This window comes from Acinetobacter sp. ANC 4169, from assembly GCF_002135355.1.
GTDB lineage: Bacteria > Pseudomonadota > Gammaproteobacteria > Pseudomonadales > Moraxellaceae > Acinetobacter.
Map to the genome: position 1 here is coordinate 115,344 of NZ_NEGE01000007.1, position 48,734 is coordinate 164,077.

Here is a 48,734-nt window from a genome sequence, read left to right on the forward strand (position 1 = left end):
TAGCGAACGCATTCATGAGTGGGATTCGAGCGAAATGATCGACAAAATTGAAAATGAAGTCGGTGGCGATTTACACATGATCCGGGTCAATGGTGTGGTGGTCGGTGGTTTTATCGGTTTGGTGCTGGGGATTATTCGTGCGCTGATTGACTGGGCGCTTTAACGGATTTAAGGCCTCAACATATAATCTTGCTAAGCTAAAAAGCAGCATGTATGCCATAAATCATGCTTTTTTGCATCTTTTGCAGAATTTATTTGACCTCAATTCTACGCTCGTTGTCGGACAAGATTCATTCAATACAAATGGGTTCACCTAAAGAGCACGAAATTTGCTATATTTGCTGTTTTTCTGCGACATTTATTTTTCGACTGATTATGAATACGGCAATACAAGCAGCTCTCGATCATGCAGTGCAATCTCTTCAAGCTGAAGGTGTACTTCCATCCGACTGGAATAACAGCGGTCATTTAACGCGAACCAAAGACCGAAGCCACGGTGACTTCGCTTCAAATATTGCAATGATTGGTTCTAAAGCTGCGGGTATGAAACCTCGTGATCTTGCAGAAAAAATTCTTGCAAGCCTTCCTGAAGTAGCAGACATCAGCAAAGCAGAAATTGCGGGTCCCGGCTTTATTAACTTCTTCTTGAATGCCGACCAACGCTTCGCTGTTTTAGATCAAATTCAAGCGCAGCAGGATCAGTTTGGCCGTACTCAAGCCAATGCCGAAAAACGCATTCAAGTCGAATTTGTTTCAGCAAACCCGACTTCTAGCCTGCACGTAGGTCATGGCCGTGGCGCAGCATACGGTATGACAGTTGCCAACTTATTAGAAGCAACAGGTGCCAAAGTTGACCGTGAATATTATGTCAATGACGCTGGTCGTCAAATGGATATCCTGGCAACATCTACATACTTACGTTACTTGGAACTCACCGGTCAGCAACTGGTTTTCCCTAAAAATGCCTATCAAGGCGACTATGTAAAAGAAATCGCGCAAAGCATTATTGACCAGGATGGCGATGCTTATGTACGTCCTGTTGCAGATGTTTATAAAGATGTTCCTGAAGATGTACAGTTTGCTGCTGAACTCGATGCTGATGGCAACAAGGTTGTGCTTTCAGGCGATAAAGAAAAGCACATCGATGGCTTGATTTTCAATTCACAACAATTAATCGGTCAAGGCTACCGCGTTTTCTTGCAAGCCGCATTAAAAGCCATTCTTGATGATATTAAAGATGACTTGGGCGAATTTGGTGTGACCTTCAATCAGTGGTTCAGTGAAGAATCATTGACAGATAAAATTGAAGAAGCGCTGCAAACGCTTGATCAACGCGGTTTCTTGTATGAACAAGACGGTAACATCTGGTTTAAATCGACTGAATTTGGCGATGAAAAAGACCGTGTGGTGAAACGCCGTAATGGTCAAACCACATATTTCGCCTCTGACATTGCTTACCACCTGAATAAATTACAACGTGGCTATACCGATATCGTAGATATCTGGGGTTCAGACCACCATGGTTATATTGCACGTGTTAAAGCTGCCATTGATGCGATGGGTTATGACTCGAAAAAATTGACCGTTCTTTTAGTCCAGTTCGTCAGCCTATGGCGCGGCGGCGAGATGGTACAGATGTCATCCCGTTCAGGTCAGTTCGTGACTTTGCGTGACCTACGTAAAGAAGTCGGCAACGACGCAGCACGTTTCTACTACGTGATGCGCAAGTCTGAACAGCACATCGACTTTGACTTAGACCTTGCTGTGTCGCAAAGCAAGGACAATGCCGTGTATTACATTCAATATGCACATGCGCGTATTTGCCGTATGCTTGAAAAAGCAGCCTCTACCAATGTGAATTTTGCTGCCGCGAATGCACGTCAATTTGCTGCAAAACTTGATCTTGATGCTGAAACTGAAATTTTAGCCAAACTTGCGGCCTATCCTGAAATTGTGATTCGTGCAGCCAACAGTTATGAACCGCATCAAGTCGGTAACTATCTGAAAGAATTGGCAGCATTATTCCACGGTTGGTATAATGAGCATAAAGTACTCAATGATGATGCTGAACTTACGCAAGCCCGTTTATTGCTTTCAGTAAACGTACAGCAGGTTTTACGTAATGGTTTAGAATTATTAGGTGTATCTGCTCCTGAAGCAATGTAAGCAAAACAACGTTTTGCATCGCCGCAAGACCGAAAGCTATGCTTGAGGTGGCAATGTAATGTGGCAATGCAAATAACGTAACGCCCTTGTGCAGCGATGTTACTTACACTGAAAGTCATGTTTGTGATCATGTAAACTTAGCTAATGATTTATAGACAATAGGGTAAACAAGGTATTATTTTTAAAATAAAACCTTGTTTTTAAATAGATTTAAATCACAAATAACACACGAGGAATCCCACGTGTTTGGAAAAACGCAGCGCGGTGTCTCTGAGCGACCGAATAAGCCGAAAAAGCCATTGATTCCTGCATGGCTGGGAACGCTTGTCGTTATTTTAATCGTGTTGAGTTTTGCTGTAGCTTTGATGCTATGGAAACCGTGGGCACCGGTTAAACCGAAAAATCAGATCAGTTCTGAACATTATCAGGAAGATACCAACAAAGATTATCGTTTCTACGACTTATTGCCACAGCAGCAAGTCACGCCTATTCCAGATCAGGCAGTGCCTGAAACCAAGAACTCTGGAACCGTGGTGATTGTTGAAGCACCGGAAGCAGAAACGGCTCCTCCGGCTGAGGCAGCCGAGCCAGGACTGGAAACGTCTGAAGCACCAGTTGCCCACCAGCCAAGTTATATACTGCAGGTTCGTAGCTATCCCGATCCGGATAGTGCCGATGCCCGCCGTGCCGAAATTATCTTGAATGGTTTATCTGCGGATGTGGTGAAAACAGTGGAAGGCGGTCAAACCTGGTATCGGGTGATTTCTGGGCCTTATGATTCTTCTGAAGCTGCGATTATTGCCCAGCAAACCTTACAACGCAGTGGCATTGATTCGATTGTGGTAAAACGCTAACTTGAATCCATAAAAAAGCGCCTCAAATGAGGCGCTTTTTATTTTAAAAGTAGATTTCCCCTCCTTTACAAAGGAGGGGTTAGGGGAGGATTTTTTGAAGATAATACTTGAAGCAATTTATTTTAAAGGAAGAAATTAATACCTCCCTTGCGCACTCGAAATATATTTAGAGGATGCTTACCTTTAAAAAAGGGAGGAGTTCCCTCCTAAAGGAAAAGCTCCTTCTCTTGCGCCATATATTGCTCAGGGAGAAGGCGGGGATGAGGGTAAATTAAACTTAAACCGTATGCCCTAAAGCCTCGCCCATCACTACAACAGAATTGGCTTTAAACATCGCATCCCATTGCATTTTATCTTTTTCAAATAAAATTACTGCAGTTGAACCCAAGTAGAAACGCCCCAACTCTGCCCCTTTTTCAAGGAACAGGTTGTGCTGGTTCAATTCCAGATGTCCAGTCGGTTTCACCTTACCGGTGGCTACAGTTTCAATGCCTGCAACAATCATGGCACCCACTAAAACCACCGCCATACGACCCAGTTCAGTATCAAATAAGCAGACCATACGTTCATTACGGGCAAATAGACCTGGAATATTTTCCGCTGTGGTTTGATTGACCGAGAACAATTCACCTGGTACATACAGGGTTTCAGTCAAAGTACCAGCGAAAGGCATATGCACACGGTGGTAATCTTTAGGCGATAAATACACTGTGGCAAAATGACCATTTTTAAAGGGTTCTGCCAATTGCGGATCGGCAATCAATTTTTCCACCGAAAAACTTTGCCCTTTGGCCTGAAAAATATCGCCTTCTTCGATTTTACCCAGCTGTGAAATTGCGCCATCTGCAGGTGACACAATACTATGGGCATCACTATCGATTTGACGCACACCCTGTTTTAAAGAGCGGGTAAAAAATTCGTTAAATGATTTGAATTTCAATGCATTGCTTTGTTCAGCAATCGACATATCAATTCCATACTGGGCTTTAAAAGCCTGAATCACGGTATTTTTGATCATCGGATGTTCACTGGCAGCCAGTTTACCCACGACACGAGATAATTGGTGTTGTGGCACAACACGTTGTGCTTGAATAAATAGTTGTTTTTTTAAACGTGATGCGAAGCTCAAGATGGTAACTCTCCGGTAATAATCGGACTGTCGGGACGGTTGCCCCATTCACTCCACGCACCATCATAAGCCTGAATTTTCCAACCGAGTAACCGGCCCAAAATATAGGCCAAACCTGAACGGTGATGTGACTGACAATACACCACTACAGGTTGTTTTAAATTGAAACCCAATTGTTCCAAGCGTTGTTGAGTGCGTTCTAAGGAATGTAATTTTAAATGATTTTCACGGTTTAGGGCAGTACTCCATTCAAAATGTCGGGCATTTGGAATGTGACCGCCGCGTCGCGCTGCGAGTCGAAGACCGATATATTCATCTTCGGTACGGCAATCCCACAATTGAATGTCATGGTTTTGGACTTGCTCTAAAAGGTCGGCATATTCAATACGGTATTGATCAATATGCGCCTGATTGATTTCCACCAGCTTATCTACAGGTGTAAAAGTTTCAGCTGCTGAGGAAGTCGGCAAACCCGCGGCCAACCAGGCATGAATACCACCATTCAATAAACTGGTATTTTCAAAACCCATACAATGCAGGTTCCAGATCAGGCGCCCTGCCCATGCGCCACCTTCATCATCATAGGCAACCACATGATGTTCCGGGGAAATATTCAAATATTTAATCAGCGCTTTTAAGCCCTCTACATCGGGCAATAAACCTGAGGCTTGTTCTTCTTGACGTACCAGCTGCTTCGGTTGAACATGAATAGCATGCGGAATATGCAATTGATCATAAACAGAACTACGGCTTAAATCGACAATGCGTAATTTTTCATTGCCTAAAAACGGAACCAGCTCTTCTGCTTCTATCAGCAGACCAAAATTAAATGCAGATACAGTCATACTTTTCATGTTTTATTTAGATCAACAGGACGATCTTAGCATAACTCGTTTTCACTATTATGCTGATTTTTTGCTTTCCTTTAGCAAAAAATCAGCTATATCAATCATGATTATGCCGGTTCGGAAAGATTAAAAACCTGACGCAGATAAGCCAGAAAAGTATCGTTATCGGTCATGGTTTTTCCTGGACTGTCGGAAATTTTTGCTACAGATTGACCATTACATTCCACCAGTTTTAACACAATATTTAATGGGGTTTGTCCCATGTCATTGGTTAAATTGGTGCCAATCCCAAAGCTGACCTGGAAACGGTCTTTAAAGTATTGATGCAAGTTCCAGGCTTTTTCAATATTCAAGCCATCACTAAAGGTGAGCATCTTGGTTTTGCTGTCAATTTTTAATTTCTTATAGTGGGCATAGGCTTTATCCCCCCATTCGTAGGGATCGCCGCTGTCATGACGCAGGCCATCAAACAGTTTGGCAAAATACAAGTCAAAGTCACGTAAGAAAGCATCCATCCCGACGACATCAGTTAGGGCAATACCTAAATCACCACGATATTCCTGTACCCAGGTTTCCAGTGCCGCTTTCTGGAAATCGCGTAAACGTACATCCAAAGCCTGAAAAGCCTGTAAAAATTCATGTGCCATGGTGCCAATCGGGGTAATGCCGAGTTGCTTGGCAATCAGGACATTGCTGGTACCACGGAAAATATTCGGTACGGCCGCATGAAATTCTTCAATCACATGTTTTTGCCAGGCATAGCTATAACGACGGCGGGTACCAAAATCGGACACCAAAAATGGTGGATCTTCCGGATTTTGTTCTGATTGATATTTTTGCGTCAGGGCAATTTTCGCCTGTAAGCGACGCTCGCCTTCTGCCAAGACTTCATCCCTACGAATACGCGTGAAATACAGTTCATTGACAATGGCCAGCACAAAGATTTCAAACATCATCGCCTGAACCATGGGTCCCTCAACCCAAATATCCAAACGACCTTGTTCATCAATACTGACTTGAATAAAACGACGTTTCAGCTGGAATAATTCCAGATAATCGACAAAGTCACTTTTGATAAAACGTAAACTGCGAAGATAGAGCAGTTCATCTTCTTTAAATTTAAGCTGGCATAAATAATCGAGCTGCTGATTCAAATCATCCAGAATATCCGTCAGTGGATAAACGGTATCCTCTAAATTACGGCAACGGAAATGATAAAGACTGTGAGTTTGAGGAAATTTATGTAATACCACCTGTAACATGGTGAATTTGTACAAGTCAGTATCAAGCAGAGATTGAATGATTGGAGGCATATTTCGTGAAATTTCGCTGTGCTTAATACATTAAAGCACAATTTGCAGCTTGATATGACTAGTTTTAAGTACAGCGCTATCGGGCTGGATCAAGCTCGTATCGGCACAGCATATTGAGATCGGTGCTGTTCTGCTTTATTTCTTTTGTTCTTGAATCATTTTTTGCAGCTGTTTTTCCTGACCAATCACTTTGGCAAATTCAGCTGCGGTTTTTTGTCCGCTTTGCTTGGCATTCGCATCGCAATCGATCTGGCGTAACTGTTTTACAATTGCCCATTCCAGCTTGAACATTGCACCCATCATGGCGGTATTGCCTTTGCTGTCACGTGCACAACGGTCGGCACCATATTTCAATAATGTAGTAACGCTATCTTGATGACCATAATAAGCTGCCATCATCAAAGCAGTATAACCTGCGCCATTACGCACATCGACAGGAAAGCCGTGTTTTAAAAACTCATGAATCACTTCCTGATGACCGGTTTTTGCCGCAGCAAAAAAGATATCGATCAGTTCTTGCTGTGAATTGATTGCTTGTTGCTGAGTCACTTGAGCCGGTTCTTGAGCATGAATTTTAGTGATACCGAAAGTAAGCAAAGTCATCAATAAAATACTCGCAAGCGACATCATTACACCGTTCAATATGACTTTCATTTCAACAGCCCTCAGTTTGCTTATGACAAAATATTGGAAATATAAAATGCCTGTAAAACTCCCCTAGGGTTGCAGGAAAGGATTTGAGTTTTACAGGACTTCTCGGTGGTGACTCCTAAGCCCTAGTCACCGATTTGATCAACCAACCGGAATTAGTCTTTCAATTTTGCTGCTTTTGCTTTCACAGTGGCGATATCGCCCTTCACTGCTTGAGTTAAGCGAGTACCGTAGTCAGCATCAGCCTTGTAGAAATAAGACAGCATGATGTGCTTGGTTTCTGAATCTTTTACAGCGCCCAAATCAGCCGCCAAGTTACGGATCAAATCGTTTTTCTCGGTTGCTGAGTAAGAACGATACAACTCGCCCGCCTGTTTAAACGGTTGCTCTTTCTTGATGGCTTGCTGAAGCACTTTCTCGCCAAGTGGCGTATTGATTGCTTTCGCGGCTGGCGTTGCAGGTTTTGGCTCTTTCAGGCTTGGCTCATAGTTCACGTCAGAATCACGCTCAGACACATTCATGTGACCTTCTTGATTGTTGTTATTTACTTTAACAACTGGACGGTTCACAGGAATTTGCTGATGGTTCGCGCCTAGGCGGTACATTTGCGTATCTGAATAAGAGAAGATACGGCCTTGTAACAAGCGGTCTTCAGATGGCTCAATACCCGGTACCAGATTGCCTGGTGCAAATGCCGACTGTTCAGTCTCATTGAAGAAGTTCTTCGGCATACGGTTCAAGGTCAAGGTACCGACTTTGGTTTCTGGGATTAAATCAGTTGGCCAGATTTTAGTTGGATCCAGCGGGTTAAAATCGAAACTGTCGAGGTCTTTCGGATCAAGCACCTGGATGTAAAGATCCCATTTCGGATATTTACCCGCATTGATATTGCTGTACAAATCGTTGGTCAAATGGTTGAAATCTTTGCCTTGCATAACGGCAGTTTCTTCCATGTTCATCCCTTTCACGCCTTGCTTGGTACGGAAGTTAAATTTCACGTACTTGTATTCGCCTTTGGCATTGTAAAGTTTGAATGCGTGCACACCAAAACCGTCAAGATGACGATAGCTCACCGGTGTACCCAAGTTAGAGTACACATAAGTCAGCATGTTCACTGCCCATGGTTGGCTCTGTAAGAAATCAAATACACGGTTAGCATCTTGAACATTCGATACCGGGCTTGGTTTCATTGCATGAATGAAGTCCGGGAATTTGATTGCATCACGGATAAAGAATACCGGTAAGTTATTACCGACTAAGTCCCAGTTGCCTTCTTGAGTATAAAACTTCAAACCAAAACCATGTGGGTCACGTAAAGTTTCCGGTGAACCTTTAGGATGAATTACGGTAGAGAAACGTAAGAATACTGGAGTCTTGGTACCTGCTTTAAACAATGATGCAAGTGTTAAGTCAGATAAATCTTTGCTTGCAACGAATTCACCATAAGCGCCTGTACCACGTGCGTGTACCACACGCTCAGGAATACGCTCACGACCAAAACGTTGAAGCTTTTGAACTAACTGTACATCTTGAAGTAAAGTCGGGCCATACTCACCAGCAGTGATTGAGTTTTGATTATCACCCACTGGCGCACCATTATCTTTGGTTAATGCCGCAGCTTGAGTCGTAGCTGTTGCAGTTGCAAGCATTGCAACTAGTAAAGAACGCTTAAACATCGTCTTAATCTCTCTTATTCAGACCTTTCCTGCAGAGGCTAAGTTACCGAATGTTTATCAATTGTTAAAACAATTTATTTTTATAAATTCAATCGATTTAATAGATCAATTAAAATTAATCAATTATTTTTCATATATTTATAGTATATCTTTTAAGCAATTTTCATTTTTTATCATGCGGTTTGCTAGAATTCTTATCCGTCAAAGATGATGTGAGCCAATACGAAAAATGCGTGCTTTATTACAACGAGTTCTAGAAGCCAAAGTTGTTGTGGATGGTGAAACCACTGGGCAAATTGAAAAAGGCATTTTGGTTTTTCTGGGCCTAGGTAAAGAAGACAATCTGGAAAAAGGTAAAAAGCTGATCGACAAGATTCTAAAATATCGTTTTTTTGATGATGAACAGGGCAAAATGGGCTGGAATGTAAGTCAGGCTGGTGGTGGATTATTATTGGTGTCACAATTTACCTTGATGGCACAAACACAAAAAGGCTTACGTCCTGACTTTGGGCCTGCCATGCCGCCGAGTGAAGCAAAAGCTTTATATGAAGCACTGGTCGACTATGCCAAATCTCAATTTGAGCATGTGCAAACCGGTATTTTTGCAGCCGACATGAAAGTGCATCTAGTGAATGATGGTCCGGTGACATTTAATCTGGAAGTTGAATAACGTGACACTAACCCGTCATAAAAAAGCCCTCGATTGAGGGCTTTTATTGTTTTAATCCTTTCCTCTTGCAAACTCAGAATATATTCTGAGGATTCTCACCTTTTTAAAAGGAGGGGAAGGAAAGGCATAAAATCTTATTTACCGGTTTTTTCACGAATAAATGAACGTACCAGTTTCACTTTTTCTTGAACCGGTTTAGGTAATTTCGGTGGAATTAATTTGGCAACTTTGTTAAACCAGACCAAAAGGCCAAAATCGCCTTCCATTTTAATGCTGCCATTTTGCATGCCGGTCATGAAAGCGCTTGGATCACCTTTCATTAAAGTTTTTACGCCTTGTTCACTGTCTGCAAACTGCAAAATGAAGTCCGCTTTTTCCGCATCGCCTGCTACTGTGTCAATTTGTCCATTGTTTACAATAATTTGACGTGCAACACCCAGGTCAGTACCAATTTGAATGCGGAATTGACGTTCATGAACCAGCTCAATAAATTTTGGGCTGGTACGCGCCAACTGCTTCATACGCAAAGCCAAGCCCGCAACTAATAAATCAAGCGGATCCGTGCTTACATCGACCAGTGGTAATTTTACGACAGGAATCGAAGATAGTTTCATGACATTTAAGCCTATTGTAATTGTTGGAAAATTGACGACTTATCCTACCATAACTTGTGTTTTTTGAAGTAAGGCTTTGTATAACAATAATGAACAAAAAAAGATGTGCCTGAGCACATCTTTTTATTTTTTTAATTTAATTTATAGATCTTTAATTTATAGATCTTTCAAATTAACGGCTTGAACACTGTTGCTGTTCATCGTCATAAACTGGTGTATGTTCAATATACTGACGTTTGGCTAAAGCTCTCTCTGCACGACGATCTTCACGTAATAGCAGCATAGTTACGATAACCATTACCGACATTAACGCAGTCAGATAACTGTATGCCATGGGTAAATCAAAAACGACTTGTGTGCTGAAGCGAATGGCTTCAATCACTCCCCCAAACAGCATACCTGCAAACATATAGCTTAACAAACGACGATAAGGCGAGAAGAAAACAGCTATCAAAGCAGCCGCAATCAAGCTTAAGCCAACAATGGTTGCTAAATCCGCTGTAACCATAAAAACCTCCGTCCTAATATAGGATTTTGACACTTTTATATGGGTCTAAATCAAATCCCCGATACCGTGAATAAATGATGAAATATATTTATATCAATCTCTATGCAAGCATTATGCGGAGTTTTTTTAAGAAAAAAAGTCTTGTATTTTCAGTAAGCGACATACCTTGTCGCAATATTATTTTGTCATTACATTTTTTTATTTTTAACTTTTTCTGGAAACGAGATGGGCTCGGACTTGCCGTGTCATTACAAAAAAACAACTCATTTTAATCAATAAAAAAACTTTTTTCCTGAACGGCTTGAATGCTGTTTTTATCGGCAATGCCTGGCTACCGTTCATCGTATTTTGCCTGTTTTTAAACAAAAAAAACGCGACATCAATATCGCGTTTAATCAATAAACTTCAATGATTAGATATGAGAGTTAGGCACGGCTCAGATCTTTATCATGTACGCCAAGCAGATAGAGTACTCCATCAAGGCCGACGCTTGAAATCGCCTGATTGGCATTTTGACGCACCAATGGTTTGGCACGGAACGCCACACCTAAACCGGCAATCGACAGCATTGGCAAGTCATTGGCACCATCGCCCACGGCAATGGCCTGTTCCAGTGAAATACCCATTTTCTCAGCCAGTTCACGCAGCAATAAGGCTTTACGGGCACCATCTACAATATGGCCCTTGACTTCACCGGTAACCACGCCATCTTGTACATCCAAAATGTTGGCATGTACTTCATCAATCCCCAGTTTTTCTTGCAGGTATTCGGCAAAATACTGAAAACCACCGGAAAGAATGGCGGTCTTGTAACCCAAAGCTTTCAAGGTTGAAATCAGGCGCTCTGCCCCTTCTGTCACGGTTAAGCGCTCGGCAATTTGAGGTAAAACAGAAGCATCCATACCTTTTAATAAGGCGACACGAGCACGGAAGCTTTGCTGGAAATCCAGCTCGCCTTGCATGGCACGTTCAGTAATTTCAGCAACTTGCTCACCGACACCGGCCTCAATCGCCAACTCATCAATCACTTCCTGCTCAATCAAGGTCGAGTCCATGTCGAAACAGACCAGACGGCGATTGCGACGGTAAGCATTATCTTCCTGCACCGCAACATCGACGCTTAATTCAGTCGATAAACGCAAGCATGCCGCACGCATGGCAGTGGCATCGAGCATTTGTCCTTTCAAGCCAAATTGCACGCAAGAGCGTTTAGGTCCATCGGCTTGAATTTCCAGCTCCGGACGACCCGACAAACGGGTCACGGTTTCAATATTAAAGCCCTGGTTGGAGACAATCTGAGTCACTGCCTGCAAATGTGAAGCGGTTAATTCTGGTGCCAGTGCAGTCACGATATAACGGGTCTGACCACCTTCACTCACCCATTGATCATAATCTGATGCAGAGATTGGTTTAAAGCGCACTGTTAAGCCAATATCATGTGCTAGAATCAGGATCTCCTTCATGGCTAATGCTGTAGCAGTTTGGTCATCTGACGAAACAACAATACCTAAAGTCAGTTGGTTGTGGATGACGGCTTGTCCAACGTCCATAATTTGTAAAGAATGTACGGACAATACCTGCATTAATCGTGTAAATTGATTAGGCTGGTCTGGTCCCAAAAATGATATAAGAATGATTTCTCGCATGAATTGACTCGGATCTGAGCTACAACTATTGTTAGAATCATAATCGAATTTGAACATAAATGCCTTGGAAGTTTACGTTGAATGCGCCTAGACAAGGGCTATTTGCTAGCCTACTGATTGTAAGTTTTGCTTTACACACCTTTTTACTGGTCCTTGCGACGACGCATCAGCTGAATGCAAACCGTGCCAGTCAAGGACAGCTGATGACCTCGCAACTGGTCACAGACAGCCTGTCCGAGCTGGAACCGGCCAATACGGTGTCATTGGCATTATTAGCCGACCGTTATGCCACCAACCCGAGTGTGGCCTCTATTCGTATTTTAGATGCCAATAATCAAGTACTGGCAACCGGTGGTTTAACCAAGACACGCCAAGGTGAAGTTTTTGTTCGTGAAGCACTGCAAAATGAAAAGAAAGTCGGCAGTATTGAAATTACCCTGATTCAGCCAAGTATTGGGGAAATTTTACGTACCCAATGGCTGGCGATTTTATTGTCGCTGCTGATTCATGGCTTATTATGGTTAGCTTATCGTGCCATTGCCCGTCCAAGCCGTACCGAATATCTGGCGCGTATTAATAACGAATCACGTCTCAAACATGAAATTCAGACCCTGACTCAGGCTTTGGAACAAGAACAGCACAATGCCGCAGTTGCGATTGCTCAGGCGCAGAACAACGCTCAGGCTAAAGCTAAAACCAAGGAATCCAAGCCTGTGGTGCTGGATGACAATTGTATTGCATTAAATATTCAGTTTTATGATCCAAAACAGCTGATGGATTCGGTCAATAAAACCGTTTCTATTCCTTATTTTAATTTATGTCAGATTTTCCTGAACAAAGCCGCTGAACTCTGTGTTCAACATTACAAATTAAATAGTTCAGATATCTCCACTGTTCATAAATTCGATGAGCATGGGGCAACCATCAGCATGTCGGTAGAAACGCCGAATGCAGTGCAATGTCTGGTGATGATCAGTACCGTATTCCAGTTATTATCCGATGTGCTGTACAAACGTTATCGTGAAGAAAAGCGTTTCGTGTTGCAAACACGCAGTGCCATTTCCAGCCATGTTGAGGCTATGCACCTCAGCCCTGTACAAGCGGCAGAACGTCTGGTACAGCAATTGGCAGCCAAAGAAAGTGCCATTCATTTACCGAATGAATTACTGAAAGGCATTTCAGATCGTTACCAGTTGGTCAGCATACCAAATCCAACCAATGTGCTCACCCGTCATGCCTTCATGATGAACGGGATGGACAGCGAAGTGGCCGAATTGGCACAAACCTTTAGAACTGAAATTTTAAAAGCCAAGCAATCCAAAGCATCTTAAAAACAGCTCAATAAAAAAGCCGAGCTGTTATGCTCGGCTTTTTTATCTCTAGGATTCTGCGCTGAAGTACAACTGCGCTCAACAGAGATATCTTGATCATTGTTCTATTTTATCTGTCCTGCTTGCCCAATAACTGGCTAATGCAGGTCCTGAAATGTTATGCCATAAACTGAAAATTGCACTTGGCACTGCGGTTATTGGGGATGCAGCAAAATGCACTGCAGCCAAAGCCACGCCTAGACCCGAGTTTTGCATTCCCACTTCAATCGCAATAGCTTTGCTGTCTGCATAAGGCAGTTTAAAGAAGCGGCTTGCCCAAAAACCCAGCAAATATCCCAGACCATTGTGCAGCGCGACCACGCCTAAAATCAGTAAACCGGATTGCAGAATCTGCGCCTTACTTCCAGCAATAATTGCCGCCACAATCGCCACAATGGCAAATACCGAAATCAGCGGCATCACCTGAATATAGGCGTCGACCTTTCGCTTTAATACTGCACGGACAATTAAACCCAAAATAATCGGAAACAATACCACCTGAAGAATGGAACCCAACATCGACAGGGCATTAATTTCAATCCACTGGCTGGCCAGAAGATAGAAAATTGCCGGGGTTAACACAGGCGCCAAAATGGTCGAAACGGAAGTACAGGCCACGGATAAAGCGGTATTGCCTTTGGCCATATAAGTGATGACATTGGACGCCGTCCCGCCGGGGCAACAGCCGACCAGAATTACCCCTATCGCAATTTCAGACGGCAATTGAAACAGTTGACATAAAGCATAGGCCAGTCCCGGCATGACAATAAATTGTGCAGCGACACCAATCCCCACCGCTTTAGGACTTTGCAATACGCCTTTAAAGTCATTCACGGTCATGGTCATGCCCATACCGAACATGATGATCCCCAGCATCCAAGTAATATAGGCTTTAAGCCAGACAAAGGCTTCCGGGAAAATTAAAGCAATACCTGCAAATAGCACTACCCACAGCGCAAAAGTTTTTTGAATCAATTGGGTAAAACGCAACAAATAAGACATAAAGTTCAATCCGATATTTATTCTAGTATCTCGTCTAGGAATTAACTTTTACAACATTAGCTAGCAAAAATTTAGACTTCCCCAGACTGGATTAAACCGTTTATGAGGCCTGTTGCTGAACAATATCTTTGACCAGAATACGTTTTACTCCGGCTGCCAGCATGTCTTGCCATGCATGTTGCAGTGAACCGTGCAAATCGATGCCCTTAGTGGCATCGGAAATCACATAGGTTTTAAAGCCCAGTTTGCAGGCATCTATTGCTGTCCAGGCCACACAAAAATCAGTGGCAATTCCTGCGATAAAAACCGTATCAATACCACGTTCTTTTAAATAGCCGGCCAAACCGGTCGTGGTTTTTTGATCTGCTTCCAAAAAGGCTGAATAGCTGTCGATATGGGCATGAGTGCCCTTGCGGATAATCAATTGTGCCGTCGGTAAATTCAGCTCTGGATGAAGTTCGGCATCAGCTGTGCCTTGTACACAATGGCTCGGCCATAAGACCTGACTGCCATAGTCGAGCTGAATACTGTCATAAACCGCCTTACCCGAATGATTGTCTGCAAAAGAGATATGATTTTCAGGATGCCAGTCTTGAGTCAGGACAATATTGTTAAAATACTGCCCCAATACATTGATATTTGGAATAATCTGATCGGCATTTGCTACGGCCAGATTACCGCCTGGGGTAAATCCTCGTTGTACGTCCACCACCAGTAATACGACATTATTTTGCATCCGTTTTCATCCCCTGAAATCTCGATTTATGCCCAAGCATAGCGCAAAATAGTAGAGTATTTTTAGCACTGCCGATAAAAATAGAATGACTGTTCATTCGGATCAATTTTGGAATCAGTTCAATATCTGCATCATTTTGCAATGAATAATAAATTAAAGCGTTGTTTTTATTTCATCGCAACCTGTAAGAAAAAAAGAAAATTTCTACTATGAATCACATCATCATTTTTTTAAATTCTGACCATAAAAAAGCCTGCAAATGCAGGCTTTTTTTTAATCTTTCTAGTATTACACTTTGGTGCGGTTCACCAGGATCAGCATACATACTGCAGAGATAATGATACATGGAATCGCTGCGGTAATAACCCCTGCTGCACCGAAGCCTGCAGTCAGTAACTGACCTGCAATCACAGGACCAAGCATTGCGCCGATACGTCCTACTGCAGAAGCCACACCTACACCGGTACCACGTACTTCTGTTGGATAAACGATACTACCAAAGGCATACAGTACGCCCTGACAGCCGATCACAAATGCACCTGCCAATGCTGCTGCCAGATACATCTGGTTAAGCGAGCTTGCACCATTTAACGCCAGTAAACCCGCGAGGATACCACCGTACATCAACAGGATGACGTAAGCTTTCTTCCAGCGATCGGTCAACATACCCAGAATAATCGTACCGATGGTCGCAGTCACCATGAAGTAGAACTGTGCGGTTGAGCCGTTTTGACGGGTAAAGCCCAGTTCCATAAACAATGATGGTAGCCAGCTCAGCATGATGTAAACCACCATCAGGGTAAAGAAGTAGCTCACCCAGATACAGATCGTGCGTAACAGGTTATTGGAATTAAATAGGTCCTTAAATGAACCTTGCGGTGAAACGGCAAGTTCTGCTGCGGTTTTGTTCTGCGCTTTCAGGTATTCCTTTGACTCAGGCAAGAACCACATCATGAGTGGAATCACGAAGACCGGTAATAAACCACCCAAGTAGAAAACATTCTTCCAGTTGGCACCAAATTCAGTGGCAGCAATTAAAGATAAAATCGCAGCACCGACTGGCATACCACAGTACATCAAGCCCACTGCACGACCACGATTTTTTGGAGATACTGCTTCTGATGCCAGCGTGATCAAAATCGGCATTGCACCGCCAAGACCCGCACCTGCCAGAAAACGTACTGCCAGCAGACTATTAAAGCTGTTGACCCATACTGTACATAAGGTAAATACAGCAAATGTTGCTGTCGACCAGATCAACACTTTTTTACGACCAATCCGGTCAGCAAGTCGGCCACCGATCAGTGCACCTGGTAATAAACCCAGAATCCCTGCACTAAAAAACACACCCAACTGAGAGCTGTCGAGACCAAAATACTCACGAATACCTGCAGCGGCGATGCCGGCTGCCTGAATATCCAGACCTTCGATCACAGCAATCAGAAAACAGATCGCTACCGTGACGATGGCATGCTTATTATCTGATTTTTCCATTGGATTATCCTTGTTCAATCAGCATTACAAAAAGAAAGCCATCATCTATGAGTCTGGAAATTCAAATAACTACCAATAAGTGGAAGAATCTACACTTTATTGACAAAAATACGGGATATTTAAAACTTTTCGATACCAAAACACATAGTCGCAAAAGCAATTAATCAAGTTTAATCAACACACAAAAAATCAATATGACCCTTATTATTTCAATTCTGAAAATCATCTTATGCGAAAAGGGTGAAAATAGATTAATAGTTTTAACTGATTATTTCTTAAGTTTTTAATGATCGTTTGGATAAATTAAATGACCGGTTTATATTGCTTTAACGTCTATGCTAATCACAATTAAATCTTAAATTCTGATGTTTTTACCCGGAATTATTGATTCTATTGACTTAAACCTACATTTTTTGCGATATCGACCATTCATTTCCCCAGTTAAAAAAACCTCATTTTTAAGATCAGCCCTACGAAACCTTTCCGTCTTGTTCAATTTAAAAAATTAATTTGCTGGTATTAGCTAAACTTTTCACTTGCTTTTCATAAAGTTTTTAGATGGTTTGACTAAAGCATATTGTTCTTCACCGCTTGTTCGTTCATAATTTGCATAAGCATTATTCAATTTCATTCAATTGGGTTGAATTGGCTATAAATCAAAATACGTAACCATCCAAATTTATGTTTTTCTACCTCACCGGATGGGCAAATAGGATATTTTTTTAAAATGACTCAGCAAGCACAGATCATTCAAGGCTCAATTGTCGCAATCGTCACCCCAATGTTTGAAGATGGCAGCGTAGATTGGAAGGGTCTAGAAAAGCTCGTTGAGTGGCATATAGCGCAAGGCACCAACAGTATTGTTGCTGTGGGTACTACAGGTGAAGCATCAACTTTAAGCATGGCTGAACATACCCAGGTGATTAAAGAAATCATTCGTGTGGCCAACAAACGTATTCCTGTCATTGCTGGTACCGGTGCTAACTCTACCCATGAAGCGATTGAACTCACCAAAGAAGCCAAAGAACTTGGCGCAGATGCTGCACTCTTGGTTACCCCTTACTACAATAAGCCAACCCAAGAAGGTTTATATCAGCATTATAAAGCGATTGCTGAAGCGGTAGACTTACCTCAAATTCTGTATAACGTTCCAGGCCGTACCGGCGTAGACATGTTAAATGAAACCGTGATTCGTCTGGCAGATATTCCACAAATTGTGGGCATTAAAGATGCAACTGGCGACGTCGCCCGTGGTAAAGAACTCATTGAAGGATTAAACGGCAAAGACATGACCGTTTACTCTGGTGACGATGCTACTGCATACCAGCTTATGGGTTTAGGCGCTAAAGGCAACATTTCGGTTACTGCCAATGTGGCACCTAATGAAATGAGCCTGATGTGTGCTGCTGCACTCGCAGGTGATGCAGAACGTGCTGAAGCATTAAATAATAAAGTTGCAAATTTACACAATATTTTATTTTGTGAATCTAACCCAATTCCTGTGAAATGGGCACTCCATGAAATGGGCTTAATTGGTACCGGTATTCGCTTACCATTAACTCCTCTTGCAGAACAATATCGTACCCCATTGCGTGAAGCACTGAACGCTTCGGGTGTCATTAAATAAAGAGCACAACATTATGCAATTACGTTTTGGTTTAACCCTTGCACTTTCGGCATTCAGTTTAGTGGGTTGTAGTTCCATGGGAATCAGTAACGGTTCACTGGACTATAAAAATACAGCAACCCTTGAACCCCTGAAATATCCGGAAGGTTCAATGGTTCGACCAGCAACGCCATTGTATCCATCTCCAACGGTTGACCCGCTTGCCATTGAGCATGCACCTAAGCTTGAAAATAAACGTGGCAACCGTTTTGCTCTTCCCCGCCCCGATAAAGCAGCACAGACCAATGCAGTAGCAAATGCCCAGGACGACAGTACAAATGTCGGTCGTCCGCAGCTGGTTCGTGATGGAAACCAAAATCCGTTGCTCAAAATAGACGGAAATTCTGCTACAATTTGGCAGTACACACTTGCTACCCTCAGCAGCCTGAACCATACCATTGTGGGTCAAAGTAAAAATCGTTACGAAGTCACCATTAAGGTCGATCAACAGATCTATGTATTAAGACTGACATCTGTAGGTACAAGTAATAACATCGCTGTGTTCAATGCCGATAACAGCTTTGCAGACAAAGAAAAAGCTGCAGAACTGTTAACCCAGATTTACCAAAATTGGCCAGCCTAGTCGTACTAGGCATTTTTTTTTGAAAAAGGTTCCCCCCATGTTGAAACAAACCTTGCTCTATACTGGTAAAGCAAAATCTGTTTATGAAACAGACAGCGCAGATCACCTTATCCTAGTCTTCCGTGACGATGCATCTGCATTTAACGGCGAAAAAATCGAACAGCTGGATCGTAAAGGCAAGGTGAACAACCGTTTTAACGCCTTCATCATGGAAAAATTGGCTGCTGCTGGCATTGAAACTCACTTCGAAAAACTTCTTTCTCCAACTGAAGTTTTAGTGAAAAAATTAAAAATGATTCCGGTTGAATGTGTAGTGCGTAACTATGCTGCCGGTTCATTATGCCGTCGCTTAGGTGTAGAAGAAGGTAAAGAACTTGTTCCACCTACTTTCGAATTGTTCTTCAAAGATGATGCGCTTGGCGACCCAATGGTGAACGAGTCTCAAGCGATTGCTTTAGGTTGGGCGACTGCTGAACAACTTGCACAAATGAAAGAGTTAACTTACAAAGTTAACGAAGTGCTTAAAGGCTTGTTCGATGCAGGTAACATGTTACTTGTAGACTTCAAACTTGAATTTGGTGTATTCCACGACCGTATCGTGCTTGGTGATGAATTCTCTCCAGACGGTTGCCGTCTATGGGACAAAGACACCAAGAAAAAACTCGACAAAGACCGTTTCCGTCAAGGTTTAGGCGGTGTTGTTGAAGCTTATGAAGAAGTTGCTGCACGTTTAGGTATCGATCTTACTGATATCTAATCAGTCATCTGATTCAAAAAAACCGGGCTATTTAGCTCGGTTTTTTCATACCCCAAAAATCGAAAAAACAGATTTTAATAATAAAAATGATCGTTTTTACAATAAAATGTTTTTTACTTAATATATCTTACATACCAGGCAGCAAGATGTTGGAGTAGGTGGCTTTATAGCATCTTGCTTGCCAGCCAAGATTTGAGTTTACCCTCTAGGATGTATCTCCCCCAAGACATCCTATTTTTAGCCCAATCCCTTCTATGGATTGGGCTTTTTTTGGCTTATTGCTGTTGTTGCTGCTGTTGCCAACGACGTTGCTGTAAACGCTCTCCTTCCACTTCACGTTTATTGCGTGCCGACTCATACAGCTTGGTGCCCTTTAATTCAGGCGGCATATACTCTTGCAAGACAAAATGCTCTGGATAATTGTGCGGATATAAATAATCCACCCCATAGCCCTGCTCTTTCATGAGTTTGGTTGGTGCATTGCGTAAATGTAGCGGCACAGGTAAATTCGAGGTTTTTTCAGCTAAGTCGAGCGCCTTGTTAATGGCCAGATAAGTACTGTTACTTTTGGCACTGGTGGCCAAATACACGGCACATTGACCCAAAATAATCCGGCATTCCGGCATGCCCACCGCCTGTACCGAACGGAAGCATTCGCCCGCTAGCAGCAAGGCATTCGGATTGGAATTACCGATATCTTCCGAAGCGGCAATGAGCATACGACGGGCAATAAATACCGGATCTTCCCCGCCTTTCAACATACGTGCCATCCAATATAAGGCTGCATCGGGATCACTGCCGCGAATCGACTTAATAAACGCAGAGACCAAGTCATAGTGCTGCTCGCCCGATTTGTCATAACGGGCAATATTCTGCTGTGCCACTTTCACCACAATGGCATTGGTAATGATATTTTCCAGTTCCGGCTCAAAAGTGCTGGCTATTAAATCCAGCAGATTGAGTGCCTTACGCGCATCTCCGGCAGCAAATTGCAACAAGGCTTCGTATTCTTCAACTTGAATATAGCGTTCTTTTAAAAAGCTATCTTGCTGGATTGCCTTATTGATCAAGGTCTTAATCGCCTCTTCATTCAAGGCATTTAAGGTATAGACCTGACAGCGCGATAACAAGGCATTGTTCACTTCAAAAGAGGGATTTTCTGTGGTCGCTCCGATTAAAGTGATTTTGCCCTTCTCGACTGCATTCAATAAAGCATCTTGCTGTGATTTGTTAAAACGATGAATTTCATCAATAAAGACGACAGGTGTCAGTAAATCACCACTTTCAGCAATCACTTCACGCAGTTCTTTTACCCCGGTATTGAGTGCCGATAAACTCACAAATGGCCGATCCACCGCCTGTGCCAAAAGCAAAGCAATCGTGGTTTTTCCTACCCCCGGCGGCCCCCAAAAAATAATCGAAGGTAAATGTCCTTGATCAATCATTTGACGTAATGGCGCACTAGCCCCTAATAGATGATCTTGACCAATAATTTCGGACAAGTCACGCGGGCGAAGTCGTTCAGGAAGTGGAATATGGCTCTCAGACATCTTGTTATTTCTTGACTGTACTTAAAGCAAGTCTACTATGTAATTTTAATATCGCGTATTTCAAATCAACCGATTTACAAAAAAATCATATTGTTGTTTTTAAAAAATATGCATCATGATTATGCCGCTTTTTACGTGAATTAACTTTTAAATAGAACGAAATAAGCTGCTCAAAATAAGTAGAACAGCAAAAATACACACTGAATCATTCTACTGCTGCGCGTTCATATGTATAATTATTTGTGTGAATCACATCACACTTTTTAAATTTTGGTTATTTAGGGGTAAGTTTTATGGAAGATACTTTCAAAAACAAGCGAATACCTCTTAATCAGGATGGCAAAGCAAAAAAACAACCGCATATTAAAACTCATAAAACCCAGTGGTCTGCCGAAAACATGCTTATTCAAAGTATTCTTAATCAGTTACCTCAGCTGGTCTGGGTTAAAAATAAACAGAACCAGTATTATTATAATCAAGCTGTTTGTGACTATCTTGGTCGCAATATCAATCTAGAACAGACTGATGAATGCCAAACATTCATTCATCCTGAAGATTACCCAGACTTTAGTGTACTTTGGCAAGATGCCTTACACACTCAACAAGGCTTCGAACAAGAATGCCGTATTCATCATCATGAGCAAGGCTATCGGGTTTGCCTGATTTGCGTTCAACCTGCACAACATTTAGATGATATTGAATGGATGGTGACAGCCACCGATATTCATGATCATTATTTAAAGCATACCGAACTGCATCAGCAAGTGCTTGCCCAGACCAAAATGCTGGATGCTAGCGTGGACTGTATTAAAATTTTAACCCCTCAGGGTCATGTGACCCATATGAACCGTTCAGGTTGTCTGGCCTTAGGTGTACCGGTCAATGAAAATAAATTTGGTATGCCGTGGTTAAATTTACTGCCCGAGCCAATCCAGAATTCGGGGAAACATGCATTAAAACAGGCAGCAAAAGGTCACAATGCCCGTTTTGATGGCATGAGCGTTATTGCCGGTCAGCCTTCGCAATATTGGGATAATATTTTAACGCCCATACTCAGTGAAGATGGATCAACCCAAAGTATTCTGTGTGTTTCCCGTGATATTAGCCAACAAAGAATTGCAGAAAAAAATCTTCAACAGGTGATTGAACTCGACGAATTAACGGGCTTATATAACCGCCGTGCATTTAATAAAATTTTTAAAAAGACCATTCTAAACGCACAGCATAAACAACAATCTGTGGGCTTTTTGCTGATTGATTTAGACTATTTCAAACATATTAATGATACCTTGGGTCATATTGCGGGTGACTATTTACTCCAGATTTTAGGTCAACGCCTGAGTAGCTGTTTTAACGAGCAAGTTGTGGTATCACGTTTGGGCGGGGATGAGTTTGCGATTATTGTGCCGCATTTGAATGATGAATCTGAATTGCTGAACATTGCAAAAATAGCGCGTCAGCAACTGGATATCCCGATTTGTTATGCCGGGCAATATATTAATGGCGGAATGAGCATCGGCTGTGCCATATACCCGCGTGATGCAAAAAATAGCTCAACACTGTTACGCTGTGCCGATGTCGCGCTGAATGATCTTAAAATCAGTGGTCGTGGCGGTATCCGGATGTTCAAAAGTGCCATGTTGGAAAGCATAGAGCTGACGACCCATCAGCTTTCGCTGGCCCGAGCCATTATTCATAACAATAAAATTTTTCCGGTCTATCAGCCCAAGGTCAATCTTGCAGATGGAAAAGTCATTAGTTTTGAAGCCTTGCTGCGCTGGCATGATGCAGAAGATCAAATCCAGCCTCCTTCATATATTTTTTCCGCTTTTCAGGACTATGAACTGGCCACGCGGATCAGTGAAATCATTCAGCTTCAAGTCTTGAAGGATATGAGCCAATGGCTGGAAGCAGGCTTACAACTATTACCCATTTCCATCAATGCCGCACCGGTCGAATTTTTAAGGGATAACTACGCAGAAACGCTTTTAAACCGGCTGGCTCAATTTAAGATTCCCTACCAGCTGATTGAAATAGAAATTACCGAACAAAGTCTTTCTGAACGTGGCTCAGATTATGTGATCCGTGCGCTTAGACTATTAAAACAAGCGGGGCTGAGTATTTCACTCGATGATTTTGGTACAGGCCATTCATCCTTGACCCGATTAAGGGATTATCCGGTCGACTGTCTCAAGATTGATCGCAATTTTATTGAAAATATACCGGACAACCTTTCTGACTTGGCGATTGTAAAAGCGATTAGCCAAATTGGCGCGAGTATATCCTTGAATATACTGGTTGAAGGAATTGAAACCAGTGCACAGGTTGAAATCCTTCAAGCCTGTGATTGCCATACCGGACAAGGTTTTTATTTTTATTACCCGATGATCTTTCAGGATGCTACCCAATTATTAAATCCTGTGGCTGATGCAACTGAGCCATTCAGTTCTTCTGGTTGATCATTCAAGTGATTTAAGTCATTCATGCTCGCAGTCATTCTACTTTGCTGAGTGAAGAAGTGACTTCAGCAGAAACGTTGATGCTGAAGTCACCGCCGATTAACGCACCCAACGCACAATATATTCCTCAAGATCATCTTCATGAACTTCCGTTTCGGAAATACAACGACCGGCTGCCGATTTTCTGGCTTTGATCACACTGTCACGTGTTCCTGTATTTAAATAATGCCAGGTCGGTAAATTCTTGCCTTCTTTTAAACGGCGGTAAGCACAGCTCGGCGGGAGCCAGTGAATAGTGGCTAATTTTTCTGGGGTGAGTTGAATACAATCCGGTACATATTCAAGTCGCTGTTCATAATTACTACAACGTGCGCTTGTGCAATCTAAAAGTTTGCAGGCCACTTTGGTATACGCGACCTCTTGCAGCTCTTCATCTTCCAACTTGATTAAACAGCACAGGCCGCAACCATCACATAATGCTTCCCATTCAGCTGTTGTCAGTTCAGCCAAAGCATATTTTTTCCAGAATTGTGGACGTAATTGTTCAGTCATAGCAGTGAGAAAACCAGAAAATTGGTAACGAAGATAAGGTGTACAAGTTTACAGGGAATAAACATGATTTTTACTTTAAATCATAGATTTGCCGTCAAAGTGAACATTTTTTAAACACAAGAATAACACTGCTGTAAATTTTCCGCCCCTATACTGAAACAACCTTGAAAATAACAACACATGGAGAAAGCTTATGTTCCGTTGGGCTATTATTTTTGCAGTGATTGCGCTGATTGCCAGTCTGTTAGGTTTCGGTGGTGTCGCAGGCTTGTCTAAAGATTTTGCGGTTATTTTACTCGTCATTGCCGTTATTTTAGCAATCGTCGGCTTCCTCTCTCGGGGAAAAGTTTAGTTGAATGACCTCCGCTTAAAAATATCTCACATCATCAAAAAAGAGCCTATACAGGCTCTTTTTCATAGTTGATTCATTCAGTCTCGATTTCAAGCATTAGATCAGTCTGTATCTCACTGTTCTAACCCTTTAGAGTTTTGCTCTGCTGATTAAGGTCTTAAGTGGCGTGGTCTAAAACCAGTTGCCAATAAACCAATCGCATAAGCCACCACACCCACTACACACAAACCGATTACTTCCAGTATACGCATCCACTGTGAGACGTCTCCGTTGTACCAGCTTAAGCCATACCACAGGGCAGCAATCATGGCAGCATTGGCAATCGCATACTGAAGGAACAGTTTTTTCCAGTGCCCGGCAAAGCGGAAAATATTGCGCTTATGCAAATAGAAATACAGCATGCCGGCATTGACCAGTGCAGAACCTGATGAAGCCAAGGCCAAGGCCATATGCTCTGCATGCCAGTCAATCAGTTTAAAGAAGCCGATAAATACCACGTTTAAAATGGCATTGGCTGCAACTGCCATTAAGCCGACGCGTACTGGTGTACGGGTATCTTGCTGCGCATAAAAACCTGGAGCAAAGACTTTAATCAGCATAAAGGAAATCACCCCGGCACTCATACATTGCAAGGCCAAAGCGGTCATTTGCGTATCTTCAAGGGTAAATTGCCCACGCTGGAATAAGGCCTGAATAATAGGGGTCGACAGCATAAATAAGGCGATGCTGGCTGGAATGCCAACCAACATAATGACTTTGGCTGCCCAATCAATCATGCCACGGAACTTGTTCTGATCTTGCTCGGCATGACGTGCAGACAATGACGGTAAAATCACCGTACCAATGGCTACCCCAATTAAACCCAAAGGCAATTCAGTCATACGTTCTGCACTGTATAACCAGGATACCGACCCATCCTGCATGAAGGATGCCCAAATGGTATTTAACAACAGGTTAATTTGTGTGACCGAAACACCAAATAATGCCGGTAGCATCAATTTCATGATGCGATCCACACCTTCATGTTTGAAATCCACTTTAGGTGGAATCAACAATTTTTTACGCCACAGCTCTGGAATTTGAATCACCAGCTGCAAGATACCGGCTATCACTACTGCCCAGCCCAAGGCCATAATCGGTTCGGCCATATAGGGTGTTAACCACCATGCTGCTGCAATCATGGTGATATTCAGCAACACCGGTGAAAAAGCCGGGGTAGAAAAAGACCCATAACTGTTCAAGATACTGCTGGCAAAAGCGGTCAGCGACATAAATAGCAAATACGGTATGGTCAGACGGAACATGTCTGTCGCCAAGGCGAATTTCTCTGGGTCGTCATGGAAGCCGGGCGCATAGATGTACAGCACCGCAGGTGCCGCAATCATGGCAATAAAAGTCAGTGCGGTCATAAATGTCGCAAGACAGCCAAAGACCCGACTAATTAGAATTTGTACTTCTGCATGGGTTCGCGTGGTTTTATATTCGGTTAAAACTGGAATAAAGGCTTGCGAAAATGCACCTTCGGCAAATAGCCGCCGAAAGAAGTTGGGAATACGAAAGGCCACCACAAAGGTATCGAAATCTTTACCCGCACCAAACACATTCAGCAATACCACATCTCGGACTAAGCCCAAAACCCGAGACAACATGGTCATTGCACTAACAATAAAGGTCGATCGCCAAAGCGCCATCGTAACCACCCAGTGAAAAATTAAGCCGCTATTGTAATGAAACTCAACATGGAATTTCGTTGTTTAATCATAAAGCCCATGCATTATTGAGGAGTTTTATGCTGTTGTAATAAAGTTCTGAATTTGACCCAGTCAAAGAATGGTCCCGGATCGGTTTTACGTCCAGGTGCAATATCCGAATGACCGGCCAAATGTTGTAAAATTTTTGGATAAGCCGCCTGCAATGCAGCCGTCACTTGTGCCAGCACCGTATATTGTGTCTCGTCAAAAGGCAAATCATCACTGCCCTCCAGCTCGATGCCGATGGAATAGTCATTACATTCTTTTTTGGCCAAGTAAGTTGAACGCCCGGCATGCCAGGCACGATCATTAAAATTGACGAATTGCAGGACTTCACCGCTACGTAAAATGAGCAGATGCGCAGAAACCTGCATGCCTTCAATAGTTTGAAAATATGGATGCTGTGACCAATCCAGCTGGTTTTGAAAAAACTGTTCAATATAACCGCCACCAAATTGTGACGGCGGTAGACTAATGTTATGCACCACGACCAGTTGAATTTCAGTTTGCTGGGGACGTTGATTATAATTTGGGGAAGGTACTTGCCTTGCACCGATTAACTGACCATCGATGACCTGAAAAAAGGGTGCCTGTTGCATATTCCAATCCTGAGTCCTGTTCGCATAAGTTAATGATTTTAGCGCAATCCTAAAACTTTAAACTTAAAATCTCAAATTCCATAGATAAAAATCGGTTGAAAAAACATTTCTTTTAAATGAACAGTGCTAATATAACGCGCAATTTTCATGGGTTAAAAAAGATACGGAAATACTGATGAGCATATCTCAATCTTTGCTGCAACAATCAATCCAAATCAACATTCAACACGCCTTACAAGAAGATATTGGCGAAGGTGATATCACTGCTTTATTGACCCCTGAAGATGAACAAGCCACGGCAACCATCATTAGCCGTGAAGACATGGTGCTGGCTGGTCAGCCTTGGGTGAATGCGCTGATTCAGGCTTATGACCCGAATGTACAAGTGATCTGGCTGAAGAATGATGGCGACCGCGTCCAGGCCAATGAAGCCTTTTTAAAACTGGCAGGTTCTGCACGTAGCTTGCTCACCGTTGAGCGTCCTGCCCTGAATTTTGTCCAGACTTTATCGGCTGTGGCGACCAAAACTGCTTTATATGTTAAAGAGTTGGAAGGCTTAAATACCAAGCTGTTAGACACCCGTAAAACCTTGCCCGGCTTACGTATTGCACAAAAATATGCAGTGGCGATTGGTGGCGGTCAGAACCATCGCCTGGGTTTGTTCGATGCCTTCTTGATTAAAGAAAACCATATTATGGCAGCGGGCGGCATTGCTCAGGCCATTGCCAAAGCACACAGCATTGCACCGGGTAAACCGGTAGAAGTCGAAGTGGAAACCTGGGACGAGCTGAACCAGGCACTTGAAGCCAAGGCAGACATCGTGATGCTGGATAATTTCACTCAGCAGCAAATGATTGATGCGGTGAAGCACGTGGCCGGTCGTTGCAAGCTGGAAGCTTCAGGCAATATTACCATTGCAAATTTACGTGAAGTAGCAACATCAGGTGTGGACTATATTTCGATGGGTGTTTTAACCAAAGACGTAAAAGCGGTAGATTTATCGATGCGTTTTAATGGTTAATTTTTCTTAACTCATTTAGTAAAAATGCTCATAAAAAACGCACCCGATGGTGCGTTTTTTATTGCTGAATTGATAATTCTAAATCAACAACTTACCAGCCTAAAGCTTGCTGTTGTTTTTTAATCAGTTCTTGAATGCCTTTCTCAGCCAATTCAAGCATTTCATTGCATTGTGCACGGGTAAATGGCTTGTCTTCAGCAGTACCTTGCAGTTCGATGAACTCACCAGCTTGAGTCATCACCACATTCAAGTCAGTCTGACAGTTTGAATCTTCTTCATAGCAAAGATCCAGCAAAGCTTCGTCTTGATACATACCGACAGAGATCGCAGCAACCAAACCTTTCAGCGGATCTTGCTTAATTTTCTTGTTTTCAAGCAATACATTCATGGCATCAATTAAAGCCACTGCTGCACCAGTAATAGATGCAGTACGGGTACCGCCATCGGCCTGAATCACATCACAGTCGATGGTAATCGTGTTTTCACCCAGTTTTTTCAAATCCACCATGGCACGCAAGCTACGACCAATCAAACGCTGAATTTCTTGAGTACGGCCACTTTGCTTACCACGCGCCGCTTCACGGTCACTACGGGTATGGGTTGAACGTGGCAACATGCCGTATTCTGCAGTGACCCAACCTTGTCCCTTACCTTTCAAGAAACGCGGCACTGAATTATCAATACTTGCTGTACAAAGAACTTTAGTATGACCAAATTCAATCAATACTGAACCTTCCGCATAACGTGTATAGTTACGGGTAATTTTTACGTCACGTAATTGATCTAATGTACGTTGGTCGATACGCATGCTGAGTCCTTATTTTGGCTAAAATTCATTGCGGCCTAGTATAACAGAAGCAAGCTGCAAGGTTTTGCCAGCAGATTCTCTATTGGCAAAAACCATTAAGCCCTTTTTACTGCAATTCAACCTTGAATAACATGCTCTACCCATCAAGCGTATTTCAGCGTTTGAATTAAAAGCTAAATAATTTTTTTAATTTTTGCGTTGATTGTTCAAGGTTTGAAGTCCATGAATTTGGCAATGAGCATTTGGCTAAACGCACCCAGACACTACCAAACTGTTTAACGAAACTGGCTTCATTGTAGTGAATGCCATATTCGGCGCATAAGGCACGAATTTTCGGTGCAGCTTCGGCATAACGGTTTGCCGGCATATCCGGGAATAAATGGTGCTCAATTTGATGGCTCAAATTACCACTTAAAATATGCAGCCATTCTGTGCCGCTAAAGTTACTCGATCCGCGAATTTGACGTAAATACCATTCAGCACGGGTTTCAGTATCCGTATTGTCTGGTTCAAAGGTTTCGGCATCTTCAGTGAAATGTCCATTAAAAATCACCGCTGAAGCCCAAAGGCTACGAATCACATTCGCCACTGCGTTACCAGCAAGTACAGGCAGTGCATTCGGGCCAGCAATTAAAGGGAAAAACACATAATCTTTGGCAATCTGACGGGTAGCTTTCTTGCGGAATTTTGCCGACTCGGTCCAAACCTCTTTCCAGCTTTTGGTTTTATAGGCAATCGCATCTTCCAAATGCAGGTTTTGTACACCAACATACCATTCGAAAAACACCATGAGCTGAATGGCTAAAGGAATGTTGAATAAAAAGCGTGGTTCCCATTTTTGCGACTCACTGACCCGGATCAGGCCATAACCGACATCATGGTCCTTACCGACAATATTGGTATAAGTATGGTGGATATAGTTATGGGTATGTTTCCAGTCATCACCGGTCGCCATGGTATCCCAGTCATAATTGGCACCGTTCAGATTCGGGTCATTCAGCCAGTCAAACTGACCGTGCATGACGTTATGGCCCAGTTCCATATTTTCCACAATTTTGGAAATACCCAATAGGCCGGTACCCAATAACCATACTGGCGGAATCCAGCCACCAAACATCAGCATGCCACGTGAGGCAATTTCGCTATAACGCACAAAATCACGGATTTTATAAATGTATTCAGCATCTTTTTCGCCAATGCTGTCCATGATTTCACGGCGAATGGCATCGACTTTTTCACCAAATTCGGCGATTTGTTCAGGACTTAAATATTTTGATTTACTATTTTCTGGAAATTTAACTGACATATTCATTGTTTTTCTCCTGAGTAAGCATCGAACCCTGTGTAAAAAAGTGCGATCACTCACTGAATGGCGCTATTAAAGCGTTTTTATTTTTTAAATGTTAATCACCACCGGACTCACGGCTTGGCTAATACACAACTTGATTTGTGTGTTGCTATCGTGGTCGATTTCACCAGTGAGCAGGTTTTTCGTGGAGCCGCTGACTTTGGTACAGGTACAGGTGTTGCAGATGCCCATACGGCAGCCATGTGCAGGCTTCAAACCTGCCTGTTCAGCACTTTCCAGCAAATTGGTTTTTGCTGCAAACTCTTGTTGAGCACGTAAAAACACCACCTGTTGCACAGTTGCATTTTCATCAACAACCACTTGAAAGTATTCCTGTTTTAACTGATCAGAAATACCCAGCTGCTGATAAATCTGATTCAGGCTTTGCATCATGCCCTTGGCACCACAGGCATAACTTTGGCGTTGCCCGAAATCCGCAACTGTACTTTCAAGCAGTTCTACACTTAAATATTGTTTCTGTACAAGTGTATTGAAATGATGATAATTGAACTGTGAATATTGTTCTGATAATTGCTGTAATTCGGTATGAAAAGCCTCATCACGAGTAAAATAGATCAGATCAATCTGACTGACTTTTTGACGGATCGCCTGCTGCAATAATGAATAGATTGCGGTGATGCCACTCCCCGAAGCCAATAATAAAATAGGCTCTACAGATGAATCCAAGGTGAAATCGCCCTGAACCTGAGAAATTTCCACCACACTGCCCACAGCCAATCGAGTTAAAGCATTGGAAACTTTGCCCTGACGTTTCACTGCAATCACCACGTTGCCGTGTTCGGTAATTTTCACAATCGAATAACTACGTTGCTCACGCACACCTGCAATCACTACAGTCACTAAAACACTTTGCCCGGCAGAGAAAAGACAAGCACGGAAGTTATGATTCGGTTGTAGCTGAATTTGATAAAAATCTGCACTCAGTGTCTGTACATCGACAATGCTGGCTTTGACTTTTTTCCATGCCCAAACTGGATTTATTTTTTCAGCAATAAAATCGACGAAATCTTCTCGAATCCATTGCGGCTTATATTGCATCACATGACTCATATGACGTTCCTCTTTTATTGCTGGCTATTTATTTGAGTGAACAGGTGTTCTTATAGTGAACACTTGTACACTATAATGGTTTTTTAATTCAGTCAACACATGTTCACTGACATTCGTCGTTTATTTTGTTTTTTTTTGATAGACTTCATGCAGAATTTTTTTTAGGGTAGTCGCATGTCGATACGGGATGAGCGTAAACAGCAGAGCCGCCAAGCACTTTTAGATGCAGCGTTGGCTTTAAGCACGTCTGGGCGTTCGTTCAGCAGCATCAGTTTGCGTGAAATCGCACGCCATGTCGGTTTGGTGCCGACGGCATTCTATCGTCATTTTCAAGACATGAATGAGCTAGGACTGGAACTGGTCGATCAGGTTGCCATGCATTTAAAAGGCATTTTGCATCAGCTGGGACAGGCCTATATTTATCAGCCGAATACCAAAACCAAAATCAGTCTGGACCTGTTTTTCCAGGCAGTTGAACATCATCCTGAACCGTGGGTATTTATGATTGCCGAGCGCTGGGGTGGTTCAGAAGTGATTCGTCATGCCATCGCACGGGAAATTACTTTTTTAATTGAAGACCTGGCCAATGATTTGGGCCAGGTTGAAACCGTGCAGCACATTCGTAATCTCCAAGACTTGCAGGTGCTTTCTAATATTTTAATTAACTTGTCTTTTACCTGGGCCATGACCTGGATGGACATTAACCGCCAATATCAGGGGCCAGAACGATCAGCTCAGCAAAACCAGTTTAAGCTGCAAACCATTACCCAGGTTCATCTCATTTTCCGGGGGATTTCAAACTGGGATCCTGTCAAGCAATAAACGCTCAGTCACTCAGACTGCATAAAAAACAACAGACATAAAAAAACCCGCAAGCATTGCGGGTTTTTTTCAGTGCATCAGATTTATTTGGCTTTACGCTCTTTTTCAACCAGATAGCTGATTACTTGAGTGACTTTGGCATCTTCGCCCTGTACTACATATTTACCATTCACCACTACCGCAGGCACACCGCTCAATTGATATTGCTGTGCCAATTGCTTGGCTTGTGCCACTTTTGAGGTAATCGCAAATGAATTAAACATGCTGTTGAACTTGGCTTCAGGTACGCCATATTTCACAAAGAATTTGGCTTGTGAGTTTTGATCAAAAATTTGCTGACCACCCGCATGAATGGCATGGAATAACGGCAAGTGAGTTTTCTTGCGTACCCCTAATGCTTCAGACACATAATAACCACGTGCACCCTGTTCCCAGACTGGATTCATGGCAGCAGGAGTACGAACGAAGTTGACATCTTTAGGCAATTTTTTCAGCCAGGTCTGCATATGCGGCTCTAAGCGATAGCAGTGCGGGCAGCCATACCAGAAGAATTCACGTACTTCAATTTTTCCCGGTACCTCAACTTTACCCGGGTTAGCCACCACGGTGTAATCTTTACCTGCAACAAAATTTGCTGCCATGGTGCTGCCTGACAAGGCAAAAAGAGCAGTAGCTACACTACCTAAAAGGAATTTTTTCATTGACCTTATTGTCCTCTAAATCATTATGCTTAATTTATGTGATCACTATAAATCAATTATGCCGAATTGGTTTTTATTCTGTGAACTTTTTTACGGCATTTATCGCTTTTTTTAGAATTAACGCTACACTAAGCTCCTGTAACTTTTTTGAATTATAACGACTTGATTGAGGTGATACCGATGTCGCAATTGAATGTTGATCCACAAGAAATTGCCAAATTTGAAGCATTCGCTGCCATATGGTGGGATCAGCATTCTGAGTTCCGCCCATTACACATGATCAATCCGCTACGTTTAAACTGGATTGATGAGCATGCAGGTGGCCTGGCGGGTAAAAAAGTGCTCGATGTTGGTTGCGGTGGCGGTATCCTGTCGGAAAGCATGGCACGTCGTGGTGCCGATGTTTTGGGTATCGACATGGGTGAAGCTCCCCTCAATGTGGCACGCATTCATGCCGAACAGGAAGGCGTGCAGAATATTCAGTATCGCCAGATTCCGGTAGAACAATTAGCCGAAGAACAGGCCGGACAATATGACGTGGTGACCTGCATGGAAATGCTAGAACACGTTCCAGATCCGGCATCGATAATTCAAGCCTGCCATGCACTGGTCAAACCGGGTGGTCACGTGTTCTTCTCGACCATTAACCGTAATCCAAAATCTTATTTATTTGCCATTATTGGGGCGGAATATGTACTGCGTATGCTGGCCAAAGGCACGCATGATTATCATAAATTTATCAAACCGTCTGAATTGGCGCACGACATTCGTGGTGCAGGCTTAAAACTCAAAGACATGACCGGTTTACATTTCAATCCGCTGACCAAACGTTACTGGCTGGCACCAAATGTCGATGTGAACTACATGGTTTACACGCAAAAAGAAGGTGCTGAATGAAAGCGGTACTGTTTGACCTGGATGGCACCCTGATTGACACTGCTGCTGACTTCATTCGCATTATTCAAGACATGTGCCGCGACAAGCAATGTGAAATCGTGGCTGCCGACTTAATTCGCACCCAGGTGTCGGAAGGCGCACGTGCCATGGTGAAACTGGTCTATCCGGAACTGGAAGTGGATGATCCAGTCTTTCTTGCCCATCGCCAGCGCTTTCTGGATTTGTATGGTGAAGATATTGCGGTAGAGACTGACCTGTTTGAAGGCATGTATCCATTGCTGGAACAGCTGGAAAGTCAGGATATTCCCTGGGGCATCGTCACCAATAAGCCACGTTGGTTAAGCGAATCTTTATTAAAAGCCCTGAATTTGACCGAGCGCTGTTCGGTTCTGGTTTGCCCTGAAGATGTCAGCAAAACCAAGCCTGATCCGGAGCCGATGTACCTGGCAGCCAAGCAGATTAATGTTAGACCGGAAGACTGTATTTATGTCGGCGATCATCCGCGTGACATCGATGCCGGCCGTAATGCCCATATGTACACTATTTTGGCCGGCTATGGTTATTTACCATTGCAACACAAAGATGACTTAACAGCCTGGCAGGCGGATTGTATAGTGAAGACAGTTGCGGAATTACATCAAGTGATTAATCAATTGGTCATCTCAAAACAAGACAAAAATTTTCTTATTTCATAACGACATAAAAATACGATAAACGAGGAGGTAGACAATGAAATATTCAGAATATCAACCTCGCCCCGATCTGTTAAAAGATCGCATTATCCTGATTACAGGTGCGGGCGATGGTATTGGTCGTGCAGCTGCAATTAGCTATGCCCTGCATGGTGCCACCGTAGTTCTGCATGGACGTACCTTAAACAAACTGGAAGTCATTTATGATGAAATCGAAGGTTTGGGTGCGCCACAACCGGCTATTCTGCCTTTGCAACTCTCCAGCGCTTCTCCTCGCGATTATGAGTTACTGGTCGATACTTTAGAAAAGCAGTTTGGTCGCCTGGACGGCATTTTGCATAATGCCGGTATTTTGGGAGAACGTACTGAACTGGCGCATTACCCGGTGGATGTCTGGGATGATGTGATGGCCGTGAATTTGCGTGCACCCTTTTTACTGACCCAATCCCTGTTACCACTCCTGCAAAAATCGGAACATGCTTCGGTGGTCTTTGCCAGTTCTGGTGTCGGTCGTGAAGCACGCGAACGCTGGGGTGCCTATTCGGTATCCAAAATTGCCATTGAAGCGGTGAACCAGATTTTTGCCAAAGAAAATGTCTATCCGAATGTGCGTTATAACTGTATCAATCCGGGTGCAACCCGTACCGCCATGCGTGCCAAGGCTTATCCGGACGAAGATCCCAAAACTTTGCCGACACCGGAAAGCATTATGCCGGCTTACCTGTACTTGATGGGTGACGACAGCCTACATCTGAATGGTCAAAGTATTGATGCACAGGACTAATCCTTGAAGATCAAAAAGGGAGTCAATTGGACTCCCTTTTTTATTCTTCATTTAAACGAGTTAAACCACGCAAAAGCATCTTCATCATCAGTAAATCATAAATCGTATTTACAAATAACTTTTACAAAAATATTCGTTTTTCCAAATAATAAAAATGCGTCTATGCTAGGCATCATTGAAAACATCCACTATGAGGAAGATTGACATGGCTGATCAAAAGCGAAAAATTGAAACGATTCGTAGCATTAAAAAATTGCAGCTTTCGAATGTCCTGATTCGTGGCCTGGATGATGCCAAACAGGCAGAAACCATTGCTGAAGCAGTCACCTCATTACAAAACCTGATTGAACAATGGAACTAATGCCCAATTATGAACGACCTGTGAACCGCCAGGAGCATAGCTATTTCTTGTTTGGAAAGAAAAAATTTTACTTCATAAAATAATTTACAGAAATTTGATACAAAATTTTCATCCGCAGAAAGTTTTCGAGTATTTTATAGCTCTATAAAATTGCTCAAGATTTTTGAATGATGAGAGATGTTGCAAGAATATCCTTATTATCTCTGCATTTTTTAAGAAATGCGTGATCTATCTTCACAGTTTCTCTGCAATTTTTTCGTACATTAGCAGCCATGAAATTAATAACTTTTCTATGAGGGTTCAACATGAAAAAGATTTTGACAGTTTTGGCAATTTCTTTCAGTGCATTGATGGCAAACACGGCCAGCATTGCCGGACCTCATGAAAAAAACAATAATCATCGTGGCTGGGATCAATCCGATCAGCCAAAATTTAACCGCGGTCGCGATTTTCGTGAAGATGATCATGATGATGACATGCAGGACAAACGCCGTATGCGTGAAGAACGCGGATTCAAGCGTCTGCAACAGCATAAATGGCAACCCGGTTATGTGATGCCACAGCATTATCGCGGCAATGGTTACAAGGTCGATTACAGAAGCCATGACTTGCCTAAGCCGTCGCGTAATCAGCAATGGTACAAAATCAACAATGACTATATTTTAGTGGATACTGACAGTAATAACATTGTGCGTATTCAAGGATTTTAAAACGCTGTTTTAACTTCTCCACGCCCAAACTCCGGTTTGGGTTTTTTTATTTTTGCGCTGTGATTATTTCAATATCACCCTTTAACCGTATGACTTTCGGCACTTTTACAATCTTCTTTTTTTCTCCATCAATTTCACAATTCAACTAAGATTCCAACATCGTTTATCTCTACTTTTCCTCTAATTTTGAATCATCGAAAACATATACCGAAATGATCTAGGGTGAAAGTAATGAAAAAAGTTCTGACTACAATTGCACTTTCTTTATCTGCATTGATGGCAACTTCTGCGATGGCAGCGCCGGATCATCGTTATGATGATCGTCAACGTTATAATCATGCCCCATCGCATCAGGATAAACGTTGGGATAATAATAACCGTTACAACCATAACCGCTATGACAATAATCGCTATGACAACAAACGAGTAAACCCAAGCCGTGACTGGCGTGCAGGCCAAAATTTCCCGCGCGTATTTAGCTCATCCAGCTATAAAGTCAGCGACCGTGAAGCACGTCGCTTACCGAATACCAATCGTTATCAACAATGGTATAAAGTCAACGGTGACTATGTGTTAGTGAATGAACGTACCGACCGCATTGTACGCATCATTAACTAAAAACTTCGTTTAAGTCTCCTGTTCCCACAAGAAGCACCTGAATTTGTTCAGGTGTTTTTTTATTTTGACCCTTCCCCTATGCCATTTTTTGATTAGAATCAAAGCAGGAAATTTTTATTTTGAGATAGGCATGCAAACGAATCCATCTGAAACATCACAAAGCACGAATTTACAATATGTGCATTGGTTTCGACATTCTGCGCCTTATATCAATGCCCACCGCAACAAAACTTTTGTCATCATGTTTGATGGTGAAGCGGTACAACATGAAAATTTCCAGCATATTATTCATGACATTGCTCTGCTGCACTCTTTAGGTATTCGTCTGATTCTGGTGCATGGCGCCCGTTCGCAAATCAACCAGAACCTAAAAGTCAGCGGTATTCAAACACCGTTCCATAATCACCGCCGGATTACTACACGTGAATCTTTAAGCTGCGTGATGAATGCGGTGGGATCTATTCGCTTGCAAATTGAAGCCCTGCTTTCCATGGGACTGGCCAACTCACCCATGTACGGCGCACGAATTGATGTGATCTCAGGCAATTTCGTCACCGCCAAACCTTATGGCATTCGTGATGGTGTTGATTTCCAGCTCACAGGTGAAGTACGTACGGTCGATACCGATGCCATTCAAAGACATCTGAAAAATCATAATATTGTGTTGCTTGGCCCAACCGGTTATTCCAATACTGGTGAGGTGTTTAATCTGGTCGCCGAAGAAGTCGCCACCAATACCGCCATTCTGCTTAAAGCCGACAAGCTGATATTTTTGGGTAAGCAACAGGGCTTGGTGAACGAGTTTGGACAATTGCAACGCGAAATTGCCCCGCATCAGCTGGATCAGCAGATCTTGCAATATCAGGATTCCAACCCGGATATTGCCCTGCAATTACGCGGTGCCAAAAATGCCTCACTTAAAGGGGTAAATCGTGTACATCTGATTTCTTATACCTACGATGGCGCATTGCTGGAAGAGCTGTTCACCCGTGATGGTGCCGGCACCATGATGACCGATGCCCATTATGAAGATGTGCGTACTGCCAATATTCAGGATGTCGGTGGTTTAATGAACTTGCTTCGCCCACTGGAAGCCGAAGGCATTCTGGTGTATCGCTCGCGGGAACGTCTGGAAAGTGAAATCGAGCAGTTTTCCGTGATTGAACGGGATGGGATGATTTTGGCCTGTGCTGCCCTGTACCCGATTCCAGCTTCAGCCAATGAAATTAAATCGGCCGAGATTGCCTGTGTCGCGGTCGATCCGACTTATCGAAAGTCCAACCGCGGCAGCCAGATTTTGCATTATCTGGAAGACAAGGCCAAAAGCCTGGGCATTCAGCAACTGTTTGTTTTAACGACCCGGACTGCACATTGGTTTGTCGAGCATGGTTTTGAACCTGCCAGTGTCGATGACCTGCCGAATGCACGTCAGGCCTTATATAACTATCAACGCAATTCTTTGGTGTTCAAAAAGTCACTTTAAGTCACTACGGTCCCATAGTTGAAGTCCATGTATTAGATTCGCGAGTGTGGCAGGGATGCCACACATTCCCCATCCTTGCGCTGCGTTATAAAGCAGTGCTTAAAACTGGCTCAGGATGTCGTGTATGGGGAATAAAGACTTTTCTTGCGAACTCAAAATATATTTTGAGTTCTCATTTTGGTCTGTCAAAAGTAGGGTTTAGCCTACACAAAGTCACTTAAACTTTTAAAGAAAAGACAAGGCTATGAAAAATATAAATATCAAATATTTAAAGATAACAAATCATCATGCTGGTTCAGTATTAAAATAAAATTCAAATTATGGGACAGCAGTGCACTTTAAGTGGCTTTTTTTATCACTGCCATAGCTTTATTTTTTATATCTTTATCTCTGCTTTTGCGAAATTTTTGACGATTTGCTTATGCCATATTTAAATAACCTTATACTTACTTAAGATTTAGAACTTAATTCATTAAATATCAATAATATAATGAATTAAAACAACATATTTTATGATTCTTATAAATCACTTTTCTACATAAGTTTTTCTTTTTTTTATTTATCTTTTTTCCTCATTAAGAATTCCTATTTTTTTATTTTTTCCGAAAAAGAAAAAGCTTTAGCGTATGTGTTCAATATTCAACACTTCATTGTTGCGGAGCACACCTACATGAGCGCCATTCAAGCAAAATTCTGGGCGAAATCACTGGTCCTTTCTTCAGTAGTTGCTGGCGCAATGATGATGACAGGTTGTGGAAAAAAAGAAGCTGAAACGGTCACTTTAAATATCGGCTTTCAGAAATATGGCTTATTACCCATTATTAAAGAACGCGGCATTTTAGAAACCGCGTTGAAAGACCAAGGCGTGAATGTGAAATGGGTCGAGTTCCCAGCCGGTCCGCAACTGCTTGAGGGCTTAAATGTCGGCAGTGTGTCTTTGGGTGAAGCAGGCGAAGCACCGCCTATTTTTGCTCAGGCGGCTAACTCGAATCTGGTTTATGTCGCGAATCAACCGGAAGCACCTAAAGCTGAAGCATTAATTGTTCAAAAAGATTCAGCCATTAAAAATATCCAAGATTTAAAAGGTAAGCGTGTTGCGCTGAATAAAGGCTCAAATGTTCATTACTTACTGTTAAAAGTTTTAGAAGCCAACAAGCTGACCCTGGATGACATCCAGGTGGTGTATTTACCACCGTCAGATGCACGTGCGGCATTTGAACGTGGTGCAGTGGATGCCTGGGTGATTTGGGACCCGTTCTTTGCTGCTGCTGAACAACAGATTGGGGCACGTGTGATTGCCACAGGTGAAAACCTGGTCAGTAATCATCAGTTCTATTTGGCAGACCGTAAATTTGCCGAGCAGCATCCGGATGTGCTGAAAGCGGTGGTGAAGGAACTCAACACCACCACGCAATGGGTGGCACAGCATCACGATGAAGCAGCCAAACTTCTGGAAAAACCAACAGGTCTGTCTAACGATATTCTAAAAACATCCATTTCCCGTATGGGCTTTGGGGTACAACCGATTTCTAACGACGTAGTTCAAAAGCAGCAATACGTTGCCGATGCCTTTTATAACCAGAAACTGATTCCAAACAAACTCAATATTCAAGCCGCGATTCTAGCGAAGTAAACCATAGAACAACGTTTAGGGGATTTAATATGACTCAACATCAGCTACTTAACAAAGCAACTCCATGGTTCAAAACCTCCGGTCATGGCATGCATGCCCTATTGGTTGCTTGCGCGATGTTGGGTTCAAATGCCGCTTGGGCTGTGGATCCTTCGGTAAAACAGCTGCGCGTCGGCTATCAAAAAGCTTCGGTGAATTTGGTGATTGCGCAGCAACAAAAGCTGTTTGAACAGGAATTTCCAAACGCCAAAATCACTTGGAATGAATTTCCAGGTGGTCCGCAAATTTTAGAAGCCCTGGCAGTCGGTTCGATTGATATCGGTGCGACTGGCGATACGCCACCTGTGTATGCTCAGGCCGGCAACAAGCCATTGCATTACTTTGCTTATGAAACTGCAAAACCTTTGGCTTCTGCCATTTTGGTACCAGGCAACTCCAAAATTACCCAGCTCAGCCAGTTGAAGGGTAAACGTGTTGGGGTTCATCGCGGTTCAAGCTCACATTATTTATTGGTGCAAGCGGTACGTAAAGCCGGTTTGCAATGGACTGATATTCAACCGATCTGGCTCAGCCCGGCTGACGCACGTGCCGCTTTCCAGAAAGGTGCTATTGATGCCTGGGCCATTTGGGATCCGTACTATGCTGCGGCTCAAGTGGAAGATAAGGCCAAAGTGCTGGCTTCAGGTAAAGGCTTAAGTCCAAATTACACCTTTTATCTGGCTTCAAGTGATTTAGTTAAAAATCATCCTCAAGCACTTAAAGGCATTATCAAGCAAGTGAACATTGCAGATAAATGGGTACAAAGCAACAAGACTGCGACTGCAAGCCTCTTCGCGCAAAGCACAGGTCTGAAATCGGTGGTCAGCCAGACTTTTATCCAGCGTCGTCCGAACCCGTCTAATGCTGCTCTGCTCAGCAAAAAAGTGATTGCCGATCAGCAAGAACTGGCAAACCGTTTTAGCGAACTCAAGATCATTCCGAAATCTATCAATATTCAGCAAGCCGTTTGGGCAGGCAAGTAATCTAAGGATCAAAGCAATGAAAATTTTCTGGTTTATTCCTACGCATGGTGACAGCCGTTATTTAGGCACAAGCAAAGGTGCGCGTCAGGTCGATCATGCTTATATGAAACAGATTGCCGTAGCGGTAGATAACCTGGGTTATGAAGGCGTACTGATTCCAACCGGCCGTTCATGTGAAGATCCATGGATTACCGCAGCCAGCCTGATCGATGCGACCAAAAACCTGAAATTCCTGGTGGCGTTACGTCCAGGCGTGACCACGCCTGCCCTGGCTGCGCGTATGGCGGCAACTTTTGACCGTTTATCGAATGGTCGTGTCCTGCTGAACCTGGTGACAGGTGGCGATGAGCAAGAGCTGAAAGGTGACGGCGTGTATGAAGACCACGCGACCCGCTATAAAACTGCAGCTGAGTACACCACCATCTGGCGTGAAATTTTAAAACGCTCACACACAGGTGAAAGCTTTAGCTTCAATGGTGAACGCCTACAAGTGGAAGATGCCAAACTGCTTTATCCACCGGTACAGCAACCTTATCCACCACTCTGGTTCGGGGGTTCTTCAGATGCAGCCGTAGATTTAGCAACTGACCAAGTCGACACTTACCTGACTTGGGGCGAGCCACCGGCAGCAGTGAAAGAAAAAATTGAAAATGTCAAAGTCAAAGCTGCTGCTAAAGGCCGTACCTTGAACTATGGTATCCGTTTACACGTGATTGTGCGTGAAACCAATGAACAGGCATGGGCTGCTGCTGAAGAGCTGATTCAATACGTAGATGATGCAACCATTGCGGCTGCACAACAAAAATTCAAGCAGATGGATTCAGTCGGTCAGCGCCGTATGGCTGAACTGCACAACGGTGACCGTAGCAAACTTGAAGTGTCTCCGAACCTTTGGGCAGGTGTAGGCCTGGTTCGTGGTGGTGCAGGTACCGCACTGGTTGGCGATCCTGAAACGGTTGCTGCACGTATTCAGGAATATGCCGACTTAGGTATCGATACCTTCATCTTCTCAGGCTATCCGCATCTGGAAGAATCGATTCGTTTTGCAGAATTGGTATTCCCCTTACTGCCTTTAGAAACCCGCAAAAAACTGGCTCAACCGAACTTGACTGGTCCTTTTGGCGAAATCGTGGCAAATAACTACGTTGCAGATGAAGCTAAAAAGGAAGTTAAACATCAGGAGCCGGCTTAATGAGCAAAACCATTTCTGCTGAAGCCGTGGCCAAAACCAAGGTTTCACGTGGAACACAATTTGGGCAGCGTTTGCTGCCCTGGTTGTTCCCGATTGCACTGATTCTGGTCTGGCAAATTGCCTCTATGACCAGTCTGTTAGAGAGCCGTATTTTACCAGCGCCTACTGCGGTAGTCAGTGCATTCTGGCAGCTGCTGATCAGTGGTGAACTTTGGCAACACGTGAAAGTCAGTGCCGGTCGTGCCCTGCTTGGCTTATTGGTCGGTGGTGGTTTGGGTCTGCTGCTCGGCCTGCTGAACGGTTCTTCTAAAACCGCGTCAACCCTGCTGGATACCACTTTACAGATGATCCGTAATATCCCGGCTTTGGCACTCATTCCTTTGGTGATTTTATGGTTCGGGATTGATGAATCAGCCAAGCTGTTTTTGGTTGCAGTCGGTGTGTTCTTCCCGCTGTATATCAATACCTATCACGGCATTCGTTCGGTTGATCCGCAATTAATCGAAATGGGCAAAAGCTACGGTTTAACCCGCTGGCAGTTATACAAAGAAATTATTTTACCGGGTGCGATGCCGTCGATTCTGGTTGGTTTACGCTTTGCACTGGGTCTGGTCTGGGTGCTGCTGATTGTGGCCGAAACCATTTCTGCACAGTCCGGCATTGGTTATATGACCATGAATGCCCGTGAATTCTTGCAAACTGACGTAGTTTTGGTGGGGATTTTACTTTACGCCCTGCTGGGTAAACTGGCTGATGTACTGGCCGTCGGTTTAGAAAAATACCTGCTGCGTTGGCATGCGGGCTATCAACAATAAGGAATAAGACATGACTGATTTAAGCATCGGGCGTCATGCTTCTGAAGAACGCTCAATACCGCAACAACCGGACCATACAGATATCAATCCTAACGCTGTCGTGGGTGCAGAAATTCTGATTGAACAGCTGCATAAATTCTATGGTGAAGTGAAAGTTCTGGAAGATCTGGACCTGCACATTCAACCGGGTGAATTCCTGGCCATTGTTGGACGCAGTGGCTGTGGTAAAAGTACCCTGCTGCGTCTGATTGCCGATTTGGAACAACCCAGCTATGGCGAAATCAAGTTTAAGTCAGCGCGTCATATTCGCGAAGGCATCACCAGTGATGACATCCGGGTCATGTTCCAGGACCCACGGCTTTTGCCATGGCGGAGTATCGAGCAAAATGTACAATTGGGTTTAGCCAAAGAGCATCAAGGCAATGCCTCTACCCTGCTAGAAAAAGTCGGCCTGAAAGAAAAGGCAGGACTCTGGCCATCACAACTTTCAGGTGGTCAACGTCAGCGTACTGCCCTTGCCCGTGCCTTATCGCATAAGCCTCGTATCTTGCTGCTAGATGAACCTTTGGGTGCGCTAGATGCACTCACCCGTTTGGACATGCAGAACCTGATTGAAAAACTCTGGACCGAGCAAGGCTTTACCGCAATTCTGGTGACCCATGATGTTAGCGAAGCGGTTCAACTGGCTGACCGCATTATCCTGTTAGATAAGGGACACATTGCCCAGCAGTTTAAAGTCGATTTGGCCCGACCACGTAAAAAGGATTACGCATTTACTGAACTCGAGCAACAGGTGCTGAATGCGGTACTGGCAACCTGATCTTTTATTGCTTAAATCAAGATTTGCAATGAGCGCTTATCAATCCGATTTGATTTGCGCTGATCTCAAGATGATGTAAGGTTAAGGCCAGCAGATTCTTTAATTTTATTTAAGGATGGCTGCTTGCTCAAAATATGAAACTGCCTCTCTGGCATAAAAATTTAAATTTAATCTTATTGAAACCCCTGAGGATATCCATAGCGTACTAAACAGCCATCTTCCGGCTTTAACTTTTTACTTTTGTTGAATTTATCGTAATTTCATAGCTCATCTACAAAATAAATCGTCATTATTCATAAAATTAAAACTTTTGCTTATGCACAAATCTGATGATTTGCCGTACAATTTGTTTTTCCCCCTTTAATTTTTTAAATGTGCCAATGGAACAAAAAAAGAGTACTCAAAAAAGACATCAATTGCTGAGTGCAGCACTCGATGTATTTTCCCTTTACGGTTTTAATGGGGCAAGCTTAGACGAGATTGCTCAAATTGCTGAAATGCATAAATCAAATATTTTCTATTATTATGAGAATAAAGAAGCTTTATATGTAGAAGTGCTGACCACTGTTTTACAGAAATGGCTTGCTCCACTGCAAATGCTAGAATCCGAGCTGGAACCAGAAGAAGCTATTAGCAACTATTTAATGCAAAAGATTGAGGTTTCTCGCACTCAACCGAAAGCATCCCGACTGTTTGCTTTGGAAGTGATTCAAGGTGCGCCGCATATCTTGCCGATTCTAAAAGGTCCTTTAAAGAAACTGGTCAAGCGCAAAGCCAAAGTCATCAGCATGTGGCAGGAACAGGGTAAAATTGCCAAAGAAATTGATCCTGAACTGCTTATTTTAAATATTTGGGCCATCACCCAAAACTATGCCGATTTTGCCACCCAAATGGAAATGGTCACCGGTAAAACCTTGCGTAACCGTTCAATGCAGCAACGTTGTATTCAACATACTGTACACATGATGTTATATGGGGTTATCCCTCGTTCATAAACCTTAAATTATCGTCAACGATAATTTTGGCATACGACCATAGCTCCCTATGGTCGCCGAATTACCATTCTTAACCGCTTTATTTTATCATTTGATACAATTCTGACAGCTTTTGCGCCCCCAATAATAAATTTTCTTCCCAATCCAGATGCGCAGTTTCATTGGCCCCATCGGTAATATATTTCACTGAAATAAATCGTACGCCCAGTTTCTTGCAGACTTTGGCCATCGCATAGCCTTCCATGTCCACCAAATTGCACGGCACTTTGGGCAATCCTGTTTCAAAGCTATCCCCCGTTCCGCAAATGCCTTGAGGCAAATGCTGAAAATAGGACTGCAAATGAATTTCCGCAGGATGATCATGATCCATCGGCGTCACACCGACTGCAAAACCGAGGGGCGATACATCCATATCGCGTTGCACAAAGGTACTCACTTCCACCAGCTCATGTGCATTAAAATGTGAACTTCCCGCAGTGCCCAGGTTGAGCAAGGTCTTGCAACCGGTCTTGTGAATCACTTCAAAGGCTTTAAATGCCGCATTGACTTTACCAATACCGCTGTAATGTACTTCGATGCCTGCCTGTTCAAACAGACCTTTAGATTCATTCGGCAATGCCATAATTAAAGCCAAGTCAGACATAGCGAAACCTTGTGTATGTGCAAATTTTAAAGTGTGCACATTAGAAAAGAATTAGCGAATGAGTGCAAATTTAAAATCGTGATCATCCTTGTGCCTAAGCCTTTAATACATCCTGATTCACTTGAATATTTAAACTGACTGATCTGTTGTTCAAGCATTTCAATGTCCTTCAACGCTATTGATCTTCTGCGTTCTGATCTTTTTCAAACACTATTTTTTTGACAAAGATCCAATATTTTTTTGTATGAAAACACAACAACAAGACGAACGGCTAAGATTATGGCAATATATAGCCCTGATAATTTTTCACTTATTGATTTGCCCATGAAGCTGCTCCGCCTGAATGCTTTAGCGCCAGATTTTCAATTGCCAAAAACTGCCGTGACCCTTGGTAATTTCGACGGCGTACATTTGGGTCATCAGGCAATGATTGCACAATTAAAACAACTCGCCGCAGCACAAAATCTAAAAACCCTGGTGATGATTTTTGAACCGCAACCTCTGGAATTTTTTAAAGGGTATGAAGCGCCGCCACGGATCACCTCACTACGTGAAAAAGTCGAATATCTCACCGAGCTGGGTGTCGACTATATTGCGGTCGCCAAATTTGATAATCATTTCCGCAGCTTAAGTGCTGAAGAATTTGCCGACATTTTAAAACACAAACTCAATGCCGATTCCCTGGTTTTAGGCGACGACTTTCATTTCGGTAAAAACCGCCAAGGCAATAGTGAATTTTTAAAAAATTATGGTTTTCAGGTGACCAATTTAAGCACCGTAGCCTTAGCGGGTGAACGGATCAGTTCCACCCGAATCCGCCAGACGCTACAAGCGGGTGATTTAGCCTTGGCGGCCAAATTGCTGGGACGTCCCTATAGCATCACTGGTCGGGTACAATATGGTGATCAAATTGGACGAACAATTGATTTTCCTACTATTAACGTTTCCTTAAACCGCCATAAACCGTGTTTAAACGGAATTTACGGCGTAGAAGTGGTGTGTGAAACCGAATCGTTAAAAGATAAAGTAAAAGCTGACCACCCTGAAAAACTAGGCATTGCAGGTTATGAACCCACTGCCCTGTTTGGTGCAGGACATGTAGGAACACGACCGGCCATCAAACAAGTCCATCCGGAATGGCGATTAGAAGTACATTTTCCTGATGTTTCTGCTAATCTGTATGGCCTGTTAATGCGGGTGATATTCTTGAACTATTTACATGGTGAAAAGGACTACCCTTCGCTTGAAGCATTGAAAGCGGGAATTGACGATGATGTAGAAAAACTGCTTGAGTTTAGACACAACACCCCCAATTTTCCCTTTTAAATCCCAGATTTTTTTATTGTAAAACGCGTCAGCCTAAGACTGATTAAATTGGAAGACAACTTGCATGAGCGATAAGCAAACTCCTGAAAATGCAGTGGATTACAAAGCCACGCTAAACCTCCCAGGTACCGAATTTGCAATGAAAGCAAATCTCGCAGTACGTGAAGCAAAATGGTTAGAAGAGTGGTATGCCGACAACATTTATCAGCAGATTCGTGCGTCGCGTATTGGCAAGAAAAAATATGTACTTCATGACGGCCCTCCCTATGCCAATGGTCAAATCCATTTAGGTCATGCAGTCAATAAAGTGCTGAAAGATATCATCATCAAAAGCCGTGTGATGGATGGCTTTGATGCACCTTATGTTCCGGGTTGGGACTGTCATGGCCTTCCTATCGAACTCAAAGTAGAAGAAAAAGTCGGTAAAGTCGGCGTGAAAGTGGATGCGTCTACTTTCCGTAAAGCCTGCCGTGAATATGCCTATACTCAAGTCGAACTACAAAAGAAAGACTTCATACGTATGGGCGTGTTTGGTGACTGGGACAATCCTTACCTCACAATGAACTTCAAACAGGAAGCCGACATTGTTCGCTCGCTGGGTGCCATTGCCAAAGCCGGTCATATTGAACCGGGCTTAAAACCTGTGAACTGGTGTCTGGACTGCGGTTCGGCATTGGCTGAAGCAGAAGTTGAATATGAAGATAAAAAATCTGATGCCATCGACGTGGGTTTCACTGTTGTTGATCTTGCTGACTTATCTGCACGCCTAGGTGTAACCGTTGCCGATTCAACAGACATCGTGATCTGGACCACTACCCCTTGGACGCTTCCTGCTAACCAGGCGGTTGCCCTGCACGCAGAAATTGAATACCAGTTGGTCAAAGCACGTGGTGAAGATAAAGCTGCACAAAACTTTATCTTGGCCAAAGATTTGGTTGAATCTGCCACTGAACGTTATGGTTTTAACACTGTTGAAGTGATTGCAGATTTTGCCGGTAGCAAACTTGAAAATCTTGTTCTTCAACATCCTTTAATTAGCGATCGTCAAGTACCCGTAATTTTAGGTGAACACGTTATCGCTACCAGCGGTACTGGTGCAGTACATACTGCGCCTGGCCATGGTGTGGACGATTATAAAGTTGGCCTACTGTATAACTTGAAAGTTGACAATCCTGTGGGTGGTAATGGTGTGTATTTGCCTACTTCACCAATTTTTGCCGGTGAGCACATTTATAAAGCCAACCCTAAAATTATTGAAGCATTAAGTGAAGCGGGCAAACTTTGGGCACATCACCCAATCAAGCACAGCTACCCGCACTGCTGGCGCCATAAAACCCCGATTATCTTCCGTGCGACACCACAATGGTTCATTAGCATGGATGCCAAAGGCCTACGTCAAAATGCACTCAATGCAATTGAAAATGACATCAGCTTTGTACCGGATTGGGGTAAAAACCGTATCCAATCAATGATCGAAGGCCGTCCGGACTGGTGTATTTCACGTCAACGTACTTGGGGTGTCCCAATTCCGTTCTTCGTGCATAAAGATACCAATGAATTGCATCCACGTACTCCGGAATTGACCGAAGAAGTGGCGAAACTGATCGAACAGGAAGGGATTGATGGTTGGTATAACCGTGATGCTTCTGAGTTCATCGGTGCAGACGCCGAGCAATACAATGCCGTACGCGATACCCTGGACGTGTGGTTCGACTCCGGAACAACCCACTTTGCCGTGCTTCGTGAACGTGAAGAATTGACTGACCCTGCGGATTTGTACCTGGAAGGTTCAGACCAGCACCGTGGCTGGTTCCAGTCTTCATTGCTCACCTCAATTGCCATCAATGAACGTGCCCCTTATAAAGGCCTGTTGACGCATGGTTTCGTGGTCGATGAGAAAGGTCGCAAGATGTCGAAGTCGATCGGTAACGTAATCACACCGCAGGACATCATTAAAGATATGGGTGCAGACGGTTTACGTTTCTGGATCGCCTCTGCGGATTACCGTTATGAAATGACGGCGGGT

The 48,734-nt window shown here is 43.2% G+C and carries 47 protein-coding genes (1 of these 47 only partly in view); 27 read left to right on the forward strand and 20 right to left on the reverse strand.

The annotated features are described in order from the left end of the window. The 3 genes from B9T26_RS07170 to B9T26_RS07180 all read left to right on the forward strand — a co-directional run. Positions 1-163 carry the 3' portion of a DUF445 domain-containing protein gene (locus B9T26_RS07170; protein WP_086199037.1) on the forward strand. The gene continues 1,145 nt to the left of window position 1, outside the view, so only the last 163 of its 1,308 coding nucleotides appear in the window; its start codon lies beyond the left edge, outside the window; the stop codon is at positions 161-163. 212 nt (positions 164-375) lie between these two features. After that, complete coding sequence (gene argS / locus B9T26_RS07175; RefSeq protein WP_086199086.1) at positions 376-2,166, forward strand: arginine--tRNA ligase; 1,791 nt, start codon at positions 376-378, stop codon at positions 2,164-2,166. A gap of 242 nt (positions 2,167-2,408) precedes the next feature. Beyond that, positions 2,409-3,020, forward strand: coding sequence for an SPOR domain-containing protein (locus B9T26_RS07180; protein ID WP_086199038.1), 612 nt, complete (start codon positions 2,409-2,411; stop codon positions 3,018-3,020). A gap of 277 nt (positions 3,021-3,297) precedes the next feature. Here the strand turns inward: B9T26_RS07180 and asd are convergent, their stop codons facing one another. The 5 genes from asd to B9T26_RS07205 all read right to left on the reverse strand — a co-directional run bounded on the left by asd (position 3,298) and on the right by B9T26_RS07205 (position 8,637). Beyond that, entirely contained in the window at positions 3,298-4,149 is an 852-nt protein-coding gene (gene asd, locus B9T26_RS07185; RefSeq protein ID WP_086199039.1) for an archaetidylserine decarboxylase, read from the reverse strand. Then, positions 4,146-4,994, reverse strand: a complete 849-nt coding sequence (locus tag B9T26_RS07190; RefSeq protein ID WP_086199040.1) for a sulfurtransferase — start codon at positions 4,992-4,994, stop codon at positions 4,146-4,148. The genes asd and B9T26_RS07190 overlap by 4 nt, the downstream gene beginning before the upstream one ends. Positions 4,995-5,104: 110 nt before the next feature. Further along, positions 5,105-6,310 carry a nicotinate phosphoribosyltransferase gene (gene pncB / locus B9T26_RS07195; RefSeq protein ID WP_086199041.1) on the reverse strand — a complete coding sequence of 402 codons (1,206 nt, stop codon included), beginning with the start codon at positions 6,308-6,310 and terminating at the stop codon, positions 5,105-5,107. 135 nt (positions 6,311-6,445) lie between these two features. Then, entirely contained in the window at positions 6,446-6,964 is a 519-nt protein-coding gene (locus B9T26_RS07200; RefSeq protein ID WP_086199042.1) for an ankyrin repeat domain-containing protein, read from the reverse strand. A 152-nt stretch (positions 6,965-7,116) separates the two neighbouring features. Beyond that, positions 7,117-8,637 carry a catalase gene (locus B9T26_RS07205; protein WP_086199043.1) on the reverse strand — a complete coding sequence of 507 codons (1,521 nt, stop codon included), beginning with the start codon at positions 8,635-8,637 and terminating at the stop codon, positions 7,117-7,119. Positions 8,638-8,866: 229 nt separating this feature from the next. Between B9T26_RS07205 and dtd the strand changes: the two genes are divergently transcribed. Then, the gene (dtd, locus tag B9T26_RS07210) at positions 8,867-9,307 is read left to right on the forward strand and encodes a D-aminoacyl-tRNA deacylase (RefSeq protein WP_086199044.1); all 441 of its coding nucleotides are present in this window, start codon (positions 8,867-8,869) and stop codon (positions 9,305-9,307) included. A gap of 134 nt (positions 9,308-9,441) precedes the next feature. On the opposite strand, the gene B9T26_RS07215 is transcribed toward dtd, so the two are convergent. The 3 genes from B9T26_RS07215 to serB form a co-directional block, all read right to left on the reverse strand. Beyond that, positions 9,442-9,921 (reverse strand): SCP2 sterol-binding domain-containing protein, encoded by a 480-nt coding sequence (locus tag B9T26_RS07215; protein ID WP_086199045.1) that lies wholly within the window; start codon positions 9,919-9,921, stop codon positions 9,442-9,444. A gap of 172 nt (positions 9,922-10,093) precedes the next feature. Then, entirely contained in the window at positions 10,094-10,429 is a 336-nt protein-coding gene (aciT, locus tag B9T26_RS07220; RefSeq protein WP_086199046.1) for an AciT family ciprofloxacin tolerance protein, read from the reverse strand. Between the two features lie 425 nt (positions 10,430-10,854). Next, positions 10,855-12,075 (reverse strand): phosphoserine phosphatase SerB, encoded by a 1,221-nt coding sequence (gene serB, locus B9T26_RS07225; RefSeq protein ID WP_086199087.1) that lies wholly within the window; start codon positions 12,073-12,075, stop codon positions 10,855-10,857. 77 nt (positions 12,076-12,152) lie between these two features. Here serB and B9T26_RS07230 point away from each other — a divergent pair, with 77 nt between their 5' ends. Beyond that, entirely contained in the window at positions 12,153-13,406 is a 1,254-nt protein-coding gene (locus B9T26_RS07230; protein WP_086199088.1) for a hypothetical protein, read from the forward strand. Positions 13,407-13,502: 96 nt separating this feature from the next. Here the strand turns inward: B9T26_RS07230 and B9T26_RS07235 are convergent, their stop codons facing one another. From B9T26_RS07235 to mhpT, 3 genes are all read right to left on the reverse strand, one after another. Further along, positions 13,503-14,447 (reverse strand): bile acid:sodium symporter family protein, encoded by a 945-nt coding sequence (locus B9T26_RS07235; protein ID WP_086199047.1) that lies wholly within the window; start codon positions 14,445-14,447, stop codon positions 13,503-13,505. A 100-nt stretch (positions 14,448-14,547) separates the two neighbouring features. Continuing rightward, a complete protein-coding gene (pncA, locus tag B9T26_RS07240; RefSeq protein WP_086199048.1) occupies positions 14,548-15,183 on the reverse strand; it encodes a bifunctional nicotinamidase/pyrazinamidase in 636 nt (211 codons plus the stop codon). Positions 15,184-15,471: 288 nt separating this feature from the next. Beyond that, complete coding sequence (gene mhpT, locus B9T26_RS07245; RefSeq protein ID WP_086199049.1) at positions 15,472-16,677, reverse strand: 3-(3-hydroxy-phenyl)propionate transporter MhpT; 1,206 nt, start codon at positions 16,675-16,677, stop codon at positions 15,472-15,474. 727 nt (positions 16,678-17,404) lie between these two features. Here mhpT and dapA point away from each other — a divergent pair. From dapA to purC, 3 genes are read left to right on the forward strand one after another with little or no spacing between them, the layout of a single operon-like run. Next, complete coding sequence (dapA, locus tag B9T26_RS07250) at positions 17,405-18,304, forward strand: 4-hydroxy-tetrahydrodipicolinate synthase (protein ID WP_086199050.1); 900 nt, start codon at positions 17,405-17,407, stop codon at positions 18,302-18,304. A 13-nt stretch (positions 18,305-18,317) separates the two neighbouring features. Further along, a complete protein-coding gene (locus B9T26_RS07255; RefSeq protein WP_086199051.1) occupies positions 18,318-18,926 on the forward strand; it encodes a lipoprotein-34 precursor (NlpB) in 609 nt (202 codons plus the stop codon). A 37-nt stretch (positions 18,927-18,963) separates the two neighbouring features. Next, on the forward strand, positions 18,964-19,683 hold the full coding sequence (gene purC, locus B9T26_RS07260) for a phosphoribosylaminoimidazolesuccinocarboxamide synthase (RefSeq protein ID WP_086176415.1): 720 nt from the start codon (positions 18,964-18,966) through the stop codon (positions 19,681-19,683). Between the two features lie 275 nt (positions 19,684-19,958). Here the strand turns inward: purC and B9T26_RS07265 are convergent, their stop codons facing one another. Further along, positions 19,959-21,233: a replication-associated recombination protein A gene (locus B9T26_RS07265; protein ID WP_086199052.1), complete on the reverse strand. Its 1,275-nt coding sequence runs from the start codon at positions 21,231-21,233 to the stop codon at positions 19,959-19,961. A 293-nt stretch (positions 21,234-21,526) separates the two neighbouring features. Here B9T26_RS07265 and B9T26_RS07270 point away from each other — a divergent pair, with 293 nt between their 5' ends. Then, complete coding sequence (locus B9T26_RS07270; RefSeq protein WP_086199053.1) at positions 21,527-23,692, forward strand: bifunctional diguanylate cyclase/phosphodiesterase; 2,166 nt, start codon at positions 21,527-21,529, stop codon at positions 23,690-23,692. 99 nt (positions 23,693-23,791) lie between these two features. Here B9T26_RS07270 and B9T26_RS07275 read toward each other — a convergent pair whose 3' ends face one another. After that, positions 23,792-24,244, reverse strand: coding sequence for a YcgN family cysteine cluster protein (locus tag B9T26_RS07275; protein WP_086199054.1), 453 nt, complete (start codon positions 24,242-24,244; stop codon positions 23,792-23,794). Between the two features lie 193 nt (positions 24,245-24,437). Between B9T26_RS07275 and B9T26_RS07280 the strand changes: the two genes are divergently transcribed. Further along, positions 24,438-24,596: a DUF1328 domain-containing protein gene (locus tag B9T26_RS07280; protein WP_005006601.1), complete on the forward strand. Its 159-nt coding sequence runs from the start codon at positions 24,438-24,440 to the stop codon at positions 24,594-24,596. A 149-nt stretch (positions 24,597-24,745) separates the two neighbouring features. On the opposite strand, the gene murJ is transcribed toward B9T26_RS07280, so the two are convergent. Both murJ and ampD read right to left on the reverse strand, forming a co-directional pair. Further along, entirely contained in the window at positions 24,746-26,296 is a 1,551-nt protein-coding gene (gene murJ, locus B9T26_RS07285) for a murein biosynthesis integral membrane protein MurJ (protein ID WP_171262951.1), read from the reverse strand. Positions 26,297-26,370: 74 nt separating this feature from the next. Next, on the reverse strand, positions 26,371-26,946 hold the full coding sequence (gene ampD / locus B9T26_RS07290; protein ID WP_086199056.1) for a 1,6-anhydro-N-acetylmuramyl-L-alanine amidase AmpD: 576 nt from the start codon (positions 26,944-26,946) through the stop codon (positions 26,371-26,373). A gap of 175 nt (positions 26,947-27,121) precedes the next feature. On the opposite strand from ampD, the gene nadC reads away from it, so the two are divergent. Then, entirely contained in the window at positions 27,122-27,967 is an 846-nt protein-coding gene (nadC, locus tag B9T26_RS07295) for a carboxylating nicotinate-nucleotide diphosphorylase (RefSeq protein ID WP_086199057.1), read from the forward strand. 91 nt (positions 27,968-28,058) lie between these two features. On the opposite strand, the gene rph is transcribed toward nadC, so the two are convergent. The 3 genes from rph to B9T26_RS07310 all read right to left on the reverse strand — a co-directional run bounded on the left by rph (position 28,059) and on the right by B9T26_RS07310 (position 31,194). Next, positions 28,059-28,775, reverse strand: coding sequence for a ribonuclease PH (gene rph, locus B9T26_RS07300; protein WP_086199058.1), 717 nt, complete (start codon positions 28,773-28,775; stop codon positions 28,059-28,061). 166 nt (positions 28,776-28,941) lie between these two features. Then, positions 28,942-30,087 carry a fatty acid desaturase family protein gene (locus B9T26_RS07305; RefSeq protein WP_086199059.1) on the reverse strand — a complete coding sequence of 382 codons (1,146 nt, stop codon included), beginning with the start codon at positions 30,085-30,087 and terminating at the stop codon, positions 28,942-28,944. Between the two features lie 84 nt (positions 30,088-30,171). Beyond that, entirely contained in the window at positions 30,172-31,194 is a 1,023-nt protein-coding gene (locus B9T26_RS07310) for a ferredoxin reductase (protein ID WP_086199060.1), read from the reverse strand. A 174-nt stretch (positions 31,195-31,368) separates the two neighbouring features. Between B9T26_RS07310 and B9T26_RS07315 the strand changes: the two genes are divergently transcribed. Further along, on the forward strand, positions 31,369-32,016 hold the full coding sequence (locus tag B9T26_RS07315; protein WP_086199061.1) for a TetR family transcriptional regulator: 648 nt from the start codon (positions 31,369-31,371) through the stop codon (positions 32,014-32,016). Between the two features lie 83 nt (positions 32,017-32,099). Here B9T26_RS07315 and B9T26_RS07320 read toward each other — a convergent pair whose 3' ends face one another. Continuing rightward, positions 32,100-32,717, reverse strand: coding sequence for a thiol:disulfide interchange protein DsbA/DsbL (locus B9T26_RS07320; protein WP_086199062.1), 618 nt, complete (start codon positions 32,715-32,717; stop codon positions 32,100-32,102). A 180-nt stretch (positions 32,718-32,897) separates the two neighbouring features. Between B9T26_RS07320 and ubiG the strand changes: the two genes are divergently transcribed. The 13 genes from ubiG (at position 32,898) to B9T26_RS07385 (ending at position 44,739) form a co-directional block, all read left to right on the forward strand. Next, positions 32,898-33,614, forward strand: a complete 717-nt coding sequence (ubiG, locus tag B9T26_RS07325) for a bifunctional 2-polyprenyl-6-hydroxyphenol methylase/3-demethylubiquinol 3-O-methyltransferase UbiG (RefSeq protein ID WP_086199063.1) — start codon at positions 32,898-32,900, stop codon at positions 33,612-33,614. Further along, on the forward strand, positions 33,611-34,309 hold the full coding sequence (locus B9T26_RS07330) for an HAD family hydrolase (protein ID WP_086199064.1): 699 nt from the start codon (positions 33,611-33,613) through the stop codon (positions 34,307-34,309). Before ubiG ends, B9T26_RS07330 begins: the two co-directional genes overlap by 4 nt. Before the next feature lie 34 nt (positions 34,310-34,343). Beyond that, positions 34,344-35,090, forward strand: coding sequence for a YciK family oxidoreductase (locus tag B9T26_RS07335; RefSeq protein WP_086199065.1), 747 nt, complete (start codon positions 34,344-34,346; stop codon positions 35,088-35,090). A gap of 205 nt (positions 35,091-35,295) precedes the next feature. Next, positions 35,296-35,451 carry a hypothetical protein gene (locus B9T26_RS15650; protein ID WP_171262952.1) on the forward strand — a complete coding sequence of 52 codons (156 nt, stop codon included), beginning with the start codon at positions 35,296-35,298 and terminating at the stop codon, positions 35,449-35,451. Between the two features lie 305 nt (positions 35,452-35,756). Continuing rightward, positions 35,757-36,161, forward strand: coding sequence for an RcnB family protein (locus B9T26_RS07345; RefSeq protein ID WP_086199067.1), 405 nt, complete (start codon positions 35,757-35,759; stop codon positions 36,159-36,161). Positions 36,162-36,392: 231 nt separating this feature from the next. Beyond that, positions 36,393-36,779 carry an RcnB family protein gene (locus B9T26_RS07350; RefSeq protein WP_086199068.1) on the forward strand — a complete coding sequence of 129 codons (387 nt, stop codon included), beginning with the start codon at positions 36,393-36,395 and terminating at the stop codon, positions 36,777-36,779. Positions 36,780-36,909: 130 nt separating this feature from the next. Beyond that, positions 36,910-38,262 carry an amino-acid N-acetyltransferase gene (gene argA / locus B9T26_RS07355; protein ID WP_086199069.1) on the forward strand — a complete coding sequence of 451 codons (1,353 nt, stop codon included), beginning with the start codon at positions 36,910-36,912 and terminating at the stop codon, positions 38,260-38,262. A gap of 670 nt (positions 38,263-38,932) precedes the next feature. Continuing rightward, positions 38,933-39,895 (forward strand): sulfonate ABC transporter substrate-binding protein, encoded by a 963-nt coding sequence (locus tag B9T26_RS07360; protein WP_086199070.1) that lies wholly within the window; start codon positions 38,933-38,935, stop codon positions 39,893-39,895. Positions 39,896-39,924: 29 nt separating this feature from the next. Then, positions 39,925-40,917, forward strand: a complete 993-nt coding sequence (locus tag B9T26_RS07365; RefSeq protein WP_086199071.1) for a sulfonate ABC transporter substrate-binding protein — start codon at positions 39,925-39,927, stop codon at positions 40,915-40,917. A 16-nt stretch (positions 40,918-40,933) separates the two neighbouring features. Then, positions 40,934-42,109, forward strand: a complete 1,176-nt coding sequence (ssuD, locus tag B9T26_RS07370) for an FMNH2-dependent alkanesulfonate monooxygenase (RefSeq protein ID WP_086199072.1) — start codon at positions 40,934-40,936, stop codon at positions 42,107-42,109. Further along, on the forward strand, positions 42,109-42,924 hold the full coding sequence (ssuC, locus tag B9T26_RS07375) for an aliphatic sulfonate ABC transporter permease SsuC (RefSeq protein WP_086199073.1): 816 nt from the start codon (positions 42,109-42,111) through the stop codon (positions 42,922-42,924). Before ssuD ends, ssuC begins: the two co-directional genes overlap by 1 nt. A gap of 10 nt (positions 42,925-42,934) precedes the next feature. Next, on the forward strand, positions 42,935-43,744 hold the full coding sequence (locus tag B9T26_RS07380) for an ABC transporter ATP-binding protein (RefSeq protein ID WP_086199074.1): 810 nt from the start codon (positions 42,935-42,937) through the stop codon (positions 43,742-43,744). Positions 43,745-44,124: 380 nt separating this feature from the next. After that, positions 44,125-44,739 (forward strand): TetR/AcrR family transcriptional regulator, encoded by a 615-nt coding sequence (locus tag B9T26_RS07385; RefSeq protein ID WP_086199075.1) that lies wholly within the window; start codon positions 44,125-44,127, stop codon positions 44,737-44,739. 79 nt (positions 44,740-44,818) lie between these two features. On the opposite strand, the gene B9T26_RS07390 is transcribed toward B9T26_RS07385, so the two are convergent. Then, positions 44,819-45,382, reverse strand: coding sequence for a 5'-nucleosidase (locus B9T26_RS07390; RefSeq protein ID WP_086199076.1), 564 nt, complete (start codon positions 45,380-45,382; stop codon positions 44,819-44,821). Between the two features lie 324 nt (positions 45,383-45,706). Between B9T26_RS07390 and ribF the strand changes: the two genes are divergently transcribed. After that, positions 45,707-46,708 (forward strand): riboflavin biosynthesis protein RibF, encoded by a 1,002-nt coding sequence (gene ribF / locus B9T26_RS07395; RefSeq protein WP_086199077.1) that lies wholly within the window; start codon positions 45,707-45,709, stop codon positions 46,706-46,708. Positions 46,709-46,772: 64 nt separating this feature from the next. After that, positions 46,773-48,734: isoleucine--tRNA ligase (ileS, locus tag B9T26_RS07400; protein WP_086199078.1), on the forward strand; the 1,962-nt coding region annotated here is incomplete at its 3' end.

What these genes read in the sequence shown, in the direction of transcription:
- pncB (WP_086199041.1), bottom strand. Translation starts at nt 6,310, where the DNA reads ATGCCTCCAATCATTCAATCTCTGCTTGATACTGACTTGTACAAATTC.
- B9T26_RS07265 (WP_086199052.1), bottom strand. Translation starts at nt 21,233, where the DNA reads ATGTCTGAGAGCCATATTCCACTTCCTGAACGACTTCGCCCGCGTGAC.
- B9T26_RS07310 (WP_086199060.1), bottom strand. Translation starts at nt 31,194, where the DNA reads ATGAGTCATGTGATGCAATATAAGCCGCAATGGATTCGAGAAGATTTC.
- B9T26_RS07335 (WP_086199065.1), top strand. Translation starts at nt 34,344, where the DNA reads ATGAAATATTCAGAATATCAACCTCGCCCCGATCTGTTAAAAGATCGC.
- B9T26_RS15650 (WP_171262952.1), top strand. Translation starts at nt 35,296, where the DNA reads ATGGCTGATCAAAAGCGAAAAATTGAAACGATTCGTAGCATTAAAAAA.
- B9T26_RS07200 (WP_086199042.1), bottom strand. Translation starts at nt 6,964, where the DNA reads ATGAAAGTCATATTGAACGGTGTAATGATGTCGCTTGCGAGTATTTTA.
- B9T26_RS07385 (WP_086199075.1), top strand. Translation starts at nt 44,125, where the DNA reads ATGGAACAAAAAAAGAGTACTCAAAAAAGACATCAATTGCTGAGTGCA.
- B9T26_RS07270 (WP_086199053.1), top strand. Translation starts at nt 21,527, where the DNA reads ATGGAAGATACTTTCAAAAACAAGCGAATACCTCTTAATCAGGATGGC.
- B9T26_RS07320 (WP_086199062.1), bottom strand. Translation starts at nt 32,717, where the DNA reads ATGAAAAAATTCCTTTTAGGTAGTGTAGCTACTGCTCTTTTTGCCTTG.
- B9T26_RS07330 (WP_086199064.1), top strand. Translation starts at nt 33,611, where the DNA reads ATGAAAGCGGTACTGTTTGACCTGGATGGCACCCTGATTGACACTGCT.
- B9T26_RS07365 (WP_086199071.1), top strand. Translation starts at nt 39,925, where the DNA reads ATGACTCAACATCAGCTACTTAACAAAGCAACTCCATGGTTCAAAACC.
- B9T26_RS07350 (WP_086199068.1), top strand. Translation starts at nt 36,393, where the DNA reads ATGAAAAAAGTTCTGACTACAATTGCACTTTCTTTATCTGCATTGATG.
- B9T26_RS07390 (WP_086199076.1), bottom strand. Translation starts at nt 45,382, where the DNA reads ATGTCTGACTTGGCTTTAATTATGGCATTGCCGAATGAATCTAAAGGT.
- ribF (WP_086199077.1), top strand. Translation starts at nt 45,707, where the DNA reads ATGAAGCTGCTCCGCCTGAATGCTTTAGCGCCAGATTTTCAATTGCCA.
- purC (WP_086176415.1), top strand. Translation starts at nt 18,964, where the DNA reads ATGTTGAAACAAACCTTGCTCTATACTGGTAAAGCAAAATCTGTTTAT.
- dapA (WP_086199050.1), top strand. Translation starts at nt 17,405, where the DNA reads ATGACTCAGCAAGCACAGATCATTCAAGGCTCAATTGTCGCAATCGTC.
- aciT (WP_086199046.1), bottom strand. Translation starts at nt 10,429, where the DNA reads ATGGTTACAGCGGATTTAGCAACCATTGTTGGCTTAAGCTTGATTGCG.
- argA (WP_086199069.1), top strand. Translation starts at nt 36,910, where the DNA reads ATGCAAACGAATCCATCTGAAACATCACAAAGCACGAATTTACAATAT.
- argS (WP_086199086.1), top strand. Translation starts at nt 376, where the DNA reads ATGAATACGGCAATACAAGCAGCTCTCGATCATGCAGTGCAATCTCTT.
- ssuD (WP_086199072.1), top strand. Translation starts at nt 40,934, where the DNA reads ATGAAAATTTTCTGGTTTATTCCTACGCATGGTGACAGCCGTTATTTA.
- ampD (WP_086199056.1), bottom strand. Translation starts at nt 26,946, where the DNA reads ATGCAACAGGCACCCTTTTTTCAGGTCATCGATGGTCAGTTAATCGGT.
- pncA (WP_086199048.1), bottom strand. Translation starts at nt 15,183, where the DNA reads ATGCAAAATAATGTCGTATTACTGGTGGTGGACGTACAACGAGGATTT.
- ubiG (WP_086199063.1), top strand. Translation starts at nt 32,898, where the DNA reads ATGTCGCAATTGAATGTTGATCCACAAGAAATTGCCAAATTTGAAGCA.
- serB (WP_086199087.1), bottom strand. Translation starts at nt 12,075, where the DNA reads ATGCGAGAAATCATTCTTATATCATTTTTGGGACCAGACCAGCCTAAT.
- B9T26_RS07280 (WP_005006601.1), top strand. Translation starts at nt 24,438, where the DNA reads ATGTTCCGTTGGGCTATTATTTTTGCAGTGATTGCGCTGATTGCCAGT.
- dtd (WP_086199044.1), top strand. Translation starts at nt 8,867, where the DNA reads ATGCGTGCTTTATTACAACGAGTTCTAGAAGCCAAAGTTGTTGTGGAT.
- B9T26_RS07315 (WP_086199061.1), top strand. Translation starts at nt 31,369, where the DNA reads ATGTCGATACGGGATGAGCGTAAACAGCAGAGCCGCCAAGCACTTTTA.
- B9T26_RS07235 (WP_086199047.1), bottom strand. Translation starts at nt 14,447, where the DNA reads ATGTCTTATTTGTTGCGTTTTACCCAATTGATTCAAAAAACTTTTGCG.
- rph (WP_086199058.1), bottom strand. Translation starts at nt 28,775, where the DNA reads ATGCGTATCGACCAACGTACATTAGATCAATTACGTGACGTAAAAATT.
- B9T26_RS07360 (WP_086199070.1), top strand. Translation starts at nt 38,933, where the DNA reads ATGAGCGCCATTCAAGCAAAATTCTGGGCGAAATCACTGGTCCTTTCT.
- B9T26_RS07305 (WP_086199059.1), bottom strand. Translation starts at nt 30,087, where the DNA reads ATGAATATGTCAGTTAAATTTCCAGAAAATAGTAAATCAAAATATTTA.
- B9T26_RS07190 (WP_086199040.1), bottom strand. Translation starts at nt 4,994, where the DNA reads ATGACTGTATCTGCATTTAATTTTGGTCTGCTGATAGAAGCAGAAGAG.
- B9T26_RS07380 (WP_086199074.1), top strand. Translation starts at nt 42,935, where the DNA reads ATGACTGATTTAAGCATCGGGCGTCATGCTTCTGAAGAACGCTCAATA.
- nadC (WP_086199057.1), top strand. Translation starts at nt 27,122, where the DNA reads ATGAGCATATCTCAATCTTTGCTGCAACAATCAATCCAAATCAACATT.
- B9T26_RS07255 (WP_086199051.1), top strand. Translation starts at nt 18,318, where the DNA reads ATGCAATTACGTTTTGGTTTAACCCTTGCACTTTCGGCATTCAGTTTA.
- B9T26_RS07215 (WP_086199045.1), bottom strand. Translation starts at nt 9,921, where the DNA reads ATGAAACTATCTTCGATTCCTGTCGTAAAATTACCACTGGTCGATGTA.
- B9T26_RS07275 (WP_086199054.1), bottom strand. Translation starts at nt 24,244, where the DNA reads ATGACTGAACAATTACGTCCACAATTCTGGAAAAAATATGCTTTGGCT.
- B9T26_RS07205 (WP_086199043.1), bottom strand. Translation starts at nt 8,637, where the DNA reads ATGTTTAAGCGTTCTTTACTAGTTGCAATGCTTGCAACTGCAACAGCT.
- ssuC (WP_086199073.1), top strand. Translation starts at nt 42,109, where the DNA reads ATGAGCAAAACCATTTCTGCTGAAGCCGTGGCCAAAACCAAGGTTTCA.
- B9T26_RS07345 (WP_086199067.1), top strand. Translation starts at nt 35,757, where the DNA reads ATGAAAAAGATTTTGACAGTTTTGGCAATTTCTTTCAGTGCATTGATG.
- mhpT (WP_086199049.1), bottom strand. Translation starts at nt 16,677, where the DNA reads ATGGAAAAATCAGATAATAAGCATGCCATCGTCACGGTAGCGATCTGT.